The 57,671-nt window shown below is 50.2% G+C and carries 46 protein-coding genes (2 of these 46 running past the window's edge); 25 read left to right on the plus strand and 21 right to left on the minus strand.

Annotated elements, in window-relative coordinates; all coding sequences use genetic code 11:
* The 9 genes from ACO0LC_RS21140 to ACO0LC_RS21180 form a co-directional block, all read right to left on the minus strand.
* On the minus strand, positions 1 to 1,303 hold the 5' portion of the coding sequence (locus ACO0LC_RS21140) for a molybdopterin cofactor-binding domain-containing protein (protein WP_423006783.1). It extends 944 nt beyond the left edge of the window; the window shows 1,303 of its 2,247 coding nt (coding positions 1–1,303); the start codon lies at positions 1,301 to 1,303; the stop codon falls past the left edge of the window.
* An 11-nt stretch (positions 1,304 to 1,314) separates the two neighbouring features.
* On the minus strand, positions 1,315 to 1,773 hold the full coding sequence (locus tag ACO0LC_RS21145) for a (2Fe-2S)-binding protein (RefSeq protein ID WP_423006785.1): 459 nt from the start codon (positions 1,771 to 1,773) through the stop codon (positions 1,315 to 1,317).
* A gap of 216 nt (positions 1,774 to 1,989) precedes the next feature.
* Entirely contained in the window at positions 1,990 to 3,237 is a 1,248-nt protein-coding gene (locus ACO0LC_RS21150; protein WP_423006787.1) for a phenylacetate--CoA ligase family protein, read from the minus strand.
* 82 nt (positions 3,238 to 3,319) lie between these two features.
* On the minus strand, positions 3,320 to 4,171 hold the full coding sequence (locus ACO0LC_RS21155) for an ABC transporter ATP-binding protein (protein WP_423006789.1): 852 nt from the start codon (positions 4,169 to 4,171) through the stop codon (positions 3,320 to 3,322).
* A gap of 72 nt (positions 4,172 to 4,243) precedes the next feature.
* Positions 4,244 to 5,545, minus strand: coding sequence for an ABC transporter substrate-binding protein (locus ACO0LC_RS21160; RefSeq protein WP_423006791.1), 1,302 nt, complete (start codon positions 5,543 to 5,545; stop codon positions 4,244 to 4,246).
* Positions 5,546 to 5,675: 130 nt separating this feature from the next.
* Positions 5,676 to 6,734 carry a branched-chain amino acid ABC transporter permease gene (locus tag ACO0LC_RS21165; RefSeq protein ID WP_423006793.1) on the minus strand — a complete coding sequence of 353 codons (1,059 nt, stop codon included), beginning with the start codon at positions 6,732 to 6,734 and terminating at the stop codon, positions 5,676 to 5,678.
* Positions 6,735 to 6,893: 159 nt separating this feature from the next.
* The gene (locus ACO0LC_RS21170; RefSeq protein WP_423006868.1) at positions 6,894 to 7,790 is read right to left on the minus strand and encodes a branched-chain amino acid ABC transporter permease; all 897 of its coding nucleotides are present in this window, start codon (positions 7,788 to 7,790) and stop codon (positions 6,894 to 6,896) included.
* Between the two features lie 95 nt (positions 7,791 to 7,885).
* On the minus strand, positions 7,886 to 8,674 hold the full coding sequence (locus tag ACO0LC_RS21175; protein WP_110257595.1) for an ABC transporter ATP-binding protein: 789 nt from the start codon (positions 8,672 to 8,674) through the stop codon (positions 7,886 to 7,888).
* Between the two features lie 12 nt (positions 8,675 to 8,686).
* Positions 8,687 to 10,639: an AMP-dependent synthetase/ligase gene (locus ACO0LC_RS21180; RefSeq protein WP_423006795.1), complete on the minus strand. Its 1,953-nt coding sequence runs from the start codon at positions 10,637 to 10,639 to the stop codon at positions 8,687 to 8,689.
* Between the two features lie 292 nt (positions 10,640 to 10,931).
* Between ACO0LC_RS21180 and ACO0LC_RS21185 the strand changes: the two genes are divergently transcribed.
* Both ACO0LC_RS21185 and ACO0LC_RS21190 read left to right on the plus strand, forming a co-directional pair.
* Positions 10,932 to 11,633: a Crp/Fnr family transcriptional regulator gene (locus ACO0LC_RS21185; protein ID WP_423006797.1), complete on the plus strand. Its 702-nt coding sequence runs from the start codon at positions 10,932 to 10,934 to the stop codon at positions 11,631 to 11,633.
* A 3-nt stretch (positions 11,634 to 11,636) separates the two neighbouring features.
* Positions 11,637 to 12,479 (plus strand): Rossmann-like and DUF2520 domain-containing protein, encoded by an 843-nt coding sequence (locus ACO0LC_RS21190; RefSeq protein WP_423006799.1) that lies wholly within the window; start codon positions 11,637 to 11,639, stop codon positions 12,477 to 12,479.
* Here ACO0LC_RS21190 and ACO0LC_RS21195 read toward each other — a convergent pair.
* Positions 12,464 to 13,924 (minus strand): sensor domain-containing diguanylate cyclase, encoded by a 1,461-nt coding sequence (locus ACO0LC_RS21195; RefSeq protein ID WP_423006801.1) that lies wholly within the window; start codon positions 13,922 to 13,924, stop codon positions 12,464 to 12,466. The genes ACO0LC_RS21190 and ACO0LC_RS21195 overlap by 16 nt on opposite strands.
* 285 nt (positions 13,925 to 14,209) lie before the next feature.
* Positions 14,210 to 14,764, minus strand: coding sequence for a glycine zipper 2TM domain-containing protein (locus ACO0LC_RS21200; RefSeq protein WP_423006803.1), 555 nt, complete (start codon positions 14,762 to 14,764; stop codon positions 14,210 to 14,212).
* A 289-nt stretch (positions 14,765 to 15,053) separates the two neighbouring features.
* Between ACO0LC_RS21200 and ACO0LC_RS21205 the strand changes: the two genes are divergently transcribed.
* From ACO0LC_RS21205 to metW, 10 genes are all read left to right on the plus strand, one after another.
* Positions 15,054 to 15,443, plus strand: coding sequence for an MAPEG family protein (locus ACO0LC_RS21205; RefSeq protein WP_423006805.1), 390 nt, complete (start codon positions 15,054 to 15,056; stop codon positions 15,441 to 15,443).
* Positions 15,440 to 16,468, plus strand: coding sequence for an AI-2E family transporter (locus tag ACO0LC_RS21210; protein WP_423006807.1), 1,029 nt, complete (start codon positions 15,440 to 15,442; stop codon positions 16,466 to 16,468). The genes ACO0LC_RS21205 and ACO0LC_RS21210 overlap by 4 nt, the downstream gene beginning before the upstream one ends.
* Before the next feature lie 41 nt (positions 16,469 to 16,509).
* Positions 16,510 to 16,812, plus strand: a complete 303-nt coding sequence (locus tag ACO0LC_RS21215) for an antibiotic biosynthesis monooxygenase family protein (protein WP_423006809.1) — start codon at positions 16,510 to 16,512, stop codon at positions 16,810 to 16,812.
* Between the two features lie 133 nt (positions 16,813 to 16,945).
* Positions 16,946 to 18,244 carry a glutamate--cysteine ligase gene (gene gshA / locus ACO0LC_RS21220; RefSeq protein WP_423006811.1) on the plus strand — a complete coding sequence of 433 codons (1,299 nt, stop codon included), beginning with the start codon at positions 16,946 to 16,948 and terminating at the stop codon, positions 18,242 to 18,244.
* Positions 18,245 to 18,276: 32 nt separating this feature from the next.
* Positions 18,277 to 19,221 carry a glutathione synthase gene (gene gshB, locus ACO0LC_RS21225; RefSeq protein ID WP_423006813.1) on the plus strand — a complete coding sequence of 315 codons (945 nt, stop codon included), beginning with the start codon at positions 18,277 to 18,279 and terminating at the stop codon, positions 19,219 to 19,221.
* Between the two features lie 91 nt (positions 19,222 to 19,312).
* The gene (locus ACO0LC_RS21230) at positions 19,313 to 19,720 is read left to right on the plus strand and encodes a PTS sugar transporter subunit IIA (RefSeq protein WP_186955866.1); all 408 of its coding nucleotides are present in this window, start codon (positions 19,313 to 19,315) and stop codon (positions 19,718 to 19,720) included.
* Between the two features lie 19 nt (positions 19,721 to 19,739).
* Positions 19,740 to 20,009, plus strand: coding sequence for an HPr family phosphocarrier protein (locus tag ACO0LC_RS21235; RefSeq protein WP_110257606.1), 270 nt, complete (start codon positions 19,740 to 19,742; stop codon positions 20,007 to 20,009).
* A 279-nt stretch (positions 20,010 to 20,288) separates the two neighbouring features.
* Positions 20,289 to 22,055 carry a phosphoenolpyruvate--protein phosphotransferase gene (gene ptsP / locus ACO0LC_RS21240; RefSeq protein ID WP_423006816.1) on the plus strand — a complete coding sequence of 589 codons (1,767 nt, stop codon included), beginning with the start codon at positions 20,289 to 20,291 and terminating at the stop codon, positions 22,053 to 22,055.
* A 227-nt stretch (positions 22,056 to 22,282) separates the two neighbouring features.
* Entirely contained in the window at positions 22,283 to 23,446 is a 1,164-nt protein-coding gene (gene metX / locus ACO0LC_RS21245; RefSeq protein ID WP_423006818.1) for a homoserine O-succinyltransferase MetX, read from the plus strand.
* On the plus strand, positions 23,443 to 24,045 hold the full coding sequence (gene metW, locus ACO0LC_RS21250; protein WP_423006820.1) for a methionine biosynthesis protein MetW: 603 nt from the start codon (positions 23,443 to 23,445) through the stop codon (positions 24,043 to 24,045). The genes metX and metW overlap by 4 nt, the downstream gene beginning before the upstream one ends.
* Here the strand turns inward: metW and ACO0LC_RS21255 are convergent.
* A complete protein-coding gene (locus ACO0LC_RS21255; RefSeq protein ID WP_423006822.1) occupies positions 24,004 to 25,167 on the minus strand; it encodes an acyltransferase family protein in 1,164 nt (387 codons plus the stop codon). The two genes, metW and ACO0LC_RS21255, sit on opposite strands and share 42 nt — an antisense overlap.
* Positions 25,168 to 25,455: 288 nt before the next feature.
* Here ACO0LC_RS21255 and ACO0LC_RS21260 point away from each other — a divergent pair, with 288 nt between their 5' ends.
* The 3 genes from ACO0LC_RS21260 (at position 25,456) to ACO0LC_RS21270 (ending at position 31,118) form a co-directional block, all read left to right on the plus strand.
* A complete protein-coding gene (locus ACO0LC_RS21260) occupies positions 25,456 to 26,358 on the plus strand; it encodes a M48 family metallopeptidase (protein WP_423006824.1) in 903 nt (300 codons plus the stop codon).
* Between the two features lie 531 nt (positions 26,359 to 26,889).
* Entirely contained in the window at positions 26,890 to 29,304 is a 2,415-nt protein-coding gene (locus ACO0LC_RS21265; RefSeq protein WP_423006826.1) for a TonB-dependent receptor, read from the plus strand.
* 122 nt (positions 29,305 to 29,426) lie between these two features.
* Positions 29,427 to 31,118: a bifunctional metallophosphatase/5'-nucleotidase gene (locus ACO0LC_RS21270; RefSeq protein ID WP_423006828.1), complete on the plus strand. Its 1,692-nt coding sequence runs from the start codon at positions 29,427 to 29,429 to the stop codon at positions 31,116 to 31,118.
* A 69-nt stretch (positions 31,119 to 31,187) separates the two neighbouring features.
* On the opposite strand, the gene ACO0LC_RS21275 is transcribed toward ACO0LC_RS21270, so the two are convergent.
* Positions 31,188 to 31,961 (minus strand): exodeoxyribonuclease III, encoded by a 774-nt coding sequence (locus ACO0LC_RS21275; RefSeq protein ID WP_423006830.1) that lies wholly within the window; start codon positions 31,959 to 31,961, stop codon positions 31,188 to 31,190.
* A 137-nt stretch (positions 31,962 to 32,098) separates the two neighbouring features.
* Here ACO0LC_RS21275 and ACO0LC_RS21280 point away from each other — a divergent pair, with 137 nt between their 5' ends.
* From ACO0LC_RS21280 to ACO0LC_RS21310, 7 genes are all read left to right on the plus strand, one after another.
* Positions 32,099 to 32,482, plus strand: coding sequence for a hypothetical protein (locus tag ACO0LC_RS21280; protein ID WP_423006832.1), 384 nt, complete (start codon positions 32,099 to 32,101; stop codon positions 32,480 to 32,482).
* Positions 32,483 to 32,494: 12 nt separating this feature from the next.
* Positions 32,495 to 35,506: a glycosyltransferase gene (locus ACO0LC_RS21285; RefSeq protein ID WP_423006834.1), complete on the plus strand. Its 3,012-nt coding sequence runs from the start codon at positions 32,495 to 32,497 to the stop codon at positions 35,504 to 35,506.
* 98 nt (positions 35,507 to 35,604) lie between these two features.
* Positions 35,605 to 36,273 carry an orotate phosphoribosyltransferase gene (gene pyrE / locus ACO0LC_RS21290; RefSeq protein WP_423006836.1) on the plus strand — a complete coding sequence of 223 codons (669 nt, stop codon included), beginning with the start codon at positions 35,605 to 35,607 and terminating at the stop codon, positions 36,271 to 36,273.
* Positions 36,274 to 36,532: 259 nt separating this feature from the next.
* On the plus strand, positions 36,533 to 37,570 hold the full coding sequence (gmd, locus tag ACO0LC_RS21295; RefSeq protein ID WP_423006838.1) for a GDP-mannose 4,6-dehydratase: 1,038 nt from the start codon (positions 36,533 to 36,535) through the stop codon (positions 37,568 to 37,570).
* Positions 37,554 to 38,477: a GDP-mannose 4,6-dehydratase gene (locus ACO0LC_RS21300; RefSeq protein ID WP_423006840.1), complete on the plus strand. Its 924-nt coding sequence runs from the start codon at positions 37,554 to 37,556 to the stop codon at positions 38,475 to 38,477. The genes gmd and ACO0LC_RS21300 overlap by 17 nt, the downstream gene beginning before the upstream one ends.
* Positions 38,474 to 39,664, plus strand: a complete 1,191-nt coding sequence (locus ACO0LC_RS21305; protein ID WP_423006842.1) for a glycosyltransferase family 4 protein — start codon at positions 38,474 to 38,476, stop codon at positions 39,662 to 39,664. The genes ACO0LC_RS21300 and ACO0LC_RS21305 overlap by 4 nt, the downstream gene beginning before the upstream one ends.
* Positions 39,665 to 39,676: 12 nt before the next feature.
* Positions 39,677 to 40,801 (plus strand): glycosyltransferase family 4 protein, encoded by a 1,125-nt coding sequence (locus tag ACO0LC_RS21310; protein WP_423006844.1) that lies wholly within the window; start codon positions 39,677 to 39,679, stop codon positions 40,799 to 40,801.
* 25 nt (positions 40,802 to 40,826) lie between these two features.
* Here the strand turns inward: ACO0LC_RS21310 and ACO0LC_RS21315 are convergent, their stop codons facing one another.
* The 3 genes from ACO0LC_RS21315 to ACO0LC_RS21325 are packed head-to-tail and all read right to left on the minus strand — an operon-like array spanning position 40,827 to position 44,340.
* Positions 40,827 to 42,071 carry an ABC transporter ATP-binding protein gene (locus ACO0LC_RS21315; protein WP_423006846.1) on the minus strand — a complete coding sequence of 415 codons (1,245 nt, stop codon included), beginning with the start codon at positions 42,069 to 42,071 and terminating at the stop codon, positions 40,827 to 40,829.
* On the minus strand, positions 42,068 to 42,862 hold the full coding sequence (locus ACO0LC_RS21320; RefSeq protein WP_423006848.1) for an ABC transporter permease: 795 nt from the start codon (positions 42,860 to 42,862) through the stop codon (positions 42,068 to 42,070). Before ACO0LC_RS21320 ends, ACO0LC_RS21315 begins: the two co-directional genes overlap by 4 nt.
* Before the next feature lie 23 nt (positions 42,863 to 42,885).
* A complete protein-coding gene (locus tag ACO0LC_RS21325; RefSeq protein ID WP_423006850.1) occupies positions 42,886 to 44,340 on the minus strand; it encodes a mannose-1-phosphate guanylyltransferase/mannose-6-phosphate isomerase in 1,455 nt (484 codons plus the stop codon).
* Between the two features lie 417 nt (positions 44,341 to 44,757).
* On the opposite strand from ACO0LC_RS21325, the gene ACO0LC_RS21330 reads away from it, so the two are divergent.
* Both ACO0LC_RS21330 and ACO0LC_RS21335 read left to right on the plus strand, forming a co-directional pair.
* On the plus strand, positions 44,758 to 46,017 hold the full coding sequence (locus tag ACO0LC_RS21330) for a class I SAM-dependent methyltransferase (protein WP_423006852.1): 1,260 nt from the start codon (positions 44,758 to 44,760) through the stop codon (positions 46,015 to 46,017).
* A gap of 1 nt (position 46,018) precedes the next feature.
* Positions 46,019 to 49,384, plus strand: a complete 3,366-nt coding sequence (locus tag ACO0LC_RS21335) for a glycosyltransferase family 4 protein (RefSeq protein WP_423006854.1) — start codon at positions 46,019 to 46,021, stop codon at positions 49,382 to 49,384.
* A gap of 25 nt (positions 49,385 to 49,409) precedes the next feature.
* Here ACO0LC_RS21335 and ACO0LC_RS21340 read toward each other — a convergent pair whose 3' ends face one another.
* From ACO0LC_RS21340 to ACO0LC_RS21360, 5 genes are all read right to left on the minus strand, one after another.
* A complete protein-coding gene (locus tag ACO0LC_RS21340) occupies positions 49,410 to 50,408 on the minus strand; it encodes a hypothetical protein (protein WP_423006856.1) in 999 nt (332 codons plus the stop codon).
* Positions 50,409 to 50,419: 11 nt separating this feature from the next.
* Positions 50,420 to 51,943 carry an MBOAT family O-acyltransferase gene (locus ACO0LC_RS21345; RefSeq protein ID WP_423006858.1) on the minus strand — a complete coding sequence of 508 codons (1,524 nt, stop codon included), beginning with the start codon at positions 51,941 to 51,943 and terminating at the stop codon, positions 50,420 to 50,422.
* A gap of 35 nt (positions 51,944 to 51,978) precedes the next feature.
* Complete coding sequence (locus tag ACO0LC_RS21350) at positions 51,979 to 52,785, minus strand: Crp/Fnr family transcriptional regulator (RefSeq protein WP_423006860.1); 807 nt, start codon at positions 52,783 to 52,785, stop codon at positions 51,979 to 51,981.
* Between the two features lie 295 nt (positions 52,786 to 53,080).
* The gene (locus tag ACO0LC_RS21355; RefSeq protein WP_423006862.1) at positions 53,081 to 54,325 is read right to left on the minus strand and encodes a tetratricopeptide repeat protein; all 1,245 of its coding nucleotides are present in this window, start codon (positions 54,323 to 54,325) and stop codon (positions 53,081 to 53,083) included.
* The gene (locus ACO0LC_RS21360; RefSeq protein WP_423006864.1) at positions 54,322 to 56,211 is read right to left on the minus strand and encodes a CHASE2 domain-containing protein; all 1,890 of its coding nucleotides are present in this window, start codon (positions 56,209 to 56,211) and stop codon (positions 54,322 to 54,324) included. Before ACO0LC_RS21360 ends, ACO0LC_RS21355 begins: the two co-directional genes overlap by 4 nt.
* A gap of 436 nt (positions 56,212 to 56,647) precedes the next feature.
* Here ACO0LC_RS21360 and ACO0LC_RS21365 point away from each other — a divergent pair, with 436 nt between their 5' ends.
* Positions 56,648 to 57,671: the 5' portion of a FecR family protein gene (locus ACO0LC_RS21365; RefSeq protein ID WP_423006866.1), read on the plus strand. It continues 353 nt past the right edge of the window; the window shows 1,024 of its 1,377 coding nt (coding positions 1–1,024); its start codon is at positions 56,648 to 56,650; its stop codon lies beyond the right edge, outside the window.

Genomic DNA, 57,671 nt, shown 5'->3' on the forward strand with positions numbered 1-57,671 from the left:
CCACCACATAATCACTGGTGGCGATCGCCCGGCGGCCAAAGCCACCGCCTGCATACTGGGTATGCACTGCGATATTTTCTGGTTTCAAACCCAGGGTTGTGGCAGCCGCAAAACCATCCAGGCCAGGCATTTGCGTACCCATCCATAATTCTGCCTTGTCGTCCTTGATGGCAACCGTGCAATTCAGCGGTTCCATAGGCGTGTGGGCAAGGTAGGGAAAGACAAATTCGGCATTCAGCTTATGCGGAGCCGTCGCTATCTTGGAAATATCATCATTGAACTTCAGTGCGCCGGTCTTCTTGACCAGTTCCTTATAGGTCGCCAGCATCTTGGTGGAATCGACTTTTTCAACGCTATCGGTATCCCATTCCAGTTTCAGGGCATCGCGCCCCTGCTTGGCTGGCCAATAACCCGTCGCGATAATTGCCACACCCTCGCCACCGCGGTCTGTAGGCACGCGCAGTACCGCCTTGACACCCTTGATGGCCTTGGCCGCAGTGTCATCAATAGTCTTGAGCTTGGCACCAAATACCGGTGGTCGTGCGACTACCGCAGTCAGCATGCCGGGCAGATGGGTATCAATACCAAAATCCTGGGTGCCCGTGGACTTGGCTTTGGCATCGAGGCGGCCTGTGGGTTTGCCTATGAGGCGGAAGTTTTTCGGGTCTTTCAGCGTGACCTTTTCTGGTACCGGCAATTTCATGGCAGCATCTGCCAGTTCGCCATAGCCCAGCTTCTTGCCACCGGGGCCAATGACATTGCCATTTTCGGTACGCAGGCTGGCAGGGTCGACTTTCCATTGTTCTGCTGCAGCCTGTACCAGCATAGCACGAGTGCGGGCACCGAGTTCTCGGTATTGCGTATAGGAATGGGCGATGGAGTTAGAACCGCCCGTCAAATGCATGTCAAATGCGGGGTCTACATAGGCAGGATCGTTATTGCCATTTGCGCTTTTAACCTTGGACCAGTCGGCATCGAGTTCTTCTGCCAGTATCAGTGGCAGGCTGGTTTGCACACCCTGGCCAAATTCCAGGCGATTGAAGGTGACGGTGACAGCTCCATCCTTGGCTATTTGTACGAATGCACCTGGTTGTTCAGTAGGCTTCAGGCCTGCAGGCGCTTTGGCGGCAGCATCTTGCGCTGTTGCCAGCATGGGGTAGCAACCCAGGGCAAAGCCGCTGGCTGTTGCCATCTTCAAAAAGCTGCGGCGGCTCAGGCCTGCAGAGTTGGTTTCTGGTGTGCTGGACTGCAATAGAGATTGCAAATGGCGTGGCAACTCATCGAGGCGGGCTTCAAAATGCATGGCTATTCTCCTCAGGCCAGAGTGGATGCAGCATCATGGATGGCAGCACGGATGCGCACATAGGTACCACAGCGGCAGATATTGCCTGCCATGGCACCGTCGATGTCGGCATCGCTGGGTTTCTTGTTGGTTTTTAGCAATGCTGTGGCGCTCATGATCTGCCCGCTTTGACAGTACCCACATTGGGCCACGTCATGTTTGATCCAGGCTGCTTGCACAGCCTTGCCAACCTTGTCCTGGCTCATGGCTTCTATGGTGGTGATTTTTTGCCCAGCGACCGAAGAGATGGGCGTGATGCAGGAGCGTATCGCCTGGCCATTCAGGTGCACAGTGCAGGCACCGCACAAGGCAGCACCGCAGCCAAACTTGGTGCCAGTCAGACCCAGTGAATCACGCAGGGCCCATAGCACGGGCGTGGAAGGATCAGCATCTAGCTGGTGTTCTTTGCTATTAATATTCAGTGCAGTCATGGAACGGTTCTCCATCCGGTGAAGTGGTTGCAGGTCAGAACAGGAAAAAACGGGGAAAACAGGATGGGCAAGTCCGGCTCGCGGGCTTATCCATATTTGGTTTACTTGACTACTATAGAATATTTTTGGCGTTTGGGTGCAAGACGAACAAAAACCACGGAAAAGCTGTCTTTTCCGTGGTTTTTAATGTTACAAAGTTAGAGAAGTGTAGTTGCTCTACTCGTACTTGCGGGCATCGTCGATCACCTTGCCATCATTCGCCAAACTGCCGACAGCAACAAACTGCACCTCGCCACGCAATTTGGTGATATCGCGCAAACTGTCGACAATGGCGGCCTGCAAGATAGGGTTGCCAGCCGCGGTTTCACAATGCAGACTCATGACATCATTGGCCATTTCACCGGTGACGACCAGCCTGGCCTTGCTGATTTCAGGGTGGCGCTTGATTACTTCCGCAACTTGCGAAGGATGGACAAACATGCCCTTGACCTTGGTCGTCTGGTCAGCCCGCCCCATCCAGCCCTTGATGCGCTGGTTCGTGCGACCACAGGGTGAAATACCTGGCAATATCGCCGACATGTCACCCGTACCAAAACGTATCAGTGGGTAATCGGTGTTAAAGGAAGTGATGACGACTTCGCCAACTTCACCTTCCGCCACCAGGTCACCTGTGCCAGGGCGGACGATTTCGAGTATCAAATCTTCATCCAGTATCATGCCGGGATTGACCTGGCCATCTGTCACGCTTTCATAGGCAATATTGCCTATGTCGGCAGAAGCATAGATTTGCAATACCTGGGCCACGCCATGTTCCTGCAGCCATTTGCGCAGCGAAGGTGGCAAGGCTTCGGCGCCGACGATGGCGCGCTGTACGCTGGAAATATCAGCGCCCATGTCCAGGGCTTTTTCCAGGATGATTTTCAAAAAGCTGGGCGTACCTATGTAGGCATCAGGTCGCAGTTCGGCCATGGCCTGTACCTGCATTTCCGTTTGGCCTATACCAGCTGGGATGACGGCGCAACCTATGCGGGCGGCGGCACTCTCCACCATGAAGGCGGCAGGCGTGAAATGATAGGAAAAACAGTTTTGCAGGAGATGACCTGCCCGCAAACCTATCGCATGCATGGGGCGGGCAAAGCGCCACCAGTCCTGGCCGCGTCCTTCCGGGTCAAAGATGGGGCCGGGTGACATGAAGATATGTCCCATCTGGCGTGCCGGCGTAGTATTCAAGCCACCAAATGGCGGCAGGGCTTTTTGTAAATCCTTGAGATCGGATTTACGTGTCACCGGCAATTGCGCCAGTGCGCCGCGGCTCTTGATGTCGTGTGCGTCCACACCCTGCAATATCCTGCCCCAGCCTGCTGTAGTCTGGGCGTGGGCTATCAATTGCGGCAGCTTGTTCATCAGCGCTTGTTCGCGGCTTTGTGGATTGCGGGTTTCCAGGGCGTCCAGATAGTCACTCATGAGCATGCTCTATAGTGGGTTGATTGTTTCTTAAAAATTTTGTATTGCTTTGGTATCGTATCGTTGGCTTTGCACATAAGGATTAAGCGAGCCAGCGTTTGCGCCTGCGGTAAAACTTCATATCCTTGAAGCTCTTGCGGCCTGCGCCTGAAACACCGAGATAAAATTCCTTGACGTCTTCATTGCTGCTGAGGTCCTTGGCATCCCCTTCCATGACTACCCTGCCGTTTTCCAGGATGTAGCCAAAGTCGGCATAGCGCAGGGCGACATTGGTGTTTTGTTCGGCCAGCAGGAAGGATACTTTTTCCTGCACATTCAGGCTTTTGACGATCTCGAAAATCTCTTCCACCAGTTGCGGGGCTATGCCCATCGATGGTTCATCGAGCAAGATCATCGACGGTTTGGCCATCAGGGCGCGACCTATCGCACACATCTGTTGTTCACCACCCGAGGTATAACCAGCCTGTGAATGACGGCGTTCACGCAGGCGCGGGAAGTAGTGGTAGACCTTCTCCAGCTCAGCCTTGAGTTCACTGCGCGACAGGCTGCGTGTGTAGGCCCCGGTCAGCAGGTTTTCTTCTACCGTCAAGTGCCCAAAGCAATGGCGACCTTCCATGACTTGCGACAGGCCACGCTTGACCAGTTCATTTGGTGTCAGGTGATCGACGCGCTGCCCGCGGAAAGTAATATCGCCCTTGGTAATATCGCCGCGCTCGTTACGCAACAGTGTAGATATCGCTTTCAGCGTGGTTGATTTACCCGCGCCATTGGCACCCAGCAAGGCAACGATTTTCCCTTGTGGCACTTGCAGGGAAATACCTTTCAACACCAGGATCACATGGTCGTAGATGACTTCGATATTGTTGACGCTGAGATAGGCGATGTCGGTCGCTGCTGCCGTTGCCGTTTCTGCCGTGATGCTATGAACGCTCATGATCTTGATCTGCAATGATTTGTACAAAGGGGGCGGAGGCACAGTTTGGCCTCCGCTTTTACTGCTTACCGCTTACTTCAAACAGGCAGGCGTGATTTTTTTCTCAGCCGCATATTTGTTGGAAGACTCTTCCAGCATGGCGCGTGTCAAAGCCTTGTCACCAGTGACCCAGTTAGGCGTGATGGCTTTCCACTTATCACCTGTCCATTGCTGTACCTTGACAGCGCCGGAACCTTCATGATCTTCACAAGAAGTTTTGACTGGCGGGAACATGCCCATTGCTCCCAAAGCTTTCTGACGTGCTTCATCAACATTCAGATTTTCAAAACCCCAGCGGATTTGCTCGGATGTCATGAGCTTGCCCTTGCCGAATTTTTCCTGCGCTTTCAGGATGGCTTCTGTCCACAAGATAGCGGCCGTTACACCACGCATGTGATATACAGAACCGACACGAGTTTTATCACCCAGATTACCTTTGCCAGCCGCATACACCTTGCTGCGGATTTCATCGAGCACAGGGTAGTTGCCCGGTGTATTGAAAGTCATGGCGGTATAGCCTTTTGCTGCATCGCCAGCGGGAATTGCATCTTCTTCTGAACCGGCCCACCAGACACCCAGCATTTTTTCGCGTGAATAGCCATTGCGTTGTGCGGTCTTGATTGCCACGGCATTCATGACACCCCAGCCCCACAGGATCACATAATCAGGATTGGCCTGACGGATTTGCAGCCATTGCGATTGCTGTTCATTGCCAGGATGGGCAACCGGGATCTTGATGAGCTCAAAGCCATATTGCTTGGCTTGTGCTTCCAGTACCGGGATAGGTTCTTTACCAAAGGCAGAATCATGGTAGAGATGGACGATTTTCTTGCCCTTGAGTTTGTCCATGCCGCCAGACTTGTCGCCCAGGTATTTGGTCATGGCTGCAGCCTGGTTCCAGTAACTGGTGATGAGAGGGAATACATATGGGAAAACCTTGCCATTGGCCGCATCAGAACGGCCATAGCCCAGCGTCGTCAAAGGAATTTTGTCTTCCGCAACGCGGTCCAGGATGCCATAGGCAATGCCGGTAGACAGTGGCTCTACCAGCGAGGCGCCACCCTGGGTTTTTTTAAGACGCTCATAGCATTCAACACCGCGCGAGGCATTGTATTCAGTCTCGCATTCTTCCCAGGAAATCTTGACACCATTCAAGCCACCCTTGGCATTGACCAGATTGAAGTAATCGATGGCACCGCCGTAAAAGCCCGAGCCGCCAGCCGCATAGGGACCGACGCGGTAGGATAATAGGGGAATGTATTGGTCATTCGCCTGGGCTGCATTGACGGCCCCCAGGATTGCCGAGGCCATCAGCAGGGATTTAAGCAGTTTCATAGTGTCTCCTTATGGTTTTGGATGGATATTGCCTGATGCTTTTCCAGCGCTTTGTATAAATTTTTTACAAAGCGGAAGCATCTTTATTATGAACTCTCTTTAGTAACGGTACTAATCTACTTGTATTCACTCAATGCGGGAAAGGCCACAGGCGCAGTTTCTCCTTGGTAATCTGCCATAACCTCGCCAGACCATGCGGCTCTACAATCAGGAAGAAAATAATCAAAGCGCCAAATACCATGAGTTCCAGGTTTGATGCCACGTTGGTCGGCAAAGACAGGCCATGGGCTATCAGGTTCAGCACGATGGGCAGCAGGATAATGAAAGCCGAACCCAGGAAAGAACCCAGTATCGATCCAACACCGCCTATGATGATCATGAACAGAATGCGGAAAGACAGGTCCAGGTTATAGGCTTCTGGCTCTACCGTACCGAGATAAGCATAGGCGTACAGAGCACCGGCAATGCCACAGTAAAACGAAGACACTGCAAAGGCCAGTAACTTGGTGCGCATGAGGCGAAAGCCGATGACTTCTGCCGCCACGTCCATGTCACGCACCGCCATCCATGAGCGGCCCACGTTGGATCTCACCATATTCTTGGCCAGCATGGCCATGACACAAACTACTGTCAGCGTCAGCAGGTATTTTTTGACCGGGGTATTGATCGCAGTGCCGAGTATCACCATTTCTTGTGCAGTAATGACGCCGGAAGAACTATAGTTGGTAAACCACTGTATCTTGGTCAGGCACCAGACCACAAAGAATTGCGTGGCCAGCGTCGCCGCCGCCAGATAAAAACCACGTATGCGCAGCGATGGCAAACCAAAGGCAATACCCACCATGGCGGCCGACAAACCACCGAGCACAAAAGCCAGCAAGACCGGGATGCCGGGTATGCGCAAAACAAAATTATAAGAAGCAAAAGCACCGACCGCCATGAAGGCGGCTGAACCCAGCGATAATTGCCCCGCATAGCCAGTCAGGATATTCAGGCCCAGTGCTGCCAGCGAGAAAATCAGGAAGGGGATGAAGATCGCTGAAAACGCATAATTACTTGCGACATTAGGCACGATGACAAATGCCGCAAGCAAGACGACAGCGATGCCGATACGGTCTTGCCGTATCGGGAAAATCTGGTTATCTGCCTGATAGCTTGTTTTAAACTGACCTGCTTCACGGTAGAACATAATGTTCCTCTACTCTGCTAATGACGTTTGATTATTAGGACTTTCGCAAAATCGCCCCAGCTGCGTTGCAGCGACTAGCCGTACTAAAGTACTGTCTTCGTCGCTACGCCTTGCTGGGACAATTTTGCGCAAGTCCTTATTGTGCTGAACTGCAGGACATTAAATCCTGCGTATGATTTTTTCACCAAACAAACCTTCTGGCCTGACCAGCAGGAACAACAATGCCAGCACATACGGGAACCAGCCCTCTATGCCACCGCCGACCAGCGGGCCTATATACACTTCTGCCAGTTTCTCAGATGCACCGATAATCAGGCCACCAACAATTGCGCCGGGTACAGAAGTGAAGCCACCGAGTATCAATACCGGCAAGGCTTTCAGTGCGACAAAGGTCAGTGCAAACTGCACACCATTACGCGCACCCCACAGCAAGCCAGCAACCAGGGCGACGAAGCCAGCGACGGCCCAGACTATGCCCCAGATCTGTTGCAGTGGGATACCCACTGCCAGTGCTGCCTGGTGGTCATCTGCCACCGCACGCAAGGCCCGGCCTATCTTGGTTTTGGAAAACAAGAGCGCCAGGCCAGTCACCAGCAAGGCACAAATCAGTGCTGCAATCACATCGAATTGCGATACCAGAATATTGAATTTCTCCATCAGATATTCTATGGGCACATCGTCGATAGGCAGGGTCAGTTTGTGTGGCTGCGAACCCCACAATAATTGCGCCAGACCCTCAATAAAAAAGGTCAGGCCTATGGTGGCCATGAACAGGGTAATCTCAGGCTGGTTGACCAGAGGGCGTAACACTACCCTCTCGATGGCCAGTCCTAGCGCTACCATGGCGAGCATGGTCAGCGGTATCGCCAGCCATAGTGACATCTCAAACTTCTCTGTCAGGCCTACACAGGTCAGAGCGGCAAAAAACACCATCGCACCCTGTGCAAAATTGAAAACGCCAGAGGCCTTGTAGATCAATACAAAGCCCAGCGCCACCAGCGCATACATCACACCGGACAACAAGCCACCGATAAACACTTCAAAGAAAAAACTGATATTCATTTATAGCTCTCAGCTTACGTTAAGCAAACATGAATCTTGAACGAAAGACTTCTCAACACAGAGGTTAATGGTCTTAAGGTTTTGCATCTTCAGTGTGCAACACCAAGATAGGCATTGATCACTTCCTGATTCGCCAGTACCTCAGCTGGCGTGCCATCACCGATTTTCTTGCCGTAGTCGAGCACGACCACGCGGTCTGAGATATCCATGACTACGCCCATATCATGTTCAATCAAAACGATGGTGGTGCCGAGCTGGTCATTGACATCAAGGATGAAGCGGCTCATGTCCTGTTTTTCTTCCACGTTCATGCCCGCCATTGGTTCATCCAGCAATAAAATCTCAGGTTCCGCTGCCAAGGCACGACCCAGTTCTACGCGTTTTTGCAAACCGTAGGAAAGACGGCCTACCGGTATCTTGCGTATGTGCTGGATTTCCAGGAAGTCGATAATTTCTTCCACCTTTTCACGGTGGGCAATTTCTTCTTTTTGGGCGGGGCCCCAGTACAAGGCTTGCATGAGGAAATTGCTTTTCATTTTCAGGTTGCGGCCTGTCATGATGTTGTCGAGCACGCTCATGCCTTTGAACAAGGCAATGTTTTGGAAAGTCCTGGCGATGCCGCTCTTGGCTGCTGCATAGGTATTCATGTCTTTGCGATGCTGGCCGCGATAAGTGATGTCACCTTGCTGTGGACGGTACACGCCATTGATGACATTCAGCATCGAGCTTTTGCCTGCACCATTCGGGCCTATGATGGCGCGTATTTCATGTTCCCTGACGTTGAAGGAAATATTCGTCAAGGCCTTGACGCCGCCAAAGGCCAGAGAGATGCCTTGCAAGTCCAGGATGACTTCACCGATTTTTCTATTGTCTGCCATTTATATATTTCCTTATGCAGCCAGCTTTTGGGCAGAAAATGTTTTGACATCGCTGATATGCAAATCGGCACTGACCTTGCCCTGGCGACCATCCTCGAATTTGACCAGGGTTTCTATGAATTGTGTACGCTTGCCTGAATACAGGGCATCTATCAGCACGGCATATTTTTCGGCAATGAATTTGCGCCTGACTTTGCGGGTGCGGGTCAGTTCATCGTCATCGGGATCGAGTTCCTTGTGCAGCACCAGGAAGCGGTGTATCTGCGTACCTGCCATCAAGTCTTCACTGGCGAGATCAGCGTTCACTTTTTCTATGCACGACAATATCAACTGATAAGTCTCGGCCTTGGCCGCCAGATCGGTATAGCCTGAATAGGCTATACCGCGTCTTTCTGACCAGTTACCTACGGCTTCCATATCGATATTAATGAAGGCACAGACCGTATCACGCTCATGGCCAAAGGCCACGGCTTCCTTGATGAAGGGGAAGAACTTGAGTTTGTTTTCTATGTAGTTGGGCGCGAAGATATCACCCTGTTTCATCTTGCCCACATCAGCTGCGCGGTCTATGATTCTCAGATGACCATCCTGGTCAAAGATGCCAGCGTCACCCGTATGGAAATAACCTTGCTCATCCATGACTTCTGCCGTTGCATCGGGTCGCTTGTAGTAACCCGTCAGCATGGCATCTGACCTGACCAGCACTTCACCGTTTGCTGCCAGCTTGACTTCAACACCGGGTGCGGCGGCACCTACGCTATCAAACTTGATTTTTCCATCCGGTTGCAGGCAGACATAGGCGCAGGTTTCAGTGGAACCATATAACTGCTTGAGATTGACGCCGATGGAACGATAGAAGCGGAACAGGTCAGGTCCAATAGCGGCACCAGCAGTGTAGGCAACTCGCACACGCGACAAACCCAGCACGTTTTTCAGCGGACCATAAATCAGCAGATTTCCTAGTGCATATTGCAGGCGGTCCATGCCGCTGACGGCTTTGCCATCGAGTATGTCAGAACCGACACGGCGTGCCAGATCCATGAAATGGGCAAACAGTTTGCGTTTGATTGTGCCCGCATCTTCCATGCGTATCATGACCGTGGTCAGCATGTTTTCAAACACGCGTGGTGGAGCAAAATAATAGGTGGGGCCGACTTCACGTAAGTCCGTCATGACGGTTTCGCTGGATTCCGGACAATTCACGGTAAAGCCGGCGGCCATGGCCTGGGCAAAGGAAAACAAATGGTCACCTACCCAGGCCATGGGCAGGTAAGACAGGATATCTTCTTGCGCCGTGAGTTCGTCAAATTCCATGCCGCCCATGGCCGCCGTCATGAAGGAGCGGTGCGATTGGCATACACCCTTGGGTTTGCCTGTGGTGCCCGAGGTATACAGCATGACAGCCGTATCATCTGGCTGGCCAAGCTCTACTTCTGTCATGAAAAATTCTGGATGCGCCAGATCGTAGGCGCGCCCCAGTTCTTGCAGAGACGCGTAGGAAGTTAATTCAGACTGATGATAATGACGCATGCCGCGGTCATCGTCAAAGGCGATATGTTGTATGCCTGCATACTGCTGTTTGATTTCCAGCAGCTTGTCGACTTGTTCCTGGTCTTCGACGATAGCGAAGACAATCTCGGCATTTTCCAGCACAAAGGCCATGTCGGCAGCTGGTGCATCCTGATAAAGGGGAACAGGTATGCCGCCCAGGCATTGTGCCGCAGCCATGGCCCAGTACAGACGTGGGCGGTTGTCACCGATGATGGCGAGGTTCATGCCACGTTTAAAGCCTTGTGCTGCCAGGCCGCAGGCGAGGGCACGCACTTCTGCATTGACTTGCTGCCAGTTCCAGGTTTGCCAGATACCCAGGTCTTTTTCCCGGAAAGCGGGATGTTGTGGCCGTGTTTTCCCATGCTGCAATAACAGACGGGGGAAAGTCGAATTCGCTGCTTCTTTTTGTTTCATGTCTCCACCAGCCATTGTTTTGGGGCTTCTTTATTATGAGTGTCCTGATGCCCCCTTACTGCTTGCTTACTGCTTCAGCATGCAGGGGCTTTTACGCTAGGCATTGTAGTGGCAATATGCAATGAATCGCCGGTGAAGTTGCCTGCAGTCTTCGCTGCAATGGTCAAGTCGCTTACAATGTCTTCGTAATTCTTTTTGTTGAAGCGATAGTAGACCCTTCAGGGGGAGGTGGTTGTCATTCGACTGACAATCTGAAAAATTGACCCAATTATCTGTGGTGCGTTGCACAAATATGACAAAAAAAATCAGCGACCCTAAAGAACGGTTTGCCAAGTCCCTGTGGGCCAGCATGCTTTCTGCAGAACATATGCAAAAGGTAGAAGATGAAGTCGTCGAACGTTTCATTCCTGCCGGTGGCTATGTCTGTCGCAAGGGCGACACGGTAGACTATTGGATGGGTGTCATCGATGGCTTTTTGAAGATGAGCAGTATCTCACCTGATGGCAAGATCGTGACCTTCAGTTGCATGTTGGCAGGTGGTTGGTTTGGCGAAGGTTCTTTGCTGAAAACTGAACCGCGTCGCTATGATGTGGTGGCCCTGCGCGATACTCGTGTTGCCTATATGCCGCGTACTACTTTTAGCTATTTGCTGGACAATAGCATACCGTTCAACCGTTTTCTCTTGCATCAGCTGAATGAGCGTTTGGGTTTTTTTATCTCCCTGGTCGAATATGACCGCATGCTGGACCCGGATACCCGTGTCGCCCGTTGCCTGGCAGCCATGTTTCACCCCTACCTGAATCCGGGGCTGAAAGATGGTGGCAGCATGCAAATCCAGATATCGCAGGAAGAAATAGGTTATATTTCCAGCGTTTCGCGTCAGCGTGCCAACCAGGCCTTGCAACTCTTGGAAAAGAAAAACTTGCTGAGTGTGGATTATGGGGGCATCACTATCCTCAACCTCGAGGGTTTGCGCCGCTTCCCGGAAGAGTAAGACATGAAGACCCTGAATATCATAGGCGCCGGTAAGGTTGGCAAGGTACTGGCAAAAAATTTCCAGCGCCATCAACAGTTTGTCATACAGCAGGTCTTGAACCGCAGTCTGAGCAGTGCCAGCGATGCAGTAGCCTGGCTGGGGGCAGGGCAGGCGACAGCCGCTATCTCAGAATTGCAGCCCGCCGATGTCACCATGCTGACAGCCAGTGACGATCAGATTACCAATGTTTGTCGACAATTGGCAGATGCCGGTTTGTTAAAGACTGGCAGTGTCATTTTCCATTGCAGCGGTGCCAAGGCTTCGTCGGAACTACAGGCTGCGCGACAGGCAGGTGCGGCTGTTGCCAGCGTGCATCCTGTGCGCAGTTTCGCCAATGTTGAACTGCTGGCAGAACAGTTTGCTGGCACGATATGCAGTCTGGAAGGGGATGAGGCAGCTCTGGCATTATTAGTGCCAGCCTTGCAGCTAATTGGTGCTGAAACCGTCATCATTAACGCGGAAAATAAATTGCTGTATCACGCTGGTTCTGTATTTGCCAGCAATTATCTGGTGACCCTGATGGAAATGGCTCTGCGCACCTATCAGGCGGCTGGCATACCGGCAGATATTGCACAAAAGATGGCAGCACCGCTGGTAAGGCAGACACTGGAGAATGTTTTCGCCCTCGGTACGCAGGCAGCCCTGACTGGCCCTATCGCCCGTGGTGACATGCAGACCGTAGCCTTACAGCAAAAAAAGCTCAGTGACTGGGATTTGCAGGCCGGGGACTTGTATCAGGCATTCACGCAGCCGACTATGGACCTGGCGGCCGCTCGTATTGCTAGTCCTCACTCAGAAAAGTAAACACTGTTGCGGCCATTTTCCTTGGCCTGGTAAAGCGCCAGGTCTGCCCTTTCAAATACACTGGTTTCACTTTCCTTATCCTTGCATTCGGCAACGCCCATGCTGACGGTAATCGACAAACGGGTGCGGGTCAGATCAGTGGTGCGCGAGAAATCATTATTGGCAATGGTATTGCGCAGGTTCTCGGCTATCGAAGTGGCTTTTTCCAGTGTGCAGTTTTTCAGCAGGATCAGAAATTCTTCGCCACCCCAACGACAAATGATGTCGCTTTCACGCAGTGAGCGCTTGGAGATCAGGGCGATTTCCTTGAGCACATGGTCGCCCACCAGATGGCCCTGCTTGTCATTCACTTTCTTGAAGAAATCGATATCCAGCAAGACCACGCACATGGGCTGGCGCGAACGCTCGCTATCAAGCAGGGCTTGCTGGAAGACAAAATCAAAGGCCTGGCGGTTCAGCAAATTGGTCAGAGTATCGGTGGAAGCTGATTTTTCCAGACGCTTTTGATAACGCCTGACTGTCAGTAACAGGATTGCCAATATCACCAGAGTGATGCCAGCGCTGATGGCGATATTGATGAGGAAGATATTTTGCAAGGGCTTGATCTCTCCACCCATTTCCTGTTCCACCAGCAAATGCCAGCCCAGCTCAGGGATGAAGCGTGCGTTGACGAGTATGGTTTCATTCTCGCTCTTGTATTCGAGGTGCTGGGATTCACTCTTGCGGTTAGCCAGGATTTGTGGTGCCAGGCTGCCCAGGCCGGGCATATTGCTGAGGTTGTTGCGCACCTTTTTCATATTATTGCCAGCCAGGGCGATGTTGCCTTTCTGATCGACAAAGAAAATATTCCGGTGAAAACGGGTCTGATAGCTGTCTATCAGGGCTTTCATGGTGTCCAGGGTCAGGCCTATGCCAGTGACACCGATGAACTTGCCTGAGTAATCCAGGATGCGGTAATTGATGAAGATGGTCATGGTGTCGCGATTGGCCATGTCTGCATCGACATTGGTTTCATAGTCGCTTTTCAAGCCACGCACCCGGAAGAACCACTGGTCACGTGGCTCGGTATCGCTGATGGTCTTGAGGACACCATCCGCATGATAATAATTGTGGCTTTGATCAGACACCAGGAAACTGGAAATCGCATGGTTTTTTTGCTTGATTTCCTTCAGGTATTTGATGACCTGGTCCTTGTCTTCTTCGCCATTGATGATCCAGTCACGCAAAAAAGTATCATGCGCCATCTGCGAAGAGACAAAAACCGGGCGCAAGATGTCTTTCTGGATTTCAGAATAAACATTGTCACCGGTAATGGGCAGGGTTTGCTCGGAGATACCTTGTTGTATGGCATCACGCGAAACCACAAAAGATGCCACGGTCGTGGATATAAACCCTGCAATCAGGATCAGGGATAGCCATAGCAGCAGACCGTATTTTTTTAACATTTTTTGCATGAATGATAGACGGAGCATGAGCGTGAGGTTTGCCGCAAGATAATACTATAAACCTATGCAAATTCTGGTCAATTTGACGGAAAACACATGTCAATGCGCAGTTTCTACTGATTTTCTTCGTGTATTTGTGTTCGCATATGCTGGCAAAATACCTGCATGGCATGATGTATTAGACAGCGTGGCAGGATTTTGAGTAATGCGCAGGGATTTTTTCAGTTTTTAGATAAAAAATGCCGCTGGAAGCGGCATTTGCAGGGGAGACGGAGCTTGGTTATATCAAGGACGTGGCGTCAATGACACATGAATACGCAGGCGTGAACCTGGGTCATAGGGCATGATGGAAGTATAAGTACGGTTGTGGTATTCATAAGTTACGGCATAGCCATTGTTACGGGTTTCCCAACTGTCAATATTGCGGCACTGGCGTACAGGGCGGCTTTCATAGACAGGCTGGTTATTATAATTGTTGCTGTTATTGCCATTGTTATCTACACGGTCACCAACGATCGCGCCAGTGACTGCACCGACAGCAGCCGCAGCAATACGGCCATTCCCGCCACCAACCTGGCTACCCAGCAAGCCACCGGCCAGGCCACCTATGATGGCGCCGCCATTGCTGCGTTCTGCCTGCTGTTGGCGCGGGTAATTACGCTGGCTGGTTTCATATTCGGTACGGCATTCCTGGCGCGGTACATTCACTTGCTCAACTTGCGGGGTGACGCTGACTACGCGGGCATAATCTTCATAGTCTGCCGCATAGGCAGCAGGAATTGCAGCGGCAAATGCCAGCAAGGACGCAGCCTTGGAAAAATTTTGGAATGACAATTTCATGTTTTTACCTCTTTCAATATGGATCATGCGATAAACATAACCCAGGCCTCTGGTTTACATTCGACAAAAACGGGCGCTTGGGTTCTGAGTATTTTTGTATCTGTCCTGTGATAGTGTGTGTGTATGCGCACTTATATGTATTAGTGTGTATATAACGCCTGTGCCTGGAAAAAAGAAGACATGAAAATGTAAGTGTCTGTTTCAGTGTACTTTTGGTACTCTATTCTTGTACTTTTCATCATCAGCCTCACTTAGGGCTTTCAAGCCCCTCATCTCTACTGGAGAATTTATGCACTTGCAATGGACATCCTGGCTGACACTTGCCGTACTCTGCATGTATATCTGGAATGTAATTATAGTTGGCCGCATGCGTAATGTGCATAAGGTGCCAGCACCTGCCATGGATGGCCCCCCTGAATTTTTGCGTGCCATGAGGGTGCAGGCAAATACAGTGGAGCAAATGGTCTTTTTTTTCCCGGCGCTGTGGTTATGCGCGGTCTGGAGTGGTGATATCCCGGCCGCCTTGCTGGGCCTGGTCTGGTTATTTGGGCGCATTATCTATGCCCTGGCTTATCTCAAGGATGCCAGCAAACGGTCTACTGGCTTTTTGATCTCTTCCCTGGCAGCAATTGCCTTGATGTTGGGCGCAATTGTGGGCTTGAGTGGGGTGTTGAAATGAAGGAGAAGTCACTCATTACCAGCCAGGCACTGACGCCATCTGTATATGCTTCTTATATTCTCATGGGCATTGCGCTGTTGCTGGTGTTAAAAGCAGGTTTGCTGGTGGCCTTGTTTTCCGGTTTGCTGGTGTTTTCCATCATCCATGTATTGGCACCGGCGATTGCTCTACGCTTCAAGCACAAGCAACCACGCATGATAGCCGTGGTTTTTTTATCCTTTTTGCTGATTATCGGGCTTATCATCATAGGCTGGGCAATTCATGCTTTCTTGCGCAGTGATACCGGCAACTTGCAAAGCCTGCTGCAAAAACTGGCGGATATTATCGAAACTTCGCGTCATCAATTGCCAGAGTGGGTGAGTACCAACTTGCCAGAGGATGTTGAAGCACTAAGAGAAATGATGACGCACTGGTTGCGCGAACATGCTGGCGAGGCGAAACAGATAGTGCCAGAGGCGGGTCACCTGATCGTGCACTTATTACTTGGCATGATCATAGGCAGTATGATCGCCCTCAGGGATGCCACTGGCGATAGTAATCACAAGCCCTTTGCTGCAGCCATGCAGAACCGTATCAGCAACCTGGGTCAGATTTTTCATAAAATCGTCTTTGCCCAAGTACAGATTTCCCTGATTAATACTGTATTTACGGCGATTTACCTGGCTGCCATCCTGCCTATGGCAGGAGTACACTTACCCCTGACCAAGACCATGATCGCCATTACTTTCCTGGCGGGTTTGATACCGGTGGCAGGTAATATCATTTCCAATTCCGTCATCGTGATTGTTGGTTTATCACAATCCCTGAATGTGGCGATTGCCTCGCTGGTATTCATGATAGTGATCCATAAGGCAGAATACTTTTTGAATGCACGCATCATAGGTGCGCAGGTGAATGCCAAAGCCTGGGAGTTGCTGACTGCCATCCTGGTCATGGAAACCCTGTTTGGTGTCCCCGGCGTCGTTGCCGCTCCTGTGTTTTATGCTTATATCAAGAAAGAACTAAGTGACCGGGGTCTGGTGTAAATAAAGAGCGCAATAAATTTTCTATTATCAAGGACTTAAATATGATTTTGGAGTTAGCAGATATACGCATACAAGTCGGCAAGCAAGCCGAATTTGATATCGCCATACAGCGTGGTCTTGACGAAGTGATACGCCATGCCCAGGGTTTTCTTGGTTTCAAGGTGCAAAAGGGGATAGAGTCGCCAGAACGTTACCTGCTCATGATTTATTGGGCAACGCTGGAAAACCATACTGTAGATTTTCGTGAGTCAGCGGCATTTGCCGATTGGCGCGCCATCGTCGGTCCCTATTTTGCCAGCGCCCCTGTGGTTGAACATTTTGAGCTTTTAGCCAAGTCGGACTGATTTTTTTGTGTAGCCTGGGATAATTCCGACTTGATTACCGGGATTTCATCCCAAGCTTATCAAGTCATGATTTGCCTGTGGCGCTGAGGTCGGCGTTCATTTTTGGCAATAGCTTGCTCTCCAAAAGGTCTTTATGGTTCCGCATCTCGTCACCGCTCTCAACGGCCCCCTGCTCGATCTTGAAAAAAAGATACTCGAAGCGACACCTGCGATAGAGCGCTGGTTCCGCCTTGAATGGCAGGAACATACCCCGCCATTTTATTGCTCTGTCGATTTGCGCAATGCCGGTTTCAAGCTGGCACCTGTCGATACCAATTTATTCCCTGGCGGTTTTAATAACCTGGCATCAGAGATGCTGCCACTGGCCGTGCAAGCGGCAATGGCGGCGATAGAAAAATATTGCCCGGATGCTAAAAATCTCCTGCTCATTCCCGAGAGCCATACGCGTAACGTGTTTTATTTGCAAAACATTGCCCGCATGATGCAGATCTTCCGCCAGACAGGCTTGAATGTGCGTCTGGGTTCGCTGTCAGCAGATATCACTGAACCAACACCGATAGATTTGCCGGATGGCAGCCAGTTGATACTGGAGCCGCTGGAGCGCTCCGCCAATGGCCGCCGCCTGGGCCTGAAGAATTTCGACCCCTGCACCATCTTGCTCAACAATGATTTGTCGGCAGGCATACCAGCAATACTGGAAGAGCTCAATGAGCAAACTTTGCTGCCGCCCTTGCATGCTGGCTGGGCCTTGCGCCGCAAGAGCAATCACTTCCATGCCTATGATGAAGTAGTCAAGAAATTCGCCAAGATGGTGGATATCGACCCCTGGATGCTGAACCCCTTCTTTATCAAGTGTAAGGATGTCAATTTCCATGACCGCAGCGGTGAAGATACGCTGGTGGCCGCGGTGGATACCATACTCGCCAAGATACGCAAGAAATATAAGGAATACGGCATCAAGGAAAAACCCTTTGTCATCGTCAAGGCCGATGCCGGTACTTATGGCATGGGCATCATGACAGTGCATGATTCCAGCGAAGTGCGTGACCTCAACCGCAAACAACGCAATAAGATGTCTGTCATCAAGGATGGCATGGAAGTCAGGGACGTTATTGTTCAGGAAGGTGTGTATTCCTTCGAGCAAATCAATGAATCCGTGGCCGAGCCTGTGGTCTACATGATAGACCGTTATGTAGTCGGCGGTTTCTACCGCGTGCATGAAGACCGTGGCGTTGATGAAAACCTCAATGCACCCGGTATGCACTTCGTACCGCTGGCCTTTGCCCAGCAACATGCCGTACCTGACATGAAGGCAAAACCGGGCACGGCAGCACCAAATCGATTTTACATGTATGGTGTAGTGGCGCGCCTGGCTTTGCTGGCAGCGGCACTGGAACTGGAAAAGACTGATCCAAATCCTGAGGTTTATTGATTATTATTTAGCCAAGAATATTGAGCACATCCATGAAAATCGCTTTCCTGACCGACCCGCTGACGCAATTCAAGACGTATAAGGATTCTACTTACGCCATGATGGTGGAGGCAGGCAAGCGTGGTTATGCGATCTATGCCTTCGGTCCGGAAGACATGGCGCTGGAAAGTGGCAAGGTGATTGCCAATATCAGTCGCATCACCCTGACCGGAGATAGTCAGGACTGGTTCCGTCTGTCTGAGCCTGAGTCACTGGCTCTGAGTGCCTTTGATGCCGTCCTGCAACGCAAAGACCCGCCATTTGATATGGAATATATCTACGCGACTTATTTGCTGGAACTGGCCGAGCAACAGGGTGCGCGGGTATTCAATAAACCGGCCGCCATCCGCAATCATAATGAAAAGCTCAGCATCGCCCAGTTCAGCCAGTTTACGGCACCGACCCTGGTGACGCGCGATGAGCAACGCATACGCGGCTTCCACAAGGAACATCAGGACATCATCCTCAAGCCACTCGATGGCATGGGTGGCACAGGTATTTTCCGCATCCGTGAAGATGGCATGAACCTGGGGTCTGTGATTGAGACTTTGACGGTCAATGGCAGCCGTACCATCATGGTGCAGCGCTATATCCCGGAGATTGTCCATGGTGACAAAAGGATATTGCTGATCGGTGGCAAGGTCGTACCATTTGCCCTGGCACGTATTCCGCAAAATGGCGAAGTCAGAGGTAATCTGGCTGCGGGTGGCTTGGGTGTGGCGCAGGAATTGTCGGTCCGCGATCTTGAGATTGCGCAGACTTTGGCTCCTGAACTTTATCAAAGAGGCCTGTTACTGGTAGGATTAGATGTAATTGGCAGGAACTTGACTGAAGTCAACGTGACCAGTCCTACCTGCTTCCAGGAAATTACCCAGCAAAAAGGCTTCAATGTTGCTGGCATGTTTATTGATGCTCTGGAAACAGCAATTGCAGCGTAAATTCGCAGCTTGAATTTACGCTTAGCGTTCGCAGATTACATAAATGAAAGATGGCGACCGGCGCTGGCCGCCAAAAGAGAGTTAAAGAACGATGGTTGGCATACTTTTAATGACGCATGCACCTCTGGGCACGGCTTTTATGCAGGCTGCTGCCCACGTATTTCGTGGCATGCCCGAGCGCTTTGAAGCGATAGATGTCATCGCCGACCAGAATATTGATGAAGTCAATCGCCTGGCGCGTGAAGCCGTGCAGCGCCTGGACGATGGCTCCGGTGTGCTGGTCATCACTGATGTCATGGGCGGTACGCCTTCGAATTGCTGCAGGCAACTGGGTGACCCTGACCGGGTGGCGATCATTGCCGGCATCAGCCTGCCCATGTTATTGCGGGCGATAACTTATCGTAGTGATGTGCTGGATGTTGTGGTGGAGATGGCATTGGCCGGTGGTCAGAATGGTGCCATTCGCCTCGATAATCGTGTGCGTCTGTCACCAGGTTAAAAAAGAAAGAAAGTGAAGCATGATCCAACAAGAAATTGAAATCATCAACAAGCTGGGTTTGCATGCACGTGCATCGGCAAAATTTACCCAGACTGCCAGTAAATTCAAGGCAGAAGTATGGCTGACCCGCAATAGTCGTCGCGTCAATGGCAAGTCCATCATGGGTGTCATGATGCTGGCAGCAGGCAAGGGTAGCAAAGTTTTATTGGAGACTGATGGCGCAGATGAGCAAGCCTGTTTCGATGCTATACAAGCGCTGATCAATGACAAGTTTGGTGAGGGTGAATAAGCCTCGCTTTAAGCCTCGCTGGTGATGATTTGTAAGGCGATTTCATAGTCGAAACAAATGGCAACATTTTTCTGATTGTCGTTTTTACTCTATTCAGTTACCTTGTGCTGCTTTGATTTGCTAAAACATTTGCAGTAAATCCTGCGACAAATCCGGCAACAAAATATTCATGCACTGGCGGCATCAGGTCTTAGCCTTAGCGCTACGTCTGTACAAGAGAATGAAGACAGGGCGGCAAGATGATAGCGCCCGGAAATTAAGCATTTTGGGGGACACAGCATGGCATCTTTTACACTGCAAGGCATCCCCGTTTCACGCGGTATCGCCATCGGACGCGCCCATTTGCTGCGGCCGGCTGCGCTGGATGTACAACATTATTTGGTAGGGCAAGAGCAGATCGAAGCCGAAGTGCAGAGATTGCAATTAGCCATTGCCCAGGTACATAAAGAATTACAGGCTATCTGGTCGGATTTGCCTGCTGATGCGCCAACTGAACTTGGCGCTTTCATCGACGTTCATGTGCTGATCCTGTCCGACCCCATGATCTCGGAAGCACCACTCGATATCATCCGCACCCGTCACTACAATGCCGAATGGGCACTGGTCAGCCAGATCGATGAATTATCTGCCCAGTTCGATGAAATCGAAGATGATTACCTGCGTGAACGCAAGGCGGATATCCAGCAAGTCGCTGAGCGCGTACTCAAGGTCTTGACAGGTACGGCTGGTAGTGCAGTGCGCTCGGAAGGCATAGATGAACGCAATGCCAATATGATCGTCGTCGCCAGGGATATCTCTCCGGCTGACATGATGCAATTCCGTGATGTGGCTTTTACCGGTTTTGTCACAGATGAGGGGGGACACAATTCCCATACTGCCATCGTCTCACGCAGCCTGGGGATACCGGCTGTGGTCGGCATGGGCAATGCATCACGCCTGATAGAGCAGGATGACTGGCTCATTATCGACAGTGATGCTGGTGTCGTCATCGTTGCGCCTAGCAGTCTGGTACTCGAACAATATCGCGAACGTCAGGTGATATTGGCCAAGGCCAGGAAAAAACTCCACAAACTCAAGAAGACACCAGCAATTACCCAGGATGGTGTCGAAATCACTTTGCTGGCAAATATAGAATTGCCACAAGACGCCGCCCATGCACTGGAAGCTGGCGCCAGCGGAGTAGGTTTGTTCCGTTCAGAATTTTTGTTCATGGAAAGCAGTGGCCAGCAACACAAGCTGCCTACAGAAGAAGAACAGTTTGAAGCCTACCGCACTGCCGTGCAAGGCATGAAGGGCAGGCCAGTGACGATACGCACACTCGATGTCGGTGCCGACAAACCACTGGATACGACAGAACACAATATCCTCAATCCCGCACTGGGTTTGCGGGCCATACGCTATTGCCTGGCGGAGCCGCAATTATTTCTGACACAATTGCGCGCGATTTTGCGAGCTTCGGCTTTTGGCAAGGTCAAGATCCTGATACCGATGATGGCCCATGGCTTTGAGATAGACCAGACTCTGGCCATGATAGAACAGGCCAAGACCGAGTTGCGCAAAGAGGGTAAGGATTTTGATGCAGGGATCGCTATCGGTGCCATGATAGAAATCCCGGCGGCGGCCTTGTCGCTGCCCATGTTTGTCAAAAAACTCGATTTCCTCTCTGTTGGTACCAATGACCTGATCCAATACACGCTGGCCATCGACAGGGCAGATCATGAGGTTGCCCATTTGTACGACGATTTGCATCCGGCTATTTTGCAACTCTTGCAAATGATTATTACGGCGGGTGAAAGGGCTGGTATACCGGTTTCCATCTGCGGTGGCATGGCGGGTGATATACGCCTGACACGCTTGCTGGCGGGCATGGGCTTTCGTGAATTATCCATGCCAGCAGCGTTGTTGCCAGAAATTAAACAAGAGATTTTGAATACCCGACTTGATGCCTTGCAAGGTCATGTAAAAAAAATCTTGCGCAGTTATGATTCAGCGACCATCCGCGAAACCCTGGCGGCCATGGGGGCGCAGTCGCCCACATTACATTAAAATTGCTACTGTATGGGCGCCGGGGTTTGACCTCGGTGCCAGACTTGGTTTATCCTTCAACTATTGCGCCGATTTGAAAATCAGCTTGCGGGCGCGGTTCGGAAAACATCCCGAATGATAAATACGGCTAAAGCGAGCTTGAATGCAGCTTCCCCTTCCCACATTCAGCCCACCTTTTAGCCTTCCTGAGTTTTTTGATAACGGGTTAAATCCCGATGGAAGAGTGTATGTCATCCTTACCTGGATCAGTTGGCATCGTCACGCCACAAGCGTTTCTATTCGATGAGCCTTTGGCCCTGCAAAACGGCACCTCGATTGCAGGCTACACCCTGATGGTGGAAACCTATGGCAGTCTGAATGCCGATAAATCCAATGCAGTCCTGATCTGCCATGCCCTGAATGCCTCGCACCATGTGGCCGGCGTGTATGCAGACCAGCCCAAGAACGTAGGCTGGTGGGATAATATGGTGGGACCAGGCAAGCCAGTGGATACCAACAAGTTTTTTGTCATCGGCGTTAATAATCTCGGTTCCTGCTTTGGTTCCACCGGCCCCATGCACAACAATCCTGCAACTGGCAAGCCATATGGCGCGGATTTCCCGGTAGTGACAGTGGAAGACTGGGTCAATGCCCAGGCCAGACTGGCAGAGCGTCTGGGTATCACGCAATTTGCCGCCGTCATGGGAGGCTCACTCGGTGGCATGCAGGCGCTGGCCTGGAGTATCTTGTATCCAGATCGTCTGCGTCATTGCGTAGTCGTGGCCTCCACCCCCAAACTCTCGGCACAGAATATTGCCTTCAATGACGTGGCGCGCCAGGCAATTTTGACTGATCCCGATTTTCATGGTGGCGATTTTTATGCCCACAATGTTGTGCCGCGTCGCGGCCTGCGGGTCGCGCGCATGATAGGACATATCACTTATCTTTCCGACGATGACATGGCAGAAAAATTTGGCCGCGACCTCAAAGGCGGCGACTACCAGTTTGGTTATGGCGTGGATTTCGAAATCGAGTCTTATCTGCGCTACCAGGGCGACAAGTTCTCTGATTATTTTGATGCGAATACCTATTTGCTGATCACCAAGGCGCTCGATTATTTTGATCCGGCCCGCCATACCGGCGGTGACCTGGCCAAGGCACTGGCGCAGACCAAGGCCAAGTTCCTGCTCGCCTCTTTCACCACAGACTGGCGTTTTTCACCTGAGCGTAGCCGTGAAATTGTCAAAGCTCTGGTCAGCAATAAACGCACCGTCACTTATGCGGAAATCGATGCGCCGCATGGTCATGATGCTTTCTTGCTGGATGACTCGCGTTACTTGAACCTGATCGCCGCTTACTATCAGCGTATCGATGCAGAATTACAAGCCGCATTATTGGGAGCCGCAGCATGAATTTTTCTGAATTAAACGTCTTGCGACCTGACCTGGCTTTCATTGCGCACTGGATCAAGCCGCAGGCACAAGTACTCGACGTCGGCTGCGGCGATGGCGTCATGCTTGATTATCTGCAAAGCGACAAACAATGCCGTGGTTATGGCATAGAAATCGCCGATGACAAGGTGCTGGCCTGTGCCACTCGTGCCGTCAATGTCATACAACAGGATATGGAAAACGGTCTGGGCATGTTTGAAGACAATGCCTTCGATACCGTCATGTGTTTAAATTCGCTGCAGATGATGAAACATGTCGAACCCTTGCTGCGTGATATCGCCAGGGTAGGGCGCGAAGCGATAGTCTCTTTCCCCAATTTTGGTTACTGGCCGCACCGCGCGGCCTTATTGCGCGGTAAGATGCCAGTGTCAAAATCATTGCCCTATGAATGGTATGACACACCGAATGTACGCTGCGCGACTATCTATGACTTTTCTGACCTGGCCAATGAAGTTGGTTTGGAAGTACTGGAATGCGTGGCCCTGCACGAGGGCCAGCCAGTGACCTGGCTACCCAATTTACGTGGTAGCCTGGCCGTGTTCCGCCTGCGCAAGAAGTAATTCATGCGGCGGTGCAGACAGGCGCGCATTGCGTTGTCGTGTGATTTGCTTGCCGTAGTTGATCGCTGGATTTTCTATCCAGCGATAACTGAGGTAAGAAAACAATATCGTCAAGCTTGCAGATAGCAAGAAAAACAAGTGGGGGTGTGCTTGTATGACGGGCGGCAAGCCTATCCAGAAATAAGTGTATAGCGGGTAAAAAATGACTGGGTGGAACAGATACATGGAGTAGCTGATCTTCCCCAGAAAATTGCCCAGCTTCCCGCGGATTTTGCAGATAGTCGTGGCCAATACAAAGATCGCGATCGCCGTGAATTGCGTCATCGGTGTTTTCAGATACTCGGCCTGTAAGCTCCACATCCGCACGATGTCCTTGCCAGCAAAAGATACATAGGTCAGCGCCAGAATGATGAGCGCATTTTTCCCGGCCGCCTTGTCATCATTGAGCAGCCATTCCCGGTATAAAAGTCCAAAAAACATATAGCCGGTATAACGCATGCAAGAGTAGACATTCCAGTGATAGCCCGAAATATATGGCACGTGGCGTAATACTTCACGCAGTATCAGCAAGCTGAAAAAAAACAGGCTGATGCTTTTTATCGATGTCAGCTTGTTGCGGGTAAACAGGTAAATGCAAGTGATGTAAAACAAGAGTTCCAATGTCAGCGTCCAGTACGATCCTATGATGTTTTCTATGCCGAAAAAGGCATGAAACATCGTGAGGTTGGCAAAGAACATCAGCCAGTTAATCTCATTGCCACCATGCTGGCTGCCAAAACGCCACCAGACAAAAATCAAACCAAGAATGGCGGACAACCAATAAGCTGGATACAGGCGGAAGAACCTGTGTATCACAAAGGTAGAAACCGGTCTCACTGGATAACTGGACAGACTGAAGGGAACCACAAAACCGCTGACCATGAGAAAGATGCAAACGCCCACTTCACCCAGGCCAAGTTGCTTGGTGAAAAAATGGGCTATCCCCGATTCCAGTCCATTCAAGCTGACATTCGGCTGCGCCATCATGGCGAAGTCCACCGTATGCTGGTAAATCACCAGCAAGGCTGCAAAACCGCGAAGAAAATCGATGTGTTGATAACGTTCAGATAAAGGCTGGGTCATGGGATACATGGAGAAATCGATGAAGTAGGCGATTTCCAGATAGGTAAAAGATGTATACGCAAGTATACATGTATTGAATTCAAGAAATATTTATTTTTTATTAATTTAAGTTTACGATTTTGGCCTGTGCACTACAGATTTGGACACTCCACAGGTGAGCACAATTAGTGTGCTGATAGCTGAACTCAAGAACTGAGATAAATTTAAAAAGTGAGAGATCTTTAAAAAGCGCGAGGGGCCGCCATTTTCGGCTTATCATCCTGCATATTATTCCGCTACCTATTTGCCATGAAACTGAGCCACCTTGCGTTTGCAATTTCCAGCCTGTTTGCTATTACTGTTTCCAGTAATGTGCATAGCCGCGAGCAGCAGGAAGGGGTACAAGTAGGTAGTATGTCCATCATGCGCAAGCTGGCACCTACCGGTGCACTGGAAAACCAGGCTGCCACGCAATATGCACAAACCATGCGGTCGGCAGAACAACAGAATGCACTGGGCCCGGCTAACCATCCTCAAGTCATACGCTTGCGTGCGATTGCTGACAAATTGATACCGCATGCGCTGAAATGGAATGAGCGATCAAAGCAATGGAAATGGGAAATCAATCTGATTGCCTCCAAGCAGGTCAATGCCTATTGCATGCCAGGCGGTAAGATCGCCTTTTATTCCGGCATCCTTGATAGCCTGAAGCTGACCGATGATGAAGTTGCTATCGTCATGGGCCATGAAATTGCCCATGCCCTGCGTGAGCATGGAGCCGAGCGTGCCGGCAAGGCCATGGCAGCCAATGTGGGCGTCAAGATCGTGGAATTATGGGCTGGTGCCAAAGGCTATGATCCTCATCTGGCAGGCGGTGTTGCTGGAGGCGTAGCAAAATTCGGTATGCTGGCCTTTTCCCGTGAAGACGAAACTGAAGCAGATATCGTTGGTCTCGATATTGCTGCCAGGGCTGGCTACGATCCACGTGCCGGTGTTGCACTATGGCAAAAAATGGGAATGATCAGCAAAGGTGCACCGCCACAATGGCTGTCCACTCACCCAGCAGGTAAAACCCGTATTGCCGAAATTGAGCGCCATTTTCCAGAAGTGATGCCGCTGTATGCGCGTGCCAAAGGGGTCAGCATCAGTTCGCTCCCACCTTATCAAACCAATGTCAAAGGGATATCTCCCATTGGATATTCGGCAAAATGAGCTTAATACTCACTAAAAAATAGTATTTAAATGACAATTTGTCGCGCAATTGTGACAGAATCTTGTTGTTGAAACCACTTTGTCATCATCCTTTAATAATTGGATGGGACACTCTGCAAGTTCAAAATTTTATGTGTTAGACTATTTTCACATATCAAAATATCTGATCTGCAGACATTTGCCCTGGCAAATTGCTCAAGTTTAAAGATGTCACTAGGAGATAGACGCACTGTAAAAAAGTCCGTCTGTTTTTTGTTTGGAAATAGCAATCGATTGCGTCATTTGATTTAGTTTATTTTTCAAAAAAGCAATCGTTTGCGCAGAAAAATGGCGATGGACGCTATTTCCAGCGTGACATGTCATCGCAGGTGTTTGTTGTGGATTTACAACCAGTTACAAAAAAAAGCCAAAAATTTTGGCAAAAAAGAAGCTGTGAAGGAGATGTCATCAGGCAGTTGCGGTGGCTTGAGATGATAAACGGGGTTTTGCACTAATTTTTATTTCCATTTGTAAAATGATTCGGGAGCTTCAATGAAACAATTAAATAAATCATCCGCATTTCCATCGCGTTTGTCGATGGTTGCAGTTGCATGCCAACTGGTATGCCTGAGCATGTCTTCTGCCTACGCGCAGCAAACAGAATCAACTGAACCTACGGATGCTAATCGCGTCACTATTACCGGCAAAAAAGTTGGTATGGGTTTGATGGTGCAAGAAAATGCGCCAAAAGCACGCAGCACGATCACTGCTGAAGAACTGGCCAAGCAGCGTCCTACAGGCAATGCCTATGAAGCGCTGGAATTGATGCCTGCGGTGAATAGTTTTAACTATGATGCAACAGGTTTGTTCGGTGGCGGCTTGACACTGCGTGGCTTTAACAGCGACCAGATCGGTGCAACCATCAATGGCGTACCAGTTAATGATTCTGGTAGCTTCTCTGTGTTCCCGCAAGAATTCGTCGATCAGGAAAATACCTGTACTCAATTCGTGACCCAGGGTTCGACCGACGTTGACTCTCCACAAATTGGTGCAACTGGTGGTAACTTCGGGATCATCACTTGTGATCCAGCCAAGGAAAAACGTTTCCGCGTCATGCAAACACTGGGTGGCTTGAAACTGTCCAAGACTTATATGCGCTATGACACGGGTTTGTGGAGTGACGGCAAGTCCCGTTTCTTTATCTCTGTGTCTCATGCGCAAGCTGATAAATGGAAGGGTGAAGGCGGCGCGAAGCGTGATCACGTAGACATTGGTTTCCGTACAGATTTCGATAAATTTAATTCCATTAACGGAACAATTTTATACAACCGTGCCGTTAACCAAAACATCAGCACATTCAATCTTGCAGACCTGGCAAAAAATGGTTATTACTATGACTATTCCACTGCATTCATTGGACATGCAGCTGCTACTCCGGGCAAACCTGGATCTGATGCCAATCAGGCCAATGCTGATACTTTCTATCGCTTGACGCAAAATCCGTTTGAGAACGTCATTGCATCTGCAACTGCGAAATTCCGCCTGGGTGAAAATACGGATATCAAAATTGTTCCATATTACTGGTATGGTTATGGTACAGGCGGTGTCCAGCAGCGTTTGCAAGGTGAAAGCTTCTTCCTGAACCCAGCTACGGGCAAAAATACTGCAGGCGTTGACCTGAATGGTGATGGTGACACACAGGACAAAGTTATTGTTGCCAGCAGCAGCGTCACTCGCACAAACCGTCCCGGCATCACAGCGTCGGTTACTCATTCTTTGGATAACCACACCATCCTGGCTGGTTTCTGGGTGGAGCGTGCAGTGCATGAGCAATATGCACCAATGGAGTATGTTGATGCGAGTGGAAATTATGCTGATCCATGGTTTAAAAACGGTCTCCTGACCAGACCAGACGGCTCACTATTCCAGGCTCGTGACTGGAGAACTGTAAGTACTGCATATCAATTCTTCGTGCAAGATACCATTAGTCTTATGAATGACAAGCTGACGTTGAACGTCGGTGTTCGTGCGCCAACGATGAAGCGGGAATTTACTAACTACGCTAATGAAGGTACTTCTAATACGCAAGGTAGTAACGCTAATAACGGTGCGGGCATTACATACAATATTAAGAAAAATTACTCGGAAATTTTGCCGCAACTTGGTGTTAGATATCAAATAGATAATAACAACCAAGTTTTTGCCAGCCTGGCAAAAAATATGAAGGTACCTCCTAACTTCATTTACGCAACAAGTGGTAACGTGTTTGTTGTCAATGGTGTCCCGACTTTCCCAGTGGACGTTAAAGCAGAGACGTCATATAACCTGGACATTGGTTATCGCCTGCAAAGCGACCAATTGACAGGCTCGGCAACTGTTTATGCGGTAGATTTCAGGGATCGTCAGGCAACTGCATTTGATCCTATCTCCAACACCAGCAGTTTGACGAGTATAGGTAGAGTGAAGACCAAAGGCTTTGAACTTGAACTGGGTAATACTCCAGTTAACGGTTGGTCCTTCTATGGCTCTGTAGGCTATGCGAATAGTGAAATTCAGGCAGATTTGCCAGCAAGTAAAACGGCAACTTTACCAACGGCTGGCAAGCAAATGACCTTGACACCAGAATGGAAAGCCGGTATCAGTGCGCAATATGAAACGGCTGTTTGGTATACACGTCTGAAAGCGAAGTACACTGGTAGCCAATGGGCCACTATGACAAACGACGAATTGGTTCCTGGCTACACGTTGCTTGGTTTTGACGCGGGCTATCAATTTCCAAACTCGGGCTGGCTGAAGAAACCTACATTGCGTTTGAGTATCAGTAATCTTACTAACGAAAAATATCGCAATCCGTCCAGCTTCAATGTGACTAATGCCTTGGCGTATGGCACAGCAACGGCAAAATCAGTGTTTTATTATCTGGGCGCACCTCGCTTCACATCGGTCACCTTGTCCGCAGATTTCTAATCTGAAGACATCGTGTGGTGGGATACAAGCCACCACACAGACTTGATTCAGGCCTGCAACAAGTGCTCTTGTTGCAGGCCTTATTCTTTTAAAACTAAGTTTTAAAACTAAGAATACTTCCTATGCAAAAGTTAACATTAATCAGTGCATCATCCATTGCTGCCGTATTGCTGACAGCCTGTGCCAGTACAAGTACGGGCACAACGAACCAGGCGGCAACAATGGATATCACTATCTTCAGCATCAATGATTTTCACGGCAACTTGCAGGCAGACCAGCCTGTGCCGTATATGGCGACTCGTCCGGGTGAGAAAATCGCCGTACCTGCAGGTGGCTATGCCTATTTGACGAGCAAACTCAAAGAACGTCGCCAGGCTGTGGGAAGCAGCATCTTTGTCGGTGCCGGTGATTTGATCGGTGCTTCGCCCATGGGTACGGCACTGCTCAAGGATGAGCCTGTCATCGAAGCCTTGAATCGCCTGGACTTGTCCGTGACAGCAGTCGGCAATCATGAATTTGACAATGGTACGGCTGACCTGATGCGTAAAATCAAGGGGGATTGCCCCTCGACGGGATGTGCCTATGCCGACTTCAAGGGTGCACGCTTTACCTATCTGGGCGCTAACATCCATGAAAAGGGGAGTGTTAAACCCTGGTTGACACCTTATGTGATACGCCAGGTCGGTGATGTCAAGGTAGGCTTTATCGGAGCGGTGACGGCCGATGTGCCCAACCTGGTCGCCGGTGACGCAGTCAAGCATTTGCAATTTGAAGATGAAGCAACGGCCATCAACCGCTATGTGCCAGAACTGCAAAAGCAAGGTGTTGCTGCGATTGTCGTGCTGATACATGAAGGTGCGATCTACAAGGGCGCAGAGAATGATCCCAGCTATCGTTGCGAGGGCTTGCAAGGCCCTATCATAGAAATCACGAAAAAACTCGATAAGGCCATTAGCCTGGTCGTCTCTGGCCATTCGCACCAGGGCTATACCTGCAAGATAGATGGCAGATTGGTAGTGCAGGGACGCAGCTATGGCTCCTTCCTGACTGAGTCGACACTGACGATAGACCGCAAGACCAATCAGGTGATCAATGCAGTCGCTGTCAATCATCTGATAGACCAGCAAGCCTTGCAGGCCGACCCTGCGGCAAAACAGCTGGTGGATCAGGTGGCAGCACAAACTGTGGGCTTGCGCCAGCGTCCCATCGTCAACTTGAACGCACCATTGCTGCGTAATAGTGAAGCAGGTGCGTTTGATAGCAGCCTGGGCAATATCATCGCTGATTCGCAACTGCATCATGGACAGCATGCGGGTGGGGCTGATGTCGCTTTCATGAATGCCGGTGGCATACGTAGTGACCTGCCTTCGGGCAAGGCCACTGGCCCGGTGGCGGTGTCGTATGGTGATTTGTATGCCGTACAGCCATTTGGCAATAACCTGGTACGCATGAAATTATCTGGCGCACAAATCATGACTTTGCTACAGCAACAATGGCTAGGCCGTGAAGTCAATGATCCTAAAAAATTGTTTGTGTCACACACACTGAGCTATAGCTATGACCCGCGTGCAGTCATCAGTGAAAGAGTGAAAGATGTCCAGATCAAGGGCAAGCCACTGGACCTGAACCAGCAATATAGCGTGGTCGTGAATAGCTTCATGGCCGATGGCGGCGATGGTTTTGCGGTACTCAAGCAAGCCCAGGGCAAGGAGTTGATAGGCCGCGACCTGGAGGCTCTTGAAGCTTATGTCCGTGAGCAGGGGAGTAAGTTGACTGAAGTCAAACGTGACCGTGTTAAGCGTTTGCCCGGCTAGTCATGGAAATAAAAAATACCCGTCAATCTACAATTGACGGGTATTTTTGTCTGGTTGGAGCAAACAGGCTTACTTGTACTCAATAATCAGGGGGGCATGGTCAGAAAAGCGCGCTTCCTTGTAAATTGACGCCTTGTGCGCTTGTTTACCTATGCCGCTGGTGGCCACATGGTAGTCGATACGCCACCCCACATTATTCGCCCAGGCCTGGCCGCGATTACTCCACCAGGTATACGCCTCGGCTGTGGTTTCAGGATGCAGATGGCGATAGACGTCCAACCAGCCCTGTTCATCAAACAGGCGTGTCATCCAGGCGCGTTCTTCTGGTAAAAAGCCGGAATTCTTTTGATTGCTCTTCCAGTTTTTCAAATCGATTTCTTTGTGGGCAATATTCCAGTCGCCACAAATGACGATTTCCCTGCCTTCAGCGATCAATTGTTGCAGGTGGGGGTAAAACAATTCCATGAAACGGAACTTGGCTTCCTGTCTCTCAGGGGAGGAGGAGCCAGAAGGGCAGTACAGGGAAATCACCGACAAGTTGCCAAAATCACAGCGCACATAACGGCCTTCAGCATCGAATTCAGGGCTGCCAAAGCCGATGACGACGGCATCTGGTTCTTTTTTGCTGTAAACACCGACACCGGAATAGCCTTTTTTCTCGGCATAGTGAAAATGCCCGTGATACTTGTGCGGATTCAGGAAGTCTGGCGTCATGTCCGCTTCCTGGGCTTTCAGCTCTTGCACGCAGACTACATCGGGATTTTCCTTCTGCATCCATTCAAAAAAGCCTTTTTTTGCAGCTGAGCGTATGCCATTTAAATTGGCAGAGATAATTTTGGTCATGATTTTTTGAGAAATAGTCAAAAATTGGCTTCAGCATAGCAGATATACAAAAGCCTGATTAAGTTTGCCAGGGTCTGTAAAGCCGCATAGTTTATACTTGCGTTCTTTTTCCACCTGAATCCCTTTCCCGATACATCATGAATGAAAAGCAATTACGTGCAGAGCTTGATGCAGTGTATGCCAGTACCTCCTGGAAAGTGACCGCACCATTCAGATATGTAGTTGGGAAAATAATTGCCATAAAGAACACGAAACAGAATATGCGTAGCCTGGCAGGACGCATGATACGTCGTGTAGTGGCCATACCCGGCATTAAAAATATGGCATTACGAGTATTGCAATATTTCCCGGGTATAGAGCGCAGGATCAGAAAGAGTATGCAACCCAGACTGGCGCCCCAAGTCGTCTCGGCGGGCAAGCAAACACTGGAAGCACCCAAACACCTCAATGATTCACGCCTGTCGGCCAAAGCACAAATCATCTTCAACAAACTTCAAACTGAAATAATTCGTCAAGAATAAACAGGTTACCAGATGCGTATTCTCATTGATTTACAGGCCTGCCAGTCAACTGGCAGCCGTCATCGCGGCATAGGCAGATATTCACTGGCCCTGGCGCAGGCGATGGCAAGCAATGCTGGCAACCATGAAGTGCACTTGCTGTTAAACAGCCTGTTCGCTGATAGCCTGGAACCCGTCAGACTCGCCTTTGAGCAATTGGTCGCGCCTCAGCATATCCATTACTGGAAAAGCCCTGGCCCTGTCAGTGAGCTGGACCATCGTAACCGCTGGCGTACCCGCGCCGGTGAACTGGTACGCGAGCAAGCCCTGGCAGAGTGGCGACCAGATATCGTCCATGTCAGCAGTCTGTTTGAAGGCTTGACCGATGATGCACTGAGCAGTGTGGGCTTGAATGGCGAGTATCAGCCCACTGCTGTCACACTGTATGACTTGATCCCCCTGATTAACGCCAACCCCTATCTGGAAAACGCGCAGGTAAAGGCCTGGTATTTGAGAAAAATCCAGGCACTCAAGCGCGCTGATTTATTGCTGGCAATCTCGGCTTCATCCAGGCGCGAAGGCCTGGAGTGTTTGCATTTGCCGCCTGACCGTATCGTGAATATTTCATCGGCAGTGGACGACAGGTTTTATGTACAAGATCCTGATCCTGTGGTCTTGCAGGGAATTAAAAATCGTTTTGGTTTGCAGCGCCCTTATGTGATGTATACCGGTGGCATTGATTTGCGAAAAAATGTAGAAGCATTGATACGTTCTTTCGCCAAACTGCCTCTTGACGTACGCAAGAATTATCAGTTGGCCATTGTTTGCAGTGTCCAGGATGCAGACCGTGTGCGTTTGCAAAAACTGGCAGCGGATGCTGGCCTGGCCAGCAATGACGTGATCCTGACCGGCTATGTTGCAGATGAAGATTTGCCTTTGCTGTACCACGCTTGCACATTATTTGTCTTCCCATCCTGGCATGAGGGTTTTGGTTTGCCAGCGCTGGAAGCCATGTCTTGCGGCGCACCAGTGATTGCTTCCAATACCAGTAGCTTGCCTGAAGTGATAGGCCGCGAAGATGCCTTGTTCAACCCTTACGATGAGCAAGCCATTACCGGAAAAATGCTGAGCGCCCTGAAAGACGAAAACTATTTACAGAGTTTGCGTGAGCATGGCGTACAGCAAGCGAAGAAATTCTCCTGGGATGCATCGGCAAAAACTGCCATTACTGCATTCGAGGCGCAACATGAGTATCAGCGTAGCAGGCAGGCGGTATTCGTCAGCCAGTTGCAAGACCAGATCAAGCCACGCCTGGCCTATTTTTCGCCATTGCCACCTGAGCGTTCCGGCATTGCTGACTTCAGTGCAGAACTCTTGCCTGAACTGGCAGTGTATTACGACATAGAGTTGATCGTTGACCAGCAAGAAATTGGTGACCCCTGGCTGGCCGCCAATTTCCCTGTGCGTTCATGGCAATGGTTTGAACAGCATGCAGACCGCTATCAAAGAGTGCTGTATAACCTTGGCAATTCTACTTATCACACTTATATGCTGGATATGCTGGCGCGTCATCCCGGCATCGTCGTCTTGCATGATTTTTTCTTGAGTGGATTGCTGGCACATCTGGATATGACGGCAGAACGCCCGCAAGTCTGGGCCCAGGCCTTATATGAATCCCATGGTTTGCAGGCTCTGCTGGAAACAAAAAATACCGAAGACCTGAGTCAGATCATTTGGAAATATCCTTGCAATTATCAAATGCTCGATGCCGCACAGGCGGTGATCGTGCATTCGGAATTTTCCATGAAGCTGGCAAGACAATGGTATGGTGAGCAGGCGACAGAAAACTGGACCCGCGTTCCCCATATGCGCAAGCTGCCGTATCAATCGGAACGTCAGTCGGCACGCGCTAGTCTGGGCTTGGCTGAAGATGATTTCCTGATGTGTTCCTTTGGCTTGATGGGGCCAACCAAGTTGAATCATCTGGTGTTGGAAGCCTGGTTGCAATCTCCCATGGCCAAGGACCGCCGTTGCCATCTGGTCTTTGTTGGTAAGAACGATGGCGGCAAGTACGGCATGCAGTTATTGCAAGATATCAAAGAGCGTGGCTTGGCAGACCGCATCATCATTACCGGTTTTGCTGATCCTGACTTGTTCCAGACTTATTTACACGCTGCCGATGCTGGCGTGCAATTGCGCGGTCTCTCACGTGGTGAGTCTTCGTATACGGTGCTGGACTGCATGGCCTATGGTATTCCTACCATTATCAATAGCAATGGTGCCATGGCAGAATTGCCAGGCGATGCGCTGATCAAGCTCGATGATGAAGTAGACCTCACCAGCTTGCTTGAAAAAATGGTGGAACTCAGGACCACTCCAGCGCTCAGAAAAGAACTGGGTGCCAAGGCGATTGCCTATATGCACCAATACCATGTGCCACATAAGGTGGGTCGACAATATTTTGATTTTGTTGAACTGGCTTATAGAAATGCACCTGCCAGCCGGTTTGAAAGAACTTTGAACAGCATTGCCAAACTGGCAGGGCCTCCGACTGAAGCAGATTTAATCTCATTGGCAAGCAACCTGGTCGCCAATCAGGCCAAGCCTGCCTGTGCGCGTGCCTTGTTTGATATTCAGGCGCTACAGGCAGCTTTGCCTGAGCCCGTCTTACAGGCAGTGCTGGCACAGATGATAGTCAGCACGCCGCGGTTCTGGCGTTGCGAACTGGTGCGCTCAGAGCATACATTGCTGCGTTATGCCAATGGACTTGCTTGTCAAATGCTGGAATTACCAGCTTTGTGCAATCACGATGAAGCAATCGACTTGCGTAGTACAGACGTGTTTGTCAAAGTGCGTACTGTGCCCGAAAAACAGGTATTAATAAAAGAGCAATCCAATACGCATATTGCACAATTGATGAGCGAGATGGGTGTTTCTATACTGGAGATATCTGTCGAGGCGACCCCAGGCAGCAAACTGGCGGATGGCAGTGGGGAAATAGAAAAATTGGCAAGTGCCTGGTGGCAGAAAATTCTGCAACATTAGGCATTTTATGGCGTGCTATGCTTGCTTATGTAGGTTTATACAGGTATGCATGGCAGGTTTTTACTTGAAATTTACATTGATAAAATTAGGGCAAATATATGTCAACAAGTCTGAGGCAGGAATTCATCCAATTTGCGGTAGAGGCCGGCGTGCTGAAATTTGGCAGTTTTGTCACCAAGGCCGGGCGCACTTCCCCCTATTTCTTTAATGCTGGCTTGTTTAATGATGGTGCCAACCTAGGGCGCATCGCTGATTTCTATGCGCAAACCTTGCTTGATTCCGGCATAGAATTTGATATGTTGTTCGGCCCCGCCTATAAGGGTATTACCCTGGCATCGGCAACGGCGGTGGCGCTGGCGCGCAAGGGGCGCAATGTGGCTTTTGCCTATAACCGCAAGGAAGCCAAGGATCATGGCGAGGGTGGCAATATTGTTGGTGCCAAACTGGCTGGCAAGGTCGTCATCATTGATGATGTGATCTCAGCCGGTACTTCAGTACGTGAGTCGGTGGAAATGATACGCGCAGCGGGTGCCACGCCTTGTGCTGTACTGATTGCGCTGGATCGCATGGAGCGCTCTGGCAAGGATGATGCCTTGTCTGCCCACTCAGCTGCACAGGAAGTTGGCTTGGCCTATGATATGCCAGTCGCTGCCATCGCCAATCTAAATGATTTATTTGATTATTTGTCCATAGCAGGCACCAACGAGCAATTGGCGCAGTATAAAGATGCTGTGGAGCAATATCGACAGCATTATGGTGCTGCCTAAGGCAAAAACCTGGATGGTATTGCCATGATTTGACCTGTCTGGGCTGAGTGGGAAGTCCAAGCCTGAATGATGGCATTATCTAAATGCCATCTTTTACATGCGCTTGCATTAAATTTCCGCAGTGCGGCGAGCACTCATTGTATACTGCTCAACTGTAGACAGATTGTGACCGCTGTCACAGATAAATTCAAACTGGCGGTCCAGTATCTGGTTAAAAGTAGAATTTTGAATGTTCGCTGCTGCGAAGAGGTTTTCTTGAATGAGTAAAAAAGCGTTAATCACTGGTATTACTGGTCAGGACGGAGCCTATCTGGCTCAATTGCTATTGGAAAAAGGCTATACCGTTTACGGCACTTATCGCCGTACCAGTTCAGTCAATTTTTGGCGCATAGAAGAGTTGGGGATTGCTACACACCCGGCATTGCATCTGGTTGAATACGATCTCACCGATTTGTCGGCCAGCATACGCCTGTTGCAAAATACCGGCGTGACTGAAGTATATAACCTGGCAGCGCAAAGTTTCGTTGGGGTGTCTTTTGAACAGCCATTGACGACGACTGAAATCACGGGCATCGGTGCTTTAAACTTGCTGGAAGCAATTCGCATCGTGAATACCGAGATTCGCTTTTACCAGGCATCGACTTCTGAAATGTTTGGCAAGGTACAAGCCGTACCGCAAATTGAATCGACACCGTTTTATCCACGCAGCCCGTATGGCGTGGCCAAATTGTATGCACACTGGATGACGATCAATTATCGTGAATCTTATGGCATCTTTGGCTGCAGCGGCATCTTGTTCAATCATGAGTCGCCATTGCGTGGCCGTGAATTCGTGACACGTAAGATCACTGATTCTGTCGCCAAGATCAAACTCGGTAAACTCGATGTACTTGAACTCGGCAATATGGATGCCAAGCGTGACTGGGGTTTTGCCAAGGAATATGTAGAAGGCATGTGGCGCATGCTGCAGGCGGATAAGCCAGATACTTTTGTTTTGGCCACCAACCGCACGGAAACCGTACGCGATTTTGTCACCATGGCTTTCAAAGCGGCAGACATACAATTGCACTGGTCGGGTGCTGGCGAGAATGAAACTGCCTCATGCGCAAAAACCGGCAAATTGCTGGTACGCGTGAATCCCAAATTCTACCGCCCTGCCGAAGTCGAGCTCTTGATCGGTGATCCGGCCAAGGCCAAAAATGTACTGGGATGGGAACCCAAGACAACACTGGAAGAATTGTGCCAGATGATGGTCGATGCCGACTTGCGACGCAATGAGAATGGCGCATCCTTCTGAAATGTCGACTACTCCACGCGCCCTGATAACAGGTATAAAAGGTTTTACCGGGCGTTATCTGGCGCAGGAATTGAGCAAGGCTGGATATCAGGTATTCGGCACTACCCATGGCAAGGAAACACAAAGCCCGGGACATTATGCGGTAGATTTGTGTGACAGGCAGGGCTTGCGTGTAGCACTGCAAGAGATACAACCTGATATCGTTGCACACCTGGCTGCCATTTCCTCGGTCGTGCATGGCGATGTTGATGAAATCTATCGCGTCAATGTCGTGGGGACACGCAATTTGCTGGAAGCTCTGGCAGCACTGGACAAGAAACCGCGCGCGGTGCTGGTAGCGAGTAGCGCCAATATCTATGGCAATTCCAGGGCAGAAGTGCTGACTGAAACTGAACCTGCCATGCCTGCCAATGACTATGCTATCAGCAAGCTGGCAATGGAGCATGTGGCACGCTTGTGGATGGACAAACTGCCCATCATCGTGACCCGGCCCTTTAATTATACGGGTGTAGGTCAGACTGAAAATTTCCTGCTGCCTAAAATCATCAATCATTACCGCCGTAGGGCAAGCGACATTGAATTGGGTAATCTTGATGTCGCCAGGGATTTTTCTGATGTGCGCACGGTAGCTATAGCTTATTCACGCTTGCTGGAAAAAGCCCCCGCTGGCGAGACATTCAATATCTGTTCCGGTGTGGCTTACAGCCTGCGCGAAGTTTTGCAGATGGCCAGTGAACTGGCTGGCTATGAGATCAAGGTCAGTGTCAATCCCGCCTTTGTGCGCGCCAATGAAGTCTATAAACTGATAGGTGATGCCCATCGTTTGCAGGCTTGCATAGGTGAGTTGCCGCCCATAGCTTTGCGCGATACGCTGGCGTGGATGCTGCAACATGAGGCCACTGCATGAATATCGTGCTGTCAATAGAAGCGATCAACCCGCCCCTGGCTGGCATAGGTCGCTACGCCTGGGAGTTGGCAACGCGTTTGCCAGCCCAGGCAAATATTGACTCAGTAAGATATCTGTCAGATGGTTTCTGGCGCAGCTTGCCTGATTATGATTTGTCTGGTTCACGTGATTATTCTGCCTTGAGCGTCAAGTCTTTTGAGCCTGTACGCTTGAGTTATAAGGCAAGATTGCGCCAGCAGCTTGGTCGCATGCGTTTCTTTTCGCAATGGTATGGCAAGCTCATGCCGGTCCTCGCCGGGCAACGCTTGAACCGTTTGTCAAACGCGATTTTTCATAGCCCCAATTATTTTGTCCCCAAATGCAATTTGCCCAGCCTGGTGACTTTGCACGATCTTTCCATTTATCGTTACCCACAGTGGCATCCCAAGACCAGGATAGAGCGTGCTCTCGCTTCCATCCCGCAATCTGTGGAGCGGGCGAGCCTGGTATTAACTGATTCACAGGCAACACGCCTGGAAGTCATGCAGCATTTCAGCCTGGGGCAGGAAAAGGTAGTTGCCATTCCCTTGGGCGTGGATGACTTGTTCCATCCATACAAGGCAGAAGAAACGGCACCGATATTGCAGCAAATTGGTTTGCAGCCCAATGGCTATAGTTTTTTTGTTTCCACCATAGAACCACGCAAGAACCTAGGCAATTTGCTGGCGGCTTATCGTGCCCTGCCCATGGAGATACGTCAGCGCTGGCCTTTGGTATTGGCAGGTGGTGCGGGCTGGCAAAGCGATGACATCCATGATGAGATTGCCAAAGGGCAGAGTGAAGGCTGGTTAAAGTACCTGGGCTTTATTGATCAGCATTGGCTGCCGGTTTTATATGCTGGTTGCCGTTTGTTTACTTATCCATCCTGGTATGAGGGCTTTGGTTTACCGATAGCCGAGGCCATGGCCAGTGGCGTGCCAGTGCTGACTTCCAATTGTTCTTCCATGCCAGAAGTGGCAGGTGGTGCTGCCATGCTAGTCGAGCCGGGTGATGTGGACAGCATACGCGATGGTTTGCTAAAAGCCCTGCAAGATGAAGACTGGCGCACTACCGCCATTGCACGTGGTTTGCAACGAGCCGCAGAACTGAATTGGGAAGCCTGTGTGCAAAACACGGTCGCTGCTTACCGCATGGTCAATACCGGATAAGGGTGGCGCACAGTGAAAGTCCTGCACTTCTACCGCACTTATTATCCCGACACCTTTGGTGGCGTTGAGCAAGTCATACGCCAGATGGCGGTGGGTACGACACGTCTGGGGGTGGAAAACGAAGTGCTGACACTGACTCGTGATACAGACCGTCCCTTGATAGAATTTGAAGGGCACAAGGTACACCGGGCGCATTTGAATTTTGAAATTGCATCTACCGGTTTTTCCTGGTCGGCACTGTCACGCTTTGTTGATCTGGCCAAGCAGGCGGATGTCGTGCATTACCATTTCCCCTGGCCTTTCATGGATATTGCCCATTTTCTTGGGCGTGTCAAAACACCCAGTGTGGTGACTTACCATTCGGATATCGTCAGGCAAAAATATCTGCTCAAACTGTACGCACCGCTCAAACATCAGTTTTTACGTGATGTCGACCGCATTGTTGCTACCTCCCCCAATTATCTGGCGACCAGCCCTACATTGGGCTTGTACAAGAACAAGACCGAGGTTATTACCTATGGTCTGGATCATAGTATTTATCCAGTACCAGGTGAAGATTTACTGGCACATTGGCGTCAGCGGGTAGGTGAGAATTTTTTCCTGTTTGTTGGCATGCTGCGCTATTACAAGGGCTTGCATATCTTGCTGGAAGCGGCGGCAGGCACCGACATTCCCATCGTCATCGTAGGTGACGGCCCGGAAGAAATAGAACTCAAGCGTCAGGCGCAACAATTGCAATTGACGAATGTCCATTTCCTCGGTGCCTTGCCGGAACCTGACAAGGTTGCCTTGCTGACACTGTGCTATGCCCTGGCGTTTCCTTCTCACTTGCGCTCAGAGGCGTTTGGTATTTCACTGCTGGAAGGTGCGATGTATGGCAAGCCCATGATTTCCAGTGAAATCGGGACTGGTACGACGTATATCAACGTCGCTGGCCAGACTGGCCTGGTGGTGCCACCGAGTGATCCGGCTGCTTTCCGCCAAGCCATGGAGTATCTGCTGGCACATCCGCAGCAAGCTGCCGAGATGGGCAAGAATGCCCGCCAGCGTTATCTGGATTTATTTACAGCCGAAAAAATGGCGGGTAACTATGCCCGCCTGTATCAAGAAATCATAGATCAGCATCAGCATAGATAAAACATGCTGATGCCTTCAGTACTGTTTAACTTGGGTCCAGTTTCTTGATCTGGAATTCACCACGTAACCAGTTGCTGCCTATGAATTGCGGGTAGTTGACATTGATGACGTCAAATACCAGCAAATTATCTGACCATTCATAGTTTTCTTCGAGGTGAGTCTCGGCCTTGGTCAAGGCCGTTGTTACCGAGTAGGATCCTGGCCCCAGCGGGCAGACAAAGGGCAGTACAAATTCCATGGTATCACCGGCCTGCATACCATGTTGCACCTGGCCAGTGTGCCAGGTATTAGTGCCCCAGATGACGCTACCCTGTTTGTCACGCAGCATCAGGCCAAGTACCAGTTCAGGGATGTTGGTGCGTAACTGGACTTCGATGACCAGTTTCACTTTTTGCCCAACCTGAGCGGCAGCAAGGACTTGATCGCTCTCCTGGTCGCGCAGGCTGAGTTTGGTGACGCTGGCCTGGCCTGTACCTGAGCGTGTCTGCAGCCAGCCCTGCTCATTGCGCTGCTGCTCGATTTCCAGTTTTTCGTTTTCCTTGCGGGCGATCATGGCATTGTAGAAATCCACGACTTCGTCAGGGGCGCCTTGTTTGAGCACACTCCCTTTGTCGATCAGGATCACATGGTCACACAGGCTGCGCACTTCAGTCATGCCATGGGTGACCAGGATTATGGAGGTACCTTGCTCCTTGAATTGACGTATGCGGTCAAAACTGCGATGCTGGAAATAACTGTCACCAACAGACAGGATTTCATCGACGATGAGCACATCCGGGCGTACTGCAGTCGCGACTGCAAAGGCCAGGCGCGCTTGCATGCCGCTGGAATATACGCGCAAAGGTTGATCGAAGAAATCACCAATTTCAGCAAAACTTTCTATGCCGGGCATGAGCTGGTCGAGTTGCTGACCACTGAGCCCCATCAAGCCGCCAGCCATGTAGGCATTTTGCCGGCCTGAGAATTCCGGGTTGAACCCCAGTCCCAATTCCAGCATGGCACTGACACGGCCATGTACGGCGATATGACCTTTGGTTGGTCTTACCGTACCGGTAATCATCTTTAGCAGGGTACTTTTACCTGCTCCATTCTGCCCTATGATGGCAACAGCTTGTCCGGCCGGTACTTGAAAACTGATATCCCGGTTGGCCCAGTATTCATAGGCTGGTTTGACTGGCAAGCCAGCCCAATGCATGAGCCGGGCCAGCAAGCCATTAAACTTGGCGTAGCATTTTCCTACGCTTTCTACACTTAATACAATCTGACTCATAGCGCATCCACCAGATCCGCACTGGCACGCCGGAAGATCCAAAAAGAAAATATAAACAGGCCTGCTGACAGCAGGAAAGGAGTCAACAGATCAGCCCAGACTGGTGTGGTACCGTACAGCATGGCATTTTGGTAAATCTTGACCAGTGCTGTCATGGGATTCAAACTCAGCATTGCTGTAAATTGTTTAGGCAGCGCATTGCTTTGATACACGACAGGAGTGAACCAGAACCAGAGTTGCAAGACTATGCCCATGACCTGACCGACGTCGCGTGAAAACACATTCAATAAACCAAGCACGATACCCAGACCAAAAGCAAACATGACGATGAGCAGCATGCCTATCGGCAGTATCAGCCAGGCCAGGGTTGGCATGTGGCCAAAGAACAAAAAGACGACCGCGATCGCTGCCAGCAAGAGCAAGTGATTCAACAAAGCACTGCCGCCGACGATCAGTGGTAGACACAGGCGCGGGAAGGCAATTTTTTTCAGGGTATTTGAATAGTCGATAAATACCGTGGTGCAGCGCGTAATGATTTCAGAAAACAAACCCCAAGCAGACATGCCTGCCATCAGGTAAATGGCATAGGCCGATTTGCTGTCCGTGTTTGGCATTTTGCTGGCGAGCACCTCAGACAAAACAATGGCAAAGATGGTCGCCTGGGCCAGGGGATTTAATATCATCCACAAAGCACCCAGCTTGCTGCGGGCAAAGCGACCGGAGAACTCGGCCTTGATGGACGACAGGATAAAATGGCGGTAATGCCATAGGGAAATAAGTACAGCTTTCAAAGCTTGCTTTCTTTAGTGAGGTATCAGCCTGCGACACGACCATATATATCGTCAAAACGGACGATGTCGTCTTCGCCAAGATAGGCACCGGATTGTACTTCTATTAATTCCAAATCAGTCTGTCCCGGATTTTCCAGCCTGTGCTTGACGCCCAAAGGAATGTAGGTGGACTGATTGGCAACCAGCGTCATGACGTCTTCACCGCGGGTGACCAGGGCAGTGCCACTGACAACTATCCAGTGCTCGGCTCTGTGATTATGCATTTGCATGGACAGGCGGCCTCCAGGTTTGACGACGATGCGCTTGACCTGGAAATGTTCACCGCTATCAACGGAATCATAATGACCCCAGGGGCGGTAGACTTTGCGGTGGTTATCTGTCTGGGTATAGTTCTCATCCTTGAGACGGGTGACTACACGTTTGATGTTTTGGGTATTGGCTTTATTGGTGACCAGCACTGCGTCTGGTGTTTCGACGACGATGACATCTTCCAGCCCCAGGCAGGCGACCAGGCGACTGTCCGAGATCACCAGGCAGTTACGTGAATCTTCCAGCAAGACGTCGCCATGGGCCGTGTTACCGTTGCCATCCTTGTCGGATACTTGCCAGACTGCATCCCAGGCACCGACGTCGGACCAGCCAGCATTGAGGGGAATGACATAGCCAGGAATATGCAAGTTGCTATCCTTGGCCAGTTTTTCCATGACAGCATAATCAATGGAATCTGAAGGGCAGGACAAGAATGCATCCTTGTCCACCCGCACAAAGTCACAGTCTATGCTGGCCTTGTCCATGGCTTGCTGGCAGGCGGCATACATGGCTGGATGGAAATGGGCTATGGCTTTCAGCCAGGTCGTGGCACGCATCATGAAAATGCCGCTATTCCATAAATGGCGTCCACCCTCCAGGTATTGCTGTGCCACTTCCAGTACAGGCTTTTCTACAAAGGCTTGCAATTCACGTACGGCAGTGCCGGGCAGTTGATCGCCGGTCTGTATATAACCATAGCCAGTTTCTGGCCTATCAGGAACGATGCCAAAAGTGACCATGGCACCATCAATCGCCTGTTGCAAGCCATGTTGTATGGCTTGATGGAAACCCTGCTTGTCATTAATGACATGGTCGGCTGGCATGACCAGCAAGACAGCGTCGCCAGCGCCGGCAACGGCAGACAAGGCTGCCAGTGTCAGGGCCGGTGCAGTATTGCGACCGCTAGGTTCCAGCAACAAGCTGCAATCACTGAATCCCGCTACGCGCAGTTGTTCTGCCGTGATGAAGCGGTATTCTTCATTGCAGACCACGATCATTTTCTGGGCGACGCCTATGCTGCCTGAAAAATCCCTTACCCGCGTGGCTGTTGCCTGCAACATGGTTTCTTCGCCTATCAGGGCAAGTAATTGTTTTGGGTGTTTTTCACGCGATAGCGGCCACAACCTGGTTCCGGAACCCCCGGAGAGAATGACGGGCTGTAATAACATGTTAACTTTCTTGTTTTCTTTGCCGTTTGGCAGATAATTATAAAATATAAATCTTTTGCAATTTGCAGCCTATGCATGTCTGTTCAGAGTGCGGCGGATGTGCGCTGACGCTGAATAGGCTAAACTGACGGCATCCGGGGGCTACTCGATAGTCTGGCAAACAGAACGTGAAACTTGCAGCGGAACTGACATTTTGTAGAAACACTGCTGGCAGTAATAAAACCGTCGCAGTTTACATCATCATTTATACTTCTACTCCTTTTTGCGGTTCAAAAACTGATCATTTGCCGCCAATTATGAATAAATTACCCTGATTATATGGCGATACAGAACAAATCCGAATCCGAAAGCAAGCAGTTGGCTGAAAAGGCCAGTGTCATACAGCATCACAGAAGGCATTCCCTTCCTTCGCACACCATGACAGAACAAATGGTGGTGGAACAGCCAAGGGCAAGTGAGGCAGTCGCCAATTCCGATAGTCAGGAAGTAGTCCAGCCTGAGCCAGTAGTCACCTTACAGGAAGCTGCTCCAGCACCGCCAGCAGATGGACTGAAGCAAAAAATTCGTCGCATACCAGTGCTGGGGTATGCGCTGGCCTGGTTTAACGCATTATTACGCTTGCCCCGTACGCGTTTTCAGACTGAGATGGAGTTGGCTAAATTGCAATGGGCTGTTGATGCTTCGCAAGGGAAAATAGTCGAGTTGCAGCAGCAATTGCAGTTGCAAAACCATGAACAGCTTCAAAGAATTGCCGAACTGGAAGCATGTCAATCTGGTCTACGTCTGGATCAGTATGATGCGCTCGATATTGGTGAGCGCCTGATGCAACTGGATCGTTTGCAAATCGCAAGGCAACTGCGTTCGGTCAATCTGATGATGCGTAATAGCCTGCAAGTTGCGAGTGCACCTCATAGTTCGTCCGCAATTGAGAGCCTGGGACCGGACAATAGCCCGGCCCATGCACCAGCAACACTGGCAGCAACAGTCATACAGCGTCCCGCCAGCAGTTTCGACCAGGATCAGTTTTACCTGGAATTTGAGGCCTTATTCCGTGGTTCGCGGGCAGATATCAAACAGCGTTTGCAGGTTTATTTGCCGTATTTGTCACATATCAGCGAGCAAGCCAAAGACGCCCGCAAAATGGTCATCGATGTTGGCTGTGGTCGTGGTGAGTGGCTGGAATTGCTTGATGAACAGGGTATCCCTGCCATGGGGGTGGATATGAATATCTCCATGGTAAATGCCTGTCTGGATCAGGGGTTCCTGGTGCGTCATGCGGACGCGATCGCTTATCTGCGTGAGCAGCCCGCTGGCAGCGTAGGTGCAGTAACTGGCTTCCAAATCATAGAACATTTACCGTTTGAGCAATTGATAGCGCTGTTTGATGCGGCTCATCATGCACTGTGCCCAGGTGGCGTGATTATTTTTGAAACACCCAATCCAGAAAATCTCAAGGTCGGTGCCTGCAATTTTTATTTCGACCCTACCCATTTGCATCCCATTGTTCCGCAAGTGGCAGAATTCATGGCAAGGCAGCGCGGCTTTGCACATGCCGAGATTTTACGCCTGCACCCTTATCCCGATGACCATATGCTGCATGGTGGTACGGAGGTCGAAGCCTTGCTGAATAAGGAATTATTTGGTCCCCAGGATTATGCAGTCATAGGTCGTAAATAAGATGCAGATACATCAATTCAGCCCCTCTTGCGGCAGGGGTGACGGCGTCAGTAATGGCATGTTCTTTACTCGTAAGCTGTTACGGGAAATGGGTTTTTCATCCGACATTTATTGTGATATGGTACAAGACGAGGTGCGAGATGAAGTCTTGTCTATCAAGGAACTGCAGCTCTCCAGCGAGGATATCTTGCTGGTGCATCATAGCCTGGGTTATGAAAACTCGGCCTGGCTGAAAGAGATCAAGGCGCGCAAGGTACTGGTCTATCACAATATTACGCCTCCCCAATTTTTGCCAGACAATGGCTTGCCCGAGTTGAGTCTATTGGGAACCAGGCAATTGGCATTGTGGGCACAAGATTTCGAGGCGGCGATAGGAGATTCAGAATTGAATAGTTCTGAATTACGTGCTGCCAATTACGCCAGGGTGACAACTATCCCTTTGCTGGTGGATGTCAGGCGCTGGCAACAACACAGCTATAACAGCCAGCTCATCGCCAGCTTGCGCGATGCGCATAATATTTTATTTGTCGGTCGCTTATGCGAGCATAAACATCAATTGCAATTGCTGGAGATGTTTGAGGAATTACGCTATCTTTCCAGACAACCAGTACGCCTGATACTGGCAGGCGGTGTGACCAGCCTGCCTTATGAAGCAGAAGTACGTGCACGCATCACCGCCATGAAACTGGATGGACAGGTGCTGATGACAGGCAAGGTTACTGAAGAAGACTTGCTGGCCCTGTACCGCAGTGCCGATGCGTATGTCAGCCTGAGTGAACATGAAGGTTTTGGCATGCCATTGATCGAGGCCATGCTGCATGACGTGCCGGTGATCGCCCGTGCCACGGAAGGTGTCAGTGCTACCATGGGGCAGGCCGGTATTTTGCTGGATGCCAGTGTCAGCTCTGCGACCTGCGCTGCCCATGTGCAAATGGTATTGAGTGAGCCAGCGCTGCGTCGTCGCATCATTGCCAGCCAGCGGCAAAATATTCAGCGTTTTTCACGTGAGCAGATACAAGCAAGTCTGCAAGCATTTCTGCAAGACCTGGGTGTGCAACTACCTCATGCACCAGTTTTTGCAAGCGAAGCGCAAGCTGCATTGTGGCAGCTGGAAGGGCCTTTCGATTCCAGTTATAGCCTGGCTATCGTCAATAGAGAATTGGTACGTGGCCTGGCGTCACTTGATATACCTGAGCTGCAACTGGGTTTGCGTAGTCGTGAAGGGCATGGAGATTTTCCTGCATCAGCAGAATTTTTGGCTAGCAATCCAGATCTTGCCGGCATGCAAACGACGGCTATGCAAGCTGCGAAAATGCCGGATGTGGTTTTGCGCAACTGCTATCCGCCAACGCTGGATGATATGCCTGCCCGTGTCAGGGTCGTCAATTCTTATGGTTGGGAAGAAACCGGTTTTCCTCAGGATTTTGTCAATGAGTTCAACCGCAAGCTGGACCTGGTTCTGGTGGTGTCGCGCTTTGTTGGCAAGGTCTTGCGCGACAATGGTGTGCGCATACCGATTGCGGCCGTGGGCAATGGCGTAGATCATGTATTGAGAGACGCCGCCGCCCCTGTCTCTACCAGTGTATTAAGCAGCTTGAAGACCTATCGTTTCTTGCATGTCTCTTCCTGCTTCCCGCGCAAGGGGCCAGATGCCTTGCTGGCGGCTTATGGTCAGGCATTTCGGGATAGCGATGATGTCAGTCTCGTCATCAAGACCTTTCCTAACCCGCATAATGATGTGATCGCACAACTCGCTGCGTTGCAGGCAGATGATGTGCATTTTCCGCATGTACATATCATCATGGATGATTATACGCAGGCGCAAATGCGTGGTTTGTATGAGATCAGTGATGCCGTGGTGGCACCTAGTCGTGGTGAAGGTTTTGGCTTGCCTGTTGCAGAAGCCATGCTGCTTAAATTGCCAGTGATTACCACGGCATGGAGCGGGCAAATGGACTTTTGCGATGCCAGCAGGGTGTGGCTGTGTGACTATCATTTTGCCAAATCCGGTTCCCACTTCAGCGCCATGCATTCAGCCTGGGTCAATCCTGATATAGCGCATCTGGCGAGCCTGATGAAAGAAGTCTACTCCAGTCCTGCAGAGATGATCGCTGCCAGGACCGAAGCAGCTCATGCCTATATCTCGGCGAACTATGCCTGGTCAGATGTGGCCCGCAGATCGCGTTCGGCAATCGCCGCACTGGAGCAGCAGCCCCTGTTGCGTAAGGAGCCGCGCATAGGCTGGATCAGTACCTGGAATGCGCGTTGTGGTGTGGCATCGTATTCTGCTTTTTTAACGGCGGGTATTCCTGCTGACAGAATAGTTTATCTGAGTAGTCATATCCCTGAAAGAACTACACGTGATGGCCATAATGTGATCCGTACCTGGGATGCCAGCCTGGATGAGAACCTGGAATACGTCCATCTGAACATACAAGAGCAAGAACTGGATGCCATTGTCATTCAATATAATTTCGGTTTCTTTTCACTGAGCGCATTGGCCGATTTGATATGTCGCATGAAGGAGGCCGGTAAAGCGGTGTATGTCTTCTTCCATTCCACCGCCGATGTGCCACATGATGATGGCCTGATTTCCCTGGCGACGATCACCAGAGAATTACAATTGGCAGATCGCCTGTTTGTACATGGTATTGATGACATGAACAGGCTCAAGGGATATGGGGTGACTGATAATCTGTTATTTTTCCCTCAGGGATTAATGCCTACCCTGACTGATACAGCGAACCGTGTCGATGCCCGTCACTTGCAAGGGAAAACCGTGATTGCCGCTTATGGCTTTCTGTTGCCCCACAAAGGCATACAGGCACTGATCAAAGCCTTTGGCAAATTGCGCGAACAGGAAGGCGGCGAGCAGTATCATTTGTTGCTGGTGACCTCTCTTTATCCGGTTGGTTTGTCGGAAGGCGAATATCATCTGTGCCGTCGTCTCATGTATGAATCCAATCTGGAAGCACATGTGACTTTCCTGTCTGAATATTTGACCGATGAAGTAAGTCAGTCCTGGTTGCAACAGGCTGATCTGATTGTTTATCCTTATCAAAAAACACAGGAGTCATCCAGTGCTGCGGTACGCATGGGACTGGCATCGGGCCGTCCAGTAGCAGTCACGCCCTTATCGATTTTTGATGATGTCAAAGATGCCGTGCATGTCTTGCCGGGAACCGACCCTGATGCGATAGCTGAAGGGATTGCTGCGATTTTACAAGATACTCAGGTCTTGAAAGAAAAGGCAGTGCAGGCAAAGGCATGGACATCCACCAGGCAGTGGCCAGCTTTGTCGCAGCGCCTGCTGAACATTATTGACGGTATCGCCAATGCACTCGACACTGATACTGGGCGAATATAGATAACGATGCATGACAAGAGCTGATTTAGTCAGCTTTTGTCAGCTTACCCTCATGCCCGCAACTGATATTTGCTTGGGATTGCAAGAGCTTGATCAGTCTGGCGGTATGTTCTTTCCTGGCCCAGTCTTGCAGGTGATGGTCGGTATCGAAAAACCAGGCGTCCGGATACATGAAATCCTGGGGTTTTCCCAGGTATGTTATCCCCAGCTTGTTGAGTCGCTGCGGCAAGCCTGCATAAAAAACCTGGTCTTCCGCATCGCTATCGTATTTGGCATGATGCAGTAAAACCGTAGGTACGGCGATCAGGCAGATATGCTGGTCTTTAGCCCAGTGCGCATAGTCTTCCATGAGTTTCCAGCCACCGGTTTCGGTCGCAGCCCTGTGCCCGTAGTCCCAGGCTTTGGCGGCCTTGACGGCGGCAATGTCTCCAGCGCTGCGTTCGGCCGGACTGGAATGGGTCTGGTCACCTCTGGCATCCAGGTGGTGGGCACCGTAGGTGCCGCTGGTGACCGGGCTATCGGGTAAATGCCGCAGGCCTTGCAGCCAGCGATCTGCCCCCAGGCCTGCTGCAAACTTCAACTGCTTAAGGCGAGACAGGCTGCGCCAGTAATCAAGATCCCTGGCCATGACATAGTCGATGACTTGCGCATTGGCTTTGCCTTCGTCGAGGTAGAGTGCATATTCCATGGGCATGAAGATGGTGTCACCGGGACGGGCGACACGACGCGACACGTCCAGAATATAAGGCAGTCCCAGGCCGGCATTGACCGCCAGATTGATGACGGGCTTGTGCCAGAAATTTTCCAGCATGCCAGAGTCCAGGCCGAACATGGCATTGGAACCGGCGACGATAAGTACACGAGGTGTTTTGATCTCTTGTGCAGCATGTATTTTCAATTGATAAGCATCGTAGACCCAGCGTGAACTGCTGGTTGCCACACCAAGCTGATATTTGATGCCTATTATCCACAGTATGCTGAGTGCCAGGAAACTGCCTATTGTGGCGAGCAAGAATTTTTTCATATTCTGCTCACTTAAAAATTGAAGTATAAAAATTCTGTGGCTGGCCTGAGCGCCATCCATTTCAGTGCAAACCACAGGCCTGCGCCGGCCATGAGGCCGAGCACCATCTGTCTGCGTTCACTGAGGGGTGGAATGGCGACATTGGGGAGTGGATCATAAGCCAGCAATTCTGTCGTATTAGGCAAGCACCAAACGACGAGCATGCCTATGCCTATCCACAGCCAGCCTGCATCTGCGGAGGTGCTTAGCAGGGATTCAGCCACGTGCGCGATATTTTGCCATTGTAGAGCTGGCAAGTTAGTCCCTGTCATTGGGTGCAGCAAGGCGCTATACATATGTGTTGCGCTAGTCATATCCGGGGCTCTGAACAACACCCAGGCGAAAGCAACCAGCAGGAAGGTGAAGGCGATACTGATTATCTTGGGCAGCTTGTGCCAAAGTCTGCGGATCACTGTGCTGCCTTGTAAAACATGCTGCCAGAAATGATTGATCAACAGCATGCTGCCATGCAGGGCTCCCCATAAAAAAAAGTTCCACCCTGCACCATGCCATATGCCGGCGAGCAGCATCGTCAGCCACAGATTGCGATAGCGTTTGAATTGACCCTGGCGATTTCCACCCAGAGGGATATATAAGTAATCGCGCAAGAAGCTGGAGAGTGTCATATGCCAGCGCCGCCAAAAATCGATGATGGATACTGCCTTGTAAGGCGATAAAAAATTGATGGGCAATTTAAAACCAAACATCAGGGCCAGTCCGATTGCCATATCGGAATAAGCAGAAAAATCAAAATACAATTGCAGGGTATATGCCAGCATGGCTTGCCAGGCAACTTCCCCCCCTGGTGTTGCTTGTCTGGCTAATTCAAATACCGGGCTGGCATAGCGCGCCATGCTGTCCGCCAGTATGGTCTTTTTAAATAAACCCAGCGCCAGAAATGTCAGGCCAGTGATCAAGGCTTCTTTTTGCTTAAAAAGGGGATTGTCATCTGGCCTGGTTTGCGCGATCAAGGGCTTGTGATGGACGATGGGGCCAGCGATCAGTTGCGGGAAAAAAGACACAAAAAACAGGTAATCGAGCGCATTATGTCTGCGCACATCACCACGCCTGCAATCCACCAGGTAAGCGATTTTCTGGAAAGTGACAAAGGAGATGGCCAGCGGTAAAACAATAGGGTCTATGGGAGGGGCGGCATGAAACACCGCGAACAGATTGGCCAGCAAGAAGTAAGTGTATTTAAATCCACCCAGCATCAGCAGATTAAAGCCTATGCCTGCTTTTAACCAATGGCTGGCCAGTTTATCTTTATGTTCTTGTTTCGCATGCAGGATGCGGCCACCCAGCCAGAAATTGATGCTGATGGAACTTAGCAAGACGACCAGGTAACGTATATCCCAAACTGCATAAAACATCAATGAAGCCAGGGCCAGCCAGGCCAGGGCCAGTCTTAAGCCGAATTTTTTCTGGCATAACCACCATATTGCCAGCGTGACGGGCAGGAAGAGAAACAGGAAGCCAAAAGAATTAAATAGCATAATGAGGTAGTGGGCCCAGTATCAGGCGAGCTGATTCAGGTGGCGCCCAAGGCCAGTTTTTCCAATTCGTCAGGCTTACGGATGATAAGCCTGTGCAAGTCTTTTTCTACGATGCCTTGCTGGGCCAGATGCAAGAGGGCACGGGTGACGGTTTCCCGGCTGGTATTGATCATCATGGCGATATCCTGATGGGTGGGCAGGTTTTCTATCACCTCCAGGTTCCCCGGCATGATTTTCTTGAACAAGGCAATGAAGGCATAAATGCGTCTGGAGGTATTGCTGATACTGAGCAAGGCGCGGAATTCAGAATCGCGCTGTATTTTTTCTGCCAGATGGCGCAGCATCATATTTGCCATGGCAGGCGAGTGGGCAAACAAATGCAGGGCCGTGGCACTAGGTAAAAAACCTACCAGTACATTGCTCAGGGCGACGACGGAGGCAGAGCGTGGCGTACCATTGATGATGGCGATTTCACCAAAAAAATCCCCTTCCTTGAGCATGCGTAATCCGATGGCACGGCCATCTTCTGTAACGTTCACCACTTGCAACTGCCCGGACAGCAAAAACAGCAGGCTGTCACCGATGCCACCTTTTTGCAATACCACGTCACGCTTGTTGAAGTGACGTACGCGCATATCCGCCTTGACCTTGGCCATGTCTTCATCGCTGAGCCCCATCAACAAGGGGATATTGCGTAAATTGACAGTGATCTGGTTAACTTTGACCTGTACCTTGGTCTGTATCGGTATATTTAGTTGCAATTGTCCAGGCGAAGTCTCTTGCGACTCCGCATTGGGTGCTTTGTTATGAATAACAGCGACTTCATTATTTGATACTGTCATTGGTCAATCCAATTTTGAAGACTGGCCTGTGGGCTGGTATGCGCAATAGCGGGTCATTCGTTCTCAATTTTTTCCTGTGTCATGCTGAATGATAGATAAAGACAGCCAGCCAGAAACGCCAATCACAGACATGAATGTCATTTGTTTGAGTGATATTCATGTTCAGATTCGTCTATTTTACTGGTCTCCCGGTGTTTTCATCCCATTTGCTGCATTTCTTGCTGCATGACTATGCCTGAAATGTTCCACTGTTGTTGGTAGCGCAGGAGCCGGGTCGCAGGTTTTCATCATTCCCTTAGAAATTTTGCCACTGCCAGTTTAGTTGTACGGTTTTGCCATTGTATTGAAGGATGGATATATTTTCTCTGTTATTTGTCATGCGGAATTCTAGCTGTATGGCCTGATTGTTAGTGACATACCAGTTGAGCGCCGCTTTTAATGTCTGTATCTCCTGGCGTCTTGCCACATCGATTAAGTTAGGTGAGTAAATCGCCGCACTTCGCCATAATTGCTGGGTCCAGCCCAGTTCCAGCTCAGTTTGCTGTAATAACTGGCGTCGCACATTCAGATTGGCATAGTAGCCTTCACGATGACCGCCCTGCCTATCAGCGTGAGCCCGGTCAGCCAGATAGGCAAGACCGCCCTGGAGCATGAATTTTTCTGCTTCGTAGCTTGCCAGGCTGCGCAATTCCCAGGTGTGACCATCAAAATTGGCCAGAGTTGGGTATTGTACGTTGGTATAGGCGGCAATCGTGCTGAAGCGCCATGGGCTGGATGGGTTTATCGCTGGCGTCAGGCGCAATTGTGCTATTTCCTGTTTCTGATACAGCTTGCCGCCCAACGTCAGGGCACTGGCCATGGCTGTGCCCTTGAGACCAAAATCACGCCATTTCCAGGGATGTTCTATGCCGAGAGCAAGGGCCATGGTGTTATACGATGTCAGGGTATCGTAGCTGCGTACGCGTAATTGTGTGAAACCTTGTGTCCCTTCTCTGCTGAGATCTTTGGACATATTTACTGCGATGGCGGCATAACGATCAGCTTTTGGTTGGTACTCTGGCAATAACACTATTTCTTGTTGTGTTGCGCCACTCCCCAGCATAAAGTTGGGATTGCTTGCACCCTGGTTGACATTGGTGTCGTAACCGACTTCCAGCGACACGGAAATATGTTTTTCTGGTGGCTTGATATGGCATTCCTTAGGCTGTAACAGATCCAGTTTATGTATCTGATCTTCAGACAAGGGCAGGCTTTGTTTCATCTTTGCAAACAGACGATCAGCCTCTGCCTTGTTCCCAAGTTCACATTGCAGCATGGCCAATTCCAGCCAGGCACCTGCATGCTGGGGGATTTTTTCTATTAAATTGGCGAGCATGGCCTTGGCCTCATCATGGCGCTTTTCGCTGATAGCTTTCAAGGCCCCCATGTACAGGTTTTCGCTATCGATTTGCTCTGCAGATGTTTCAGCGCGGACATGCGCAAATGATGCCAGTAACAGCAACAAAGGCAGAAAGCGCAAATGCTTGCGTTCTATCTTCATGCACTGACCTCAACTGTGTAAATTGTGGTCGGTTTTTCCTTGCCTTTAAGTAAGCGCTCACCTAACGGCTCGAAGGTGTGTCTATTGGAGCTTTCAACTGTGCCTTTCCCTATGATGATGTCGTGGGAAAAGTGACGGGCAGCATCTTCCAGACGCGAAGCGGTATTCACACTATCGCCAACGGCAGTGTAGATGCTGCGGAAGGAGCTGCCAAAGTCTCCGGCAATGGCAAGACCGCTTTCTATTCCAATTCTGACTCTAATCTTTTTTCTCCCTTGTTGCTCATATTGGCTACTTAATTTTCTAACATTCCTGACTATTTCTATGGCCGCATCGACTGCCAGATCTGCATGGTTTTCTACTGGCAGAGGGGCGCCCCAAAATGCCACCAGGCCGTCGCCGGTATATTTATCCAGTGTTCCCCCCTTTGCCAGTACTGGTGCGGTCAGGCATTCCAGAAATTCCCGTGTCAAACTGGCGGCTTCTTCCATAGGCAGGTTTTCAACCTGGCTGGTATAACCTTCCATATCTGCAATCAAGGTCGTCACATGCAATTGGCGCGGTGCCAGTGGATCTTTCAAATCACTGCGCAGTAATTCCTGTACTACGGCTTTGGCGACATATTGTTGCAGGGTTCCCAAGAGCCTGCGTGATTTACGCTGCGCTGCCTGCCAGCCAAATGGTACCGCCACAGCCAATAAAAAGAAGTTCGATATCAAAGGGCTGACAGGTGAGAACCACATATCGTGATCGACTACCAGATAAGCCAGGCCCAGCCAAATTACTGAAGCGGCCCCTAGCATCAGGGTATTCGACAGGGCTGAAAAACGGGGGAACATAAATACTGCCATACCCGCAGTGAATGCAGAAAATAACAAGGCAATCCAGCGCCCCGGCCATTTAATATAGTGCTGCCCTTCCTGCTCATCGAGCATCGTGCTTAAGGCTTGTGCATGCACCAGAAATCCGCTGGTGGAAAAAAGCAGTGGTGTTGGTACACGATCAGCCAGACTCAAAGACGAAGAACCAATAATTATATATTTGCCTTGCAGTGATTCCAGTGGTGTTTCCCCTTGCAACACGCTGAGTGCCGGAACGACTTCATACGAGGTCAGAGTGCGCTTGTAATCTACCCGCGCAAAACCGTTTTCATCCACGTCTGAAAAGCGGCTCGTGTCCGGATAGACCTTATCTGTCTTTTTTTCTGAGCAGCATTGCTGCAATACCCGCGATAAGGCATCGTAAACCTTATTGTCAAAGCGCGTCTGAGCCGGAATCCGGCGTAAAGTTCCATCTCTATCAGGCACAAAGCCGATATTTCCTATATATTTTGCTGCATTCAGGCCGGCGTGATTGGCAATAAATCCTGTTGCCTTTGCCATATGGGCGAGAGCCGCTTCGCTAAAAGCGCTGGCCGGGGTACCACCTGTCAATTGACCATTGCGGGCAGGAGTGAGTTTGTTTTTATGAAAATCAAAAGCTTGTGCCAATACCACAGGCCCATGGGTCGCCAGCATTGCCAGTCTTTGATCGCCTATGGTGTCTTGTTGCTTTTCAAAATAAATATCCAGAGCGACGCCGCGAACATTGAACTCAACAATCAGTTTCTCTATCAAATCAGCAATTCGCTCCCTGGGCCAGGGTGTGGCACCTAGTACGGAAATACTGTGATCATCAATATCAATCAAGGCTATACGCTCTTCTGGCAAGTCCCTGGCTCTCAATTGGGTATAACGGTCACGCAACCATTCATCGCCCGAGAACAGGCGCTGGTTTTCTGGTAGCCACTGATTGATTGCGCACAAGCAGACCGCGACTGCGGCAATCAACAGCCAAAGATAAGTTTTTGCCGGGGTGCGCAAAAAAATCCCGAGAGCATGCCTCATGATTGCTTATTAGCGTCCGTTGGATTATTCACTGTGCAATGAGGCAAATTGAAAAAGCGTATTGATCAAAATAATTTCGGCTGCATCATAAGCTGAAACATAAAAAAATGTTGGATTTTATACATCTTACTCCGAGATAAATACCCATATTTGGGTTTTGGAGAAGATATTCCCCAGATTATTAACGCAGATGCTTATTTGCTCAGTATGATCCGTTAATGGCGGGCTGTCCTTGCGTATTCATAATAATCCTACTGTTATCAATGGCTTAGCAAAAAAATGTTATAGTAACTGGAATTTGTAAATTGTGACCGTCGTCACAATATTTTTTATTTATCAGTGGATAATGGTAACTGTAAAAATGAGTATTTGCTGAGGTAATGTAGACCTGCAGCTTGAAGGATTGTGCTGATTTATCAGCAGGCAAGGATGAAATATGAAGATAAGAGCAGATAATATGTCGTGGAAGTTTGTCAGGTGGATACTGGTATCCCTACTGGCCTATCCCGCATTGGCTTTTGCAGAAGACGCAGCAAAGGTGACTGCAATCTGGGGAAATGTGCAGATCAATGGCAAAGCTGCCGTGATGGATAGCCTCATTTCTGAGAATACCAGTATCAAGACTGGTGCTGATGGCTATATTTATCTTAAAACCATGGATGATGGCTTGCTCATCGTACGTCCCAATAGTGAGGCGCGCATAGTTAGTTACCATGTGGATAAAAAAGACCCCTCAAATACGCGTATCAAGCTTGAATTGATATCTGGAGTGGCGCGCAGTGTTTCTGGTAGTGCAGTCAAACTGGCCAGGCAAAATTTCCGCTTTAATACTCCGGTTGCTGCCATCGGTGTGCGCGGCACGGATTTCATCGTATCAACCACGCAGGACATGACGCGGGTAGTGGTGCTTGAGGGCGGTGTCGTGGTCAGCGGCTTTGATGGCGCCTGTTCGCCTCAGGGTGGTGGCCCATGTGAAGGCTTGAGTGCAACCGAATTGTTTGCTCGTCAGCAAGGTTTGTTGTTGCAGATCAATAAGGGACAAAGCAAGCCTCAACTCTTGCAGTCAGCACCAGGTATTTCGCCTGATTCGCTGGTTCCTCCAAGGCCCGATGAGCCAGGTAATAAAGTTGTAGGCACCAATAATTCATCCAATGTGCCAGCCGTACCGGATCCCAATCTTGATCCAAACAAGGCGGGCGGTGTGAAGCAGACCCTGGCGTCCAATGGTAATAAGCCGTCAACAAGTATTGATGCCGGAGCAGGAGGCGGTACAGGTACTTCCGGTGGTCAGGCAGTTTTAGTAAACACCATCATCTGGGGGCGTTATTACGAGTTATTTGGACAAAAGGCGGATTTTGATAATAGCAAGCAAAACGATTCCTCCACACGTTTTATGAATACCTATTACGCCGTAAACCAAGCAAAAAATACTGAATGGCAGATACCAACTACGGGTAGTA

It is taken from the genome of Undibacterium sp. JH2W (assembly GCF_049340425.1).
In the GTDB taxonomy this organism is placed as follows: domain Bacteria; phylum Pseudomonadota; class Gammaproteobacteria; order Burkholderiales; family Burkholderiaceae_D; genus Undibacterium.

Bases quoted from the DNA above. Each gene is read 5' to 3' on its own strand.
- ACO0LC_RS21145 (WP_423006785.1), bottom strand. From the start codon at position 1,773: ATGACTGCACTGAATATTAATAGCAAAGAACACCAGCTAGATGCTGAT.
- ACO0LC_RS21150 (WP_423006787.1), bottom strand. From the start codon at position 3,237: ATGAGTGACTATCTGGACGCCCTGGAAACCCGCAATCCACAAAGCCGC.
- ACO0LC_RS21155 (WP_423006789.1), bottom strand. From the start codon at position 4,171: ATGAGCGTTCATAGCATCACGGCAGAAACGGCAACGGCAGCAGCGACC.
- ACO0LC_RS21160 (WP_423006791.1), bottom strand. From the start codon at position 5,545: ATGAAACTGCTTAAATCCCTGCTGATGGCCTCGGCAATCCTGGGGGCC.
- ACO0LC_RS21165 (WP_423006793.1), bottom strand. From the start codon at position 6,734: ATGTTCTACCGTGAAGCAGGTCAGTTTAAAACAAGCTATCAGGCAGAT.
- ACO0LC_RS21175 (WP_110257595.1), bottom strand. From the start codon at position 8,674: ATGGCAGACAATAGAAAAATCGGTGAAGTCATCCTGGACTTGCAAGGC.
- ACO0LC_RS21180 (WP_423006795.1), bottom strand. From the start codon at position 10,639: ATGAAACAAAAAGAAGCAGCGAATTCGACTTTCCCCCGTCTGTTATTG.
- ACO0LC_RS21185 (WP_423006797.1), top strand. From the start codon at position 10,932: ATGACAAAAAAAATCAGCGACCCTAAAGAACGGTTTGCCAAGTCCCTG.
- ACO0LC_RS21190 (WP_423006799.1), top strand. From the start codon at position 11,637: ATGAAGACCCTGAATATCATAGGCGCCGGTAAGGTTGGCAAGGTACTG.
- ACO0LC_RS21195 (WP_423006801.1), bottom strand. From the start codon at position 13,924: ATGTTAAAAAAATACGGTCTGCTGCTATGGCTATCCCTGATCCTGATT.
- ACO0LC_RS21200 (WP_423006803.1), bottom strand. From the start codon at position 14,764: ATGAAATTGTCATTCCAAAATTTTTCCAAGGCTGCGTCCTTGCTGGCA.
- ACO0LC_RS21205 (WP_423006805.1), top strand. From the start codon at position 15,054: ATGCACTTGCAATGGACATCCTGGCTGACACTTGCCGTACTCTGCATG.
- ACO0LC_RS21210 (WP_423006807.1), top strand. From the start codon at position 15,440: ATGAAGGAGAAGTCACTCATTACCAGCCAGGCACTGACGCCATCTGTA.
- ACO0LC_RS21215 (WP_423006809.1), top strand. From the start codon at position 16,510: ATGATTTTGGAGTTAGCAGATATACGCATACAAGTCGGCAAGCAAGCC.
- gshA (WP_423006811.1), top strand. From the start codon at position 16,946: ATGGTTCCGCATCTCGTCACCGCTCTCAACGGCCCCCTGCTCGATCTT.
- gshB (WP_423006813.1), top strand. From the start codon at position 18,277: ATGAAAATCGCTTTCCTGACCGACCCGCTGACGCAATTCAAGACGTAT.
- ACO0LC_RS21230 (WP_186955866.1), top strand. From the start codon at position 19,313: ATGGTTGGCATACTTTTAATGACGCATGCACCTCTGGGCACGGCTTTT.
- ACO0LC_RS21235 (WP_110257606.1), top strand. From the start codon at position 19,740: ATGATCCAACAAGAAATTGAAATCATCAACAAGCTGGGTTTGCATGCA.
- ptsP (WP_423006816.1), top strand. From the start codon at position 20,289: ATGGCATCTTTTACACTGCAAGGCATCCCCGTTTCACGCGGTATCGCC.
- metX (WP_423006818.1), top strand. From the start codon at position 22,283: ATGTCATCCTTACCTGGATCAGTTGGCATCGTCACGCCACAAGCGTTT.
- metW (WP_423006820.1), top strand. From the start codon at position 23,443: ATGAATTTTTCTGAATTAAACGTCTTGCGACCTGACCTGGCTTTCATT.
- ACO0LC_RS21255 (WP_423006822.1), bottom strand. From the start codon at position 25,167: ATGACCCAGCCTTTATCTGAACGTTATCAACACATCGATTTTCTTCGC.
- ACO0LC_RS21260 (WP_423006824.1), top strand. From the start codon at position 25,456: ATGAAACTGAGCCACCTTGCGTTTGCAATTTCCAGCCTGTTTGCTATT.
- ACO0LC_RS21265 (WP_423006826.1), top strand. From the start codon at position 26,890: ATGAAACAATTAAATAAATCATCCGCATTTCCATCGCGTTTGTCGATG.
- ACO0LC_RS21270 (WP_423006828.1), top strand. From the start codon at position 29,427: ATGCAAAAGTTAACATTAATCAGTGCATCATCCATTGCTGCCGTATTG.
- ACO0LC_RS21275 (WP_423006830.1), bottom strand. From the start codon at position 31,961: ATGACCAAAATTATCTCTGCCAATTTAAATGGCATACGCTCAGCTGCA.
- ACO0LC_RS21280 (WP_423006832.1), top strand. From the start codon at position 32,099: ATGAATGAAAAGCAATTACGTGCAGAGCTTGATGCAGTGTATGCCAGT.
- ACO0LC_RS21285 (WP_423006834.1), top strand. From the start codon at position 32,495: ATGCGTATTCTCATTGATTTACAGGCCTGCCAGTCAACTGGCAGCCGT.
- pyrE (WP_423006836.1), top strand. From the start codon at position 35,605: ATGTCAACAAGTCTGAGGCAGGAATTCATCCAATTTGCGGTAGAGGCC.
- gmd (WP_423006838.1), top strand. From the start codon at position 36,533: ATGAGTAAAAAAGCGTTAATCACTGGTATTACTGGTCAGGACGGAGCC.
- ACO0LC_RS21300 (WP_423006840.1), top strand. From the start codon at position 37,554: ATGGCGCATCCTTCTGAAATGTCGACTACTCCACGCGCCCTGATAACA.
- ACO0LC_RS21305 (WP_423006842.1), top strand. From the start codon at position 38,474: ATGAATATCGTGCTGTCAATAGAAGCGATCAACCCGCCCCTGGCTGGC.
- ACO0LC_RS21315 (WP_423006846.1), bottom strand. From the start codon at position 42,071: ATGAGTCAGATTGTATTAAGTGTAGAAAGCGTAGGAAAATGCTACGCC.
- ACO0LC_RS21325 (WP_423006850.1), bottom strand. From the start codon at position 44,340: ATGTTATTACAGCCCGTCATTCTCTCCGGGGGTTCCGGAACCAGGTTG.
- ACO0LC_RS21330 (WP_423006852.1), top strand. From the start codon at position 44,758: ATGACAGAACAAATGGTGGTGGAACAGCCAAGGGCAAGTGAGGCAGTC.
- ACO0LC_RS21335 (WP_423006854.1), top strand. From the start codon at position 46,019: ATGCAGATACATCAATTCAGCCCCTCTTGCGGCAGGGGTGACGGCGTC.
- ACO0LC_RS21340 (WP_423006856.1), bottom strand. From the start codon at position 50,408: ATGAAAAAATTCTTGCTCGCCACAATAGGCAGTTTCCTGGCACTCAGC.
- ACO0LC_RS21345 (WP_423006858.1), bottom strand. From the start codon at position 51,943: ATGCTATTTAATTCTTTTGGCTTCCTGTTTCTCTTCCTGCCCGTCACG.
- ACO0LC_RS21350 (WP_423006860.1), bottom strand. From the start codon at position 52,785: ATGACAGTATCAAATAATGAAGTCGCTGTTATTCATAACAAAGCACCC.
- ACO0LC_RS21355 (WP_423006862.1), bottom strand. From the start codon at position 54,325: ATGAAGATAGAACGCAAGCATTTGCGCTTTCTGCCTTTGTTGCTGTTA.
- ACO0LC_RS21360 (WP_423006864.1), bottom strand. From the start codon at position 56,211: ATGAGGCATGCTCTCGGGATTTTTTTGCGCACCCCGGCAAAAACTTAT.